The organism is Smaragdicoccus niigatensis DSM 44881 = NBRC 103563, from assembly GCF_000380645.1.
Taxonomy (GTDB): Bacteria; Actinomycetota; Actinomycetes; order Mycobacteriales; family Mycobacteriaceae; genus Smaragdicoccus; species Smaragdicoccus niigatensis.
The window spans coordinates 57,672-115,342 of record NZ_AQXZ01000012.1 but is presented as its reverse complement, the minus strand read 5'-3'; the positions used below and the strand labels follow the sequence as shown (position 1 = coordinate 115,342).

General features: G+C 64.6%; 53 protein-coding genes (2 of these 53 cut by a window edge). 21 read left to right on the top strand and 32 right to left on the bottom strand.

The window, feature by feature from the left end; genetic code table 11:
- On the bottom strand, window positions 1-208 hold the 5' portion of the coding sequence (locus F600_RS26980; RefSeq protein WP_018159456.1) for a hypothetical protein. 155 nt of this gene lie to the left of the window's left edge; 208 of the gene's 363 nt are visible here — the first part of the coding sequence; it begins with the start codon at window positions 206-208; the stop codon falls past the left edge of the window.
- Window positions 209-240: 32 nt separating this feature from the next.
- On the bottom strand, window positions 241-693 hold the full coding sequence (locus F600_RS0104800) for a MarR family winged helix-turn-helix transcriptional regulator (protein ID WP_018159455.1): 453 nt from the start codon (window positions 691-693) through the stop codon (window positions 241-243).
- 67 nt (window positions 694-760) lie between these two features.
- On the opposite strand from F600_RS0104800, the gene F600_RS0104795 reads away from it, so the two are divergent.
- The 12 genes from F600_RS0104795 to F600_RS0104740 all read left to right on the top strand — a co-directional run bounded on the left by F600_RS0104795 (window position 761) and on the right by F600_RS0104740 (window position 14,222).
- Window positions 761-1,174 (top strand): DUF5313 family protein, encoded by a 414-nt coding sequence (locus tag F600_RS0104795; protein WP_018159454.1) that lies wholly within the window; start codon window positions 761-763, stop codon window positions 1,172-1,174.
- A gap of 74 nt (window positions 1,175-1,248) precedes the next feature.
- Complete coding sequence (locus F600_RS0104790) at window positions 1,249-1,809, top strand: beta-class carbonic anhydrase (protein ID WP_018159453.1); 561 nt, start codon at window positions 1,249-1,251, stop codon at window positions 1,807-1,809.
- Window positions 1,810-1,940: 131 nt separating this feature from the next.
- Complete coding sequence (locus F600_RS0104785; RefSeq protein WP_040630528.1) at window positions 1,941-3,506, top strand: APC family permease; 1,566 nt, start codon at window positions 1,941-1,943, stop codon at window positions 3,504-3,506.
- A 9-nt stretch (window positions 3,507-3,515) separates the two neighbouring features.
- Window positions 3,516-4,370 (top strand): urea amidolyase associated protein UAAP1, encoded by an 855-nt coding sequence (locus tag F600_RS0104780; protein WP_018159451.1) that lies wholly within the window; start codon window positions 3,516-3,518, stop codon window positions 4,368-4,370.
- On the top strand, window positions 4,367-5,053 hold the full coding sequence (locus tag F600_RS0104775) for an urea amidolyase associated protein UAAP2 (protein WP_018159450.1): 687 nt from the start codon (window positions 4,367-4,369) through the stop codon (window positions 5,051-5,053). The genes F600_RS0104780 and F600_RS0104775 overlap by 4 nt, the downstream gene beginning before the upstream one ends.
- Window positions 5,046-8,624: an urea carboxylase gene (gene uca / locus F600_RS0104770; protein ID WP_018159449.1), complete on the top strand. Its 3,579-nt coding sequence runs from the start codon at window positions 5,046-5,048 to the stop codon at window positions 8,622-8,624. Before F600_RS0104775 ends, uca begins: the two co-directional genes overlap by 8 nt.
- On the top strand, window positions 8,621-10,276 hold the full coding sequence (gene atzF, locus F600_RS0104765; protein WP_018159448.1) for an allophanate hydrolase: 1,656 nt from the start codon (window positions 8,621-8,623) through the stop codon (window positions 10,274-10,276). Before uca ends, atzF begins: the two co-directional genes overlap by 4 nt.
- Before the next feature lie 23 nt (window positions 10,277-10,299).
- Window positions 10,300-10,983, top strand: coding sequence for a TetR/AcrR family transcriptional regulator (locus tag F600_RS0104760; protein WP_051090745.1), 684 nt, complete (start codon window positions 10,300-10,302; stop codon window positions 10,981-10,983).
- On the top strand, window positions 10,980-12,761 hold the full coding sequence (locus tag F600_RS0104755) for a TIGR03767 family metallophosphoesterase (protein WP_018159446.1): 1,782 nt from the start codon (window positions 10,980-10,982) through the stop codon (window positions 12,759-12,761). Before F600_RS0104760 ends, F600_RS0104755 begins: the two co-directional genes overlap by 4 nt.
- Window positions 12,758-13,081: a hypothetical protein gene (locus tag F600_RS0104750; RefSeq protein WP_018159445.1), complete on the top strand. Its 324-nt coding sequence runs from the start codon at window positions 12,758-12,760 to the stop codon at window positions 13,079-13,081. The genes F600_RS0104755 and F600_RS0104750 overlap by 4 nt, the downstream gene beginning before the upstream one ends.
- Entirely contained in the window at window positions 13,078-13,593 is a 516-nt protein-coding gene (locus tag F600_RS0104745) for a hypothetical protein (protein ID WP_018159444.1), read from the top strand. Before F600_RS0104750 ends, F600_RS0104745 begins: the two co-directional genes overlap by 4 nt.
- 53 nt (window positions 13,594-13,646) lie before the next feature.
- Window positions 13,647-14,222, top strand: a complete 576-nt coding sequence (locus F600_RS0104740; protein ID WP_026306172.1) for a DUF4232 domain-containing protein — start codon at window positions 13,647-13,649, stop codon at window positions 14,220-14,222.
- Between the two features lie 6 nt (window positions 14,223-14,228).
- Here F600_RS0104740 and F600_RS0104735 read toward each other — a convergent pair whose 3' ends face one another.
- The 6 genes from F600_RS0104735 to F600_RS0104710 form a co-directional block, all read right to left on the bottom strand.
- On the bottom strand, window positions 14,229-15,329 hold the full coding sequence (locus F600_RS0104735; protein ID WP_018159442.1) for a carboxylate-amine ligase: 1,101 nt from the start codon (window positions 15,327-15,329) through the stop codon (window positions 14,229-14,231).
- A gap of 41 nt (window positions 15,330-15,370) precedes the next feature.
- Window positions 15,371-16,711, bottom strand: coding sequence for a threonine ammonia-lyase IlvA (gene ilvA / locus F600_RS0104730; protein ID WP_018159441.1), 1,341 nt, complete (start codon window positions 16,709-16,711; stop codon window positions 15,371-15,373).
- Between the two features lie 13 nt (window positions 16,712-16,724).
- Complete coding sequence (locus F600_RS0104725) at window positions 16,725-17,612, bottom strand: short-chain dehydrogenase/reductase (protein ID WP_018159440.1); 888 nt, start codon at window positions 17,610-17,612, stop codon at window positions 16,725-16,727.
- An 82-nt stretch (window positions 17,613-17,694) separates the two neighbouring features.
- Entirely contained in the window at window positions 17,695-21,243 is a 3,549-nt protein-coding gene (dnaE, locus tag F600_RS0104720; RefSeq protein ID WP_018159439.1) for a DNA polymerase III subunit alpha, read from the bottom strand.
- 151 nt (window positions 21,244-21,394) lie between these two features.
- Window positions 21,395-21,583, bottom strand: coding sequence for a hypothetical protein (locus F600_RS32305; RefSeq protein WP_245541467.1), 189 nt, complete (start codon window positions 21,581-21,583; stop codon window positions 21,395-21,397).
- Window positions 21,584-21,637: 54 nt separating this feature from the next.
- A complete protein-coding gene (locus F600_RS0104710) occupies window positions 21,638-21,973 on the bottom strand; it encodes a hypothetical protein (RefSeq protein WP_018159437.1) in 336 nt (111 codons plus the stop codon).
- Between the two features lie 188 nt (window positions 21,974-22,161).
- On the opposite strand from F600_RS0104710, the gene F600_RS0104705 reads away from it, so the two are divergent.
- The 4 genes from F600_RS0104705 (at window position 22,162) to F600_RS0104690 (ending at window position 26,149) form a co-directional block, all read left to right on the top strand.
- Window positions 22,162-22,383: a hypothetical protein gene (locus F600_RS0104705; RefSeq protein WP_018159436.1), complete on the top strand. Its 222-nt coding sequence runs from the start codon at window positions 22,162-22,164 to the stop codon at window positions 22,381-22,383.
- Window positions 22,380-24,281 (top strand): hypothetical protein, encoded by a 1,902-nt coding sequence (locus tag F600_RS0104700; RefSeq protein WP_018159435.1) that lies wholly within the window; start codon window positions 22,380-22,382, stop codon window positions 24,279-24,281. Before F600_RS0104705 ends, F600_RS0104700 begins: the two co-directional genes overlap by 4 nt.
- 58 nt (window positions 24,282-24,339) lie before the next feature.
- Complete coding sequence (locus tag F600_RS0104695; RefSeq protein WP_018159434.1) at window positions 24,340-25,479, top strand: FUSC family protein; 1,140 nt, start codon at window positions 24,340-24,342, stop codon at window positions 25,477-25,479.
- Between the two features lie 64 nt (window positions 25,480-25,543).
- The gene (locus tag F600_RS0104690) at window positions 25,544-26,149 is read left to right on the top strand and encodes a methyltransferase domain-containing protein (protein ID WP_018159433.1); all 606 of its coding nucleotides are present in this window, start codon (window positions 25,544-25,546) and stop codon (window positions 26,147-26,149) included.
- On the opposite strand, the gene F600_RS0104685 is transcribed toward F600_RS0104690, so the two are convergent.
- The 6 genes from F600_RS0104685 to F600_RS0104660 all read right to left on the bottom strand — a co-directional run bounded on the left by F600_RS0104685 (window position 26,129) and on the right by F600_RS0104660 (window position 32,073).
- Window positions 26,129-27,004 (bottom strand): hypothetical protein, encoded by an 876-nt coding sequence (locus F600_RS0104685; RefSeq protein ID WP_040630524.1) that lies wholly within the window; start codon window positions 27,002-27,004, stop codon window positions 26,129-26,131. The two genes, F600_RS0104690 and F600_RS0104685, sit on opposite strands and share 21 nt — an antisense overlap.
- 51 nt (window positions 27,005-27,055) lie before the next feature.
- Entirely contained in the window at window positions 27,056-27,964 is a 909-nt protein-coding gene (gene rarD, locus F600_RS0104680) for an EamA family transporter RarD (protein ID WP_026306169.1), read from the bottom strand.
- Complete coding sequence (locus F600_RS0104675) at window positions 27,936-28,862, bottom strand: RluA family pseudouridine synthase (RefSeq protein ID WP_018159430.1); 927 nt, start codon at window positions 28,860-28,862, stop codon at window positions 27,936-27,938. The genes rarD and F600_RS0104675 overlap by 29 nt, the downstream gene beginning before the upstream one ends.
- The gene (gene lspA / locus F600_RS26975; RefSeq protein ID WP_051090735.1) at window positions 28,859-29,386 is read right to left on the bottom strand and encodes a signal peptidase II; all 528 of its coding nucleotides are present in this window, start codon (window positions 29,384-29,386) and stop codon (window positions 28,859-28,861) included. Before lspA ends, F600_RS0104675 begins: the two co-directional genes overlap by 4 nt.
- An 87-nt stretch (window positions 29,387-29,473) precedes the next feature.
- Entirely contained in the window at window positions 29,474-30,562 is a 1,089-nt protein-coding gene (locus F600_RS0104665; RefSeq protein ID WP_018159428.1) for a GGDEF domain-containing protein, read from the bottom strand.
- 179 nt (window positions 30,563-30,741) lie between these two features.
- Window positions 30,742-32,073, bottom strand: a complete 1,332-nt coding sequence (locus F600_RS0104660; RefSeq protein ID WP_018159427.1) for a hypothetical protein — start codon at window positions 32,071-32,073, stop codon at window positions 30,742-30,744.
- A gap of 316 nt (window positions 32,074-32,389) precedes the next feature.
- Here F600_RS0104660 and F600_RS0104655 point away from each other — a divergent pair, with 316 nt between their 5' ends.
- Together F600_RS0104655 and F600_RS0104650 are read left to right on the top strand one after the other, a co-directional pair.
- Window positions 32,390-33,286: a hypothetical protein gene (locus F600_RS0104655; RefSeq protein WP_018159426.1), complete on the top strand. Its 897-nt coding sequence runs from the start codon at window positions 32,390-32,392 to the stop codon at window positions 33,284-33,286.
- Window positions 33,283-33,987, top strand: a complete 705-nt coding sequence (locus tag F600_RS0104650) for a sensor domain-containing protein (protein ID WP_018159425.1) — start codon at window positions 33,283-33,285, stop codon at window positions 33,985-33,987. Before F600_RS0104655 ends, F600_RS0104650 begins: the two co-directional genes overlap by 4 nt.
- Before the next feature lie 50 nt (window positions 33,988-34,037).
- Here F600_RS0104650 and F600_RS0104645 read toward each other — a convergent pair whose 3' ends face one another.
- The gene (locus tag F600_RS0104645) at window positions 34,038-34,529 is read right to left on the bottom strand and encodes a WKL family lipoprotein (protein ID WP_018159424.1); all 492 of its coding nucleotides are present in this window, start codon (window positions 34,527-34,529) and stop codon (window positions 34,038-34,040) included.
- A 90-nt stretch (window positions 34,530-34,619) separates the two neighbouring features.
- On the bottom strand, window positions 34,620-35,933 hold the full coding sequence (locus F600_RS0104640) for a DNA polymerase IV (RefSeq protein ID WP_081628716.1): 1,314 nt from the start codon (window positions 35,931-35,933) through the stop codon (window positions 34,620-34,622).
- A 121-nt stretch (window positions 35,934-36,054) separates the two neighbouring features.
- Here F600_RS0104640 and F600_RS0104635 point away from each other — a divergent pair, with 121 nt between their 5' ends.
- Together F600_RS0104635 and F600_RS0104630 are read left to right on the top strand one after the other, a co-directional pair.
- The gene (locus tag F600_RS0104635; protein ID WP_018159422.1) at window positions 36,055-36,456 is read left to right on the top strand and encodes a nitroreductase/quinone reductase family protein; all 402 of its coding nucleotides are present in this window, start codon (window positions 36,055-36,057) and stop codon (window positions 36,454-36,456) included.
- Between the two features lie 20 nt (window positions 36,457-36,476).
- Complete coding sequence (locus F600_RS0104630) at window positions 36,477-37,202, top strand: VOC family protein (protein ID WP_018159421.1); 726 nt, start codon at window positions 36,477-36,479, stop codon at window positions 37,200-37,202.
- An 80-nt stretch (window positions 37,203-37,282) separates the two neighbouring features.
- Here the strand turns inward: F600_RS0104630 and ileS are convergent, their stop codons facing one another.
- The 7 genes from ileS to ftsZ all read right to left on the bottom strand — a co-directional run bounded on the left by ileS (window position 37,283) and on the right by ftsZ (window position 45,313).
- Window positions 37,283-40,369, bottom strand: a complete 3,087-nt coding sequence (gene ileS, locus F600_RS0104625) for an isoleucine--tRNA ligase (RefSeq protein ID WP_018159420.1) — start codon at window positions 40,367-40,369, stop codon at window positions 37,283-37,285.
- 290 nt (window positions 40,370-40,659) lie between these two features.
- Window positions 40,660-41,538 (bottom strand): DivIVA domain-containing protein, encoded by an 879-nt coding sequence (locus F600_RS0104620; protein ID WP_018159419.1) that lies wholly within the window; start codon window positions 41,536-41,538, stop codon window positions 40,660-40,662.
- 86 nt (window positions 41,539-41,624) lie between these two features.
- Entirely contained in the window at window positions 41,625-41,930 is a 306-nt protein-coding gene (locus F600_RS0104615; RefSeq protein WP_018159418.1) for a YggT family protein, read from the bottom strand.
- Window positions 41,931-42,050: 120 nt separating this feature from the next.
- Entirely contained in the window at window positions 42,051-42,635 is a 585-nt protein-coding gene (locus F600_RS0104610) for a cell division protein SepF (RefSeq protein ID WP_018159417.1), read from the bottom strand.
- 37 nt (window positions 42,636-42,672) lie between these two features.
- Window positions 42,673-43,425: a YggS family pyridoxal phosphate-dependent enzyme gene (locus tag F600_RS26970; protein WP_018159416.1), complete on the bottom strand. Its 753-nt coding sequence runs from the start codon at window positions 43,423-43,425 to the stop codon at window positions 42,673-42,675.
- 4 nt (window positions 43,426-43,429) lie between these two features.
- Entirely contained in the window at window positions 43,430-44,128 is a 699-nt protein-coding gene (gene pgeF, locus F600_RS0104600; protein ID WP_018159415.1) for a peptidoglycan editing factor PgeF, read from the bottom strand.
- A gap of 12 nt (window positions 44,129-44,140) precedes the next feature.
- Window positions 44,141-45,313: a cell division protein FtsZ gene (gene ftsZ, locus F600_RS0104595; protein ID WP_018159414.1), complete on the bottom strand. Its 1,173-nt coding sequence runs from the start codon at window positions 45,311-45,313 to the stop codon at window positions 44,141-44,143.
- Window positions 45,314-45,554: 241 nt separating this feature from the next.
- Between ftsZ and F600_RS0104590 the strand changes: the two genes are divergently transcribed.
- Window positions 45,555-46,469: a DUF559 domain-containing protein gene (locus F600_RS0104590; protein ID WP_245541466.1), complete on the top strand. Its 915-nt coding sequence runs from the start codon at window positions 45,555-45,557 to the stop codon at window positions 46,467-46,469.
- Between the two features lie 49 nt (window positions 46,470-46,518).
- On the opposite strand, the gene F600_RS0104585 is transcribed toward F600_RS0104590, so the two are convergent.
- The 9 genes from F600_RS0104585 to F600_RS0104540 form a co-directional block, all read right to left on the bottom strand.
- Window positions 46,519-47,229 carry a cell division protein FtsQ/DivIB gene (locus F600_RS0104585; RefSeq protein ID WP_245541465.1) on the bottom strand — a complete coding sequence of 237 codons (711 nt, stop codon included), beginning with the start codon at window positions 47,227-47,229 and terminating at the stop codon, window positions 46,519-46,521.
- Between the two features lie 59 nt (window positions 47,230-47,288).
- A complete protein-coding gene (murC, locus tag F600_RS0104575) occupies window positions 47,289-48,782 on the bottom strand; it encodes a UDP-N-acetylmuramate--L-alanine ligase (RefSeq protein ID WP_018159411.1) in 1,494 nt (497 codons plus the stop codon).
- Window positions 48,779-49,942 (bottom strand): undecaprenyldiphospho-muramoylpentapeptide beta-N-acetylglucosaminyltransferase, encoded by a 1,164-nt coding sequence (gene murG / locus F600_RS0104570; RefSeq protein ID WP_018159410.1) that lies wholly within the window; start codon window positions 49,940-49,942, stop codon window positions 48,779-48,781. Before murG ends, murC begins: the two co-directional genes overlap by 4 nt.
- Window positions 49,903-51,351, bottom strand: coding sequence for a putative lipid II flippase FtsW (ftsW, locus tag F600_RS0104565; protein WP_081628724.1), 1,449 nt, complete (start codon window positions 51,349-51,351; stop codon window positions 49,903-49,905). Before ftsW ends, murG begins: the two co-directional genes overlap by 40 nt.
- A gap of 71 nt (window positions 51,352-51,422) precedes the next feature.
- Entirely contained in the window at window positions 51,423-52,823 is a 1,401-nt protein-coding gene (gene murD, locus F600_RS0104560; RefSeq protein ID WP_018159408.1) for a UDP-N-acetylmuramoyl-L-alanine--D-glutamate ligase, read from the bottom strand.
- Between the two features lie 6 nt (window positions 52,824-52,829).
- Window positions 52,830-53,909, bottom strand: coding sequence for a phospho-N-acetylmuramoyl-pentapeptide-transferase (gene mraY, locus F600_RS0104555; RefSeq protein WP_018159407.1), 1,080 nt, complete (start codon window positions 53,907-53,909; stop codon window positions 52,830-52,832).
- A gap of 15 nt (window positions 53,910-53,924) precedes the next feature.
- Window positions 53,925-55,418: a UDP-N-acetylmuramoyl-tripeptide--D-alanyl-D-alanine ligase gene (locus tag F600_RS0104550; RefSeq protein WP_018159406.1), complete on the bottom strand. Its 1,494-nt coding sequence runs from the start codon at window positions 55,416-55,418 to the stop codon at window positions 53,925-53,927.
- A complete protein-coding gene (locus tag F600_RS0104545) occupies window positions 55,415-56,944 on the bottom strand; it encodes a UDP-N-acetylmuramoyl-L-alanyl-D-glutamate--2,6-diaminopimelate ligase (protein ID WP_425423174.1) in 1,530 nt (509 codons plus the stop codon). The genes F600_RS0104550 and F600_RS0104545 overlap by 4 nt, the downstream gene beginning before the upstream one ends.
- Before the next feature lie 104 nt (window positions 56,945-57,048).
- Window positions 57,049-57,671, bottom strand: partial view of a peptidoglycan D,D-transpeptidase FtsI family protein gene (locus F600_RS0104540; RefSeq protein ID WP_081628723.1) — the end only. Its footprint extends 1,135 nt past the window's final position; 623 of the gene's 1,758 nt are visible here — the last part of the coding sequence; the start codon falls outside the window, past its right edge; it ends in the stop codon at window positions 57,049-57,051.

Below are 57,671 nucleotides of genomic sequence, written 5' to 3'. Positions count from 1 at the left end.
GGTACTCGCCGCGATCCAGCTTGCGCATTCGATTGCGACGGGTCTCCCAGCGGAGGGCATCCGACACAGCCTTCGAAGGCCTGCCGGAAAAGGAGAAACCTTGCTCCTCGGCCGCACGAATCACCTCCGCGATCGAAATGAAGTCGCGCTTGCGCGCCTCGCCGATGATGAAGTGCCGCAGGTTCGTTCCACGTAATTCAAGAGCCACGACGCGACTCTGACACTGCCCTCCGACAAGTGTCAGTCTGTCGCAGCGGCGATGACCTCCGTCAACCGCCGATGAAGTTCCATAAGTTCGGAGACGTCCTTCCCGAGCCGTTCCACGACCGCCGGCGGAATGTTCAGCGCATCGTCGCGCAGTGCCCACCCCTTTGCGGTCAGGGCAACCGAAAGTGCGCGCTCATCGTGCGGATCGCGCGAGCGGGTCACGTAACCGGAAGCCTCCAGACGCTTGAGCAGCGGCGACAACGTGCCCGGGTCGAGCTGGAGAAGCTTGCCGAGCTCGTTGACCCGAAGAGGTTCGTGCTCCCACAGCGCCAGCATCGCCAGGTACTGCGGGTGCGTCAGTCCCATCGGTTCCAGCAGCGGACGGTAGAGCCCGATCACGCTGCGCGCAGCGATCGCCAATGCGAAGCACACCTGCTGTTCCAGAGCGAGTGGGTTCTGGACTCCGGGAATCGTCTTGTTCGTCACATTGCCATCATACAAATAATTGGTGTACAGATAAATTGCACACAAAGTAACCTCTCAGGAGCATGCAATGCGCAACACCGACGTTCGTAAGCCGACCATCGGCCAGTACCTCGCCTACTGCTACGGCAAGGTCTTGCCGCCGGAATTGCGAGACTGGGTGCGCGAAGACCTCACCGGTCGCGGCGCCACCGCACGGCTCGTCATCCGGGCCACCACCCCGGTCGTTCTCCTGGTCGCCCCCGCCTACCTGTTGCCGGCCGACATCATCACCAGAATGGTGATCACGCTGCCGCTGGTGATCCCGTTCATTTACTTCGCCATCGCACTGAGCCCCGTGTACCGACGGTTCCGTCTGACCCAGCACGGACTCGACGGCGACCTTGTCGACGCACGCAAGCATGAACGCGAGGCCGACGACATGGCCGCCTACTACGCCCGCTACCGCGGCGATGCCCCTATAGCCGCGAAAGAATCGGACTGATCCAAAGTCTGTGCCGACCGTCACGGGACTCCTTGAATTCAGGTACTCACCCGACCTGACCTCAAGGAGTCCCGATGTCTGTTCTCGCCGAAGTCCTCGCCAGCAATGAGGCCTACGCCGAATCATTCGGCGACAAGCGCGACCTTGCGCTGCCGCCCGCACGCGGTTTCGCCATTCTGACCTGCATGGACGCCCGGCTCGACCCGGCGAAGTACGCCGGCCTCGCCGAAGGCGACGCCCACGTCATCCGCAATGCGGGCGGACGCGCGAGCGACGACGCCATTCGCTCACTCGTCATCTCCTACAAACTGCTCGGCACGAAGGAATGGTTCGTCATCCACCACTCCGACTGCGGCATGGAGTTCTTCACGGACGAGGTCATCCGCGGCCTGCTCGCCAACAGCTTGGAAACAGCCGCACTCGGCGACAGCGGCTTCTACGACGTCGGCACCGGTCCCGGCTCCCGCGAGGCGGACTACATCGACTGGCTCACGATCCGCGATCAGGTGCAGAGCGTGGTCGAGGACGTTCGCCGCATCAAGTCGCACCCCCTCGTGCCCGCTCGAATCCCGGTCCACGGCTTCATCTACGACGTGAAATCAGGGCGTCTCATCGAGGTCCCCGATGCCCGCTGAGTGATCTGAAACACAGAAGCAACATCGGAAATCCGTTCTTAACCGCACCGACTCACAGGCGCCTCCAACCGGTCAGAAGCTATTACCTGTCACCCGATAGGTAATGCTTCTGCCCCGTCCCGGAGGTCGTCATGAGCGCCCCAAGTCTTGCCCCGGTATCGCCTCCCCCTGCCCATCACTTCGGCTACAAGCAGGAATTGCACCGCGGTGTCGGTACCTTTGCCTCGTTCGCCGCGGGCTTCTCCTTCGTCTCGATCTTGACCACTGTCTTCCAACTCTTCGGCCTGGGCTTCGCGCTCGGCGGCTCGACGTTCTTCTGGGCGTGGCCGCTGGTGTTCGCCGGCCAACTTCTCGTGGCGCTGTGTTTCGCCGAACTCGCGGCCCGCTGGCCCGTATCGGGCGTCATCTTCCAGTGGTCGAGCCGCCTGGCCAACACCACGACCGGATGGTTCGTCGGCTGGATCATGATCATCGGTCAGATCCTCACGGTCGCCGCCGCCGCGATTGCGGTTCAGGCCGTGCTGCCGAGTATCTGGTCTGGCTTCCAGATCGTCGGCGGCTCTGGCGCTGACCCGTCACTGGCATCGCCCACCGGCGCGCAGAACGCCGTTCTGCTCGGCATCATCCTGCTGGTCTTCACGACCGCGGTGAACATCCTCGGGATCCGGCAGATGGCCATCTCGACGAGCATCGGCGTATCGGTCGAGATCATCGGCGTGATCGTGTTGGTCGCAATTCTGTTCTTCCTGCCGGAGCGCGGACCGAGCGTCATCTTCCACACCGAGGGATGGTCTGGAACCGGGAGCTACTTCTCCGCGTTCCTCGCGTCGTCGCTGATGGCGGCCTACGTCATGGTCGGCTTCGACTCTGCCGGCGAACTCGCCGAAGAGACCCACAGCCCGCGCAAGACGACGCCCAAGACGATTCTTCGCGCACTCATCATCTCGGGTATCGGAGGCGCCCTCCTGATTCTCGCGGCGCTCATGGCCGCCCCGAGCCTCACCGACGGCAACCTCGCCACCGGCGGTCTCGCCTGGGTCCTCACCGAGCGCCTCGGCGATGTCCTCGGCCGGCTCCTCCTGTGCTGCGTCGCCGTCGCGGTGTTCGTGTGCACCCTCGCGGTCCAGACCTCGGGCGCTCGAATGATGTACTCGATGGCCCGCGAGAAGGCACTGCCGTTCCACAAGCAGCTCGCCAAGGTCTCGCCCCGCACCGGCACGCCGATCATCACCTCGATCGTCGTCGGACTCGGCGCGATGATCGCCCTCGCGGTCAACATCAACCAGTCGGCGATCTTCACCGCGCTCGCGAGCCTCTGCATCGGCATGCTGTACCTCGCCTACCTCGGCGTGACCCTGCCGCTGCTCTTCACCCGGATCAAGCACCTCAAGACCGACCACTTCCCCAGTGGCGTCGACGAAGACGGCGTTCCGCAGTTCTCGCTCGGCAAGTTCGGCATCGCCATCAACGTGGTCGCCGTGCTCTACCAGATCGGCATGATCGTCAACCTCATGTGGCCGCGGCCGGAGATCTACGACCTCACCGGCGGCACCTGGTGGCTGCAGTGGAGCGCTCTCCTGTTCACCGGAATCTGCCTGCTCGGCGGCGCCGCGTACTTCTTCCTGCGTCGTCTGCACCGCACGATCGAGCTCGCGCACATTCCGCACACCCACGTCCCCGCGCCGGTTCCGGCCTGAAGGAATCTGATGACCATCACGTCAACCCGTGAAGATCACCTCACCGACAGCGTTCTCAACGCCCGAGCCGACGCTCGCGCGCAGGGTGGGCAGACCAGTGAATGGATGCCCTACCTGCCCGCATCGTCGAGCCCGTTCTGTCCGGACGGAGTCGACCCGGCGAAGCTGACCTGGGCCGAGACCGTGGCACCCGGTGGGTACACCCACAAGGTCCTCGCTCGCGGCAGCCGGCTTCGCCTCGACGACCCGACTGGCGAGGCGTGCGCGCACGTTCTCGTGTTCAACGCCCTCGAACCCGTCGAACGGCTCAATGTCGCGGACACGCAGAAGATCCCGTGGCAGGCGTACCTCGGTGCGAACCACCCGCTGCTGTCGGGCGACGGCCGGGTGCTCGCGACGATCACCGCCGACACGTCAGGCCACCACGACGCCTTCTGCGGCACCACCACGGACGCGTGGAACCTGCACAAATACGGCGACACGCGACCCGAGGGACCCACGCCGTCCGGGCGCAGCCTGTTCGTCAAAGCCGCGACGAAGCACGGGCTGACTCGGCGGGACCTGCCGCCGAGCATCTCGTTCTTCCAGGGCGTGCGAGTTGCACCGGACGGGACCCTGCAATGGCAGGGTTCGGCGGGCGCCGGCACTTTTGTCGAACTGGTGGCGGAACTGCCGTTGCTGGTGCTCATCGCCAACGTGGCCCACCCGCTCGACCCCCGCGACGACTACTCCGTCGGGCCGCTCCGCGTTCACGCCTGGCGCGGCGACCCGACTGGTCCGTCGGACGAACGTTTCAGCGCGACACCGGAACTCACGCGGGCCTACCTCAACACCATCGATTATGCGGAGGCACGAGGACTATGAACACCACCGTTCCCGTCGGTGCTGTGTATGCACCGGATTCTGAACTCGACTGGAGCGAAAGCCTCGTCGCCGGCACGGTCGTTCTCGACGAACGCGTCGCCTCCAACGGCCCGTGGTCGGCGGTCGTCCGGCAGGGTGAAGTGCTCACGATCGTCGACGTCGGCGGTAACCAGTCCGCGGACTGCATCATGTACAACGCCGAGAACACCGACGAGCGCTACAGCGTTCCGGACACTCTGGCCTGGCAGGCGAACGCCTACGTTCGAACCGGAACGGTACTGCGCAGCAACGAAGGTCGCCCATTGATGACGGTCGTTGCCAACGAGATCGACCGGCAGGACACGATCGGCGGTGCGTGCTCGAAGGAATCGAACACTCTCCGCTACGGCCACCACGTCATGTACCACCACGGATGCCGCGAGAACTTCCTCGCCGAAGCTTCCCGGCACGGGATGGGTGCGCGTGATCTGGTGTCGAACCTGAACTGGTTCATGAATGTGCCGGTCGAGGCAGACGGTGCCCTGGGCATCGTCGACGGGATGTCCGGGCCCGGAAAGCGGGTCGCCATCCGCGCCGAGATGGACGTGCTCGTCATCGTGTCCAACTGCCCGCAGATGAACAATCCGTGCAACGACTTCAACCCGACGCCGCTTCGAATGATCGTGGTGACGCCAGATGCTTGATCCCAACGTCGTTCTCATCGCCAACCGAGGTGAGATCGCGCGCCGAGTCATTCGTACTGCGCGCGCAATGAACATGAAGACGGTCGCAGTCTTCTCCGATGCCGACCGTGCCGCACCCCACGTGCGCGAAGCCGACCATGCCGTCCGACTGGGTCCCGCGCCCGCCCGCGAGTCCTACCTGCGCGCGGACGCGATCATCGCGGCGGCCTTGGAGACGGGCGCGGGGATCATTCACCCCGGCTACGGATTCCTCTCGGAGAACATCGAATTCGCTCGTGCGATCGACGCTGCCGGGCTCCGGTTCGCGGGCCCGACCGTCGACCAGATCATCGCCTTCGGCGAGAAGCACACCGCTCGTGCGCTGGCGAGGTCGGCCGGCGTGCCACTTCTGGCGGGCACCGAATTGCTCGCCAGCGCGGACGCGGCCGTCGCCGCAGCAGAACTCGTCGGGTTCCCGGTGATGGTCAAAGCCACCGGAGGCGGAGGCGGAATCGGCATGCTGGCCTGCTCCGATGCGAACGAGGTGCGCGCCGCATTCGACCGCGTTGCCGCACTTGCCGCGGCGAACTTCGGTTCGGCCGGCGTGTTCCTCGAGCGACTCGTTCGGCCGGCACGCCACGTCGAAGTTCAGGTGTTCGGTGACGGCCTCGGCCGTGTCGCAGTGATCGGTGATCGGGACTGCTCGCTCCAACGCCGCAACCAGAAGGTCATCGAGGAAGCACCGGCGCCCGCCCTCCCGGATCATGTGCGCGAACTACTGCATTCGTCCGCGCGCGATCTGCTGGCCTCGGTCGACTACCGCAGCGCCGGAACGGTCGAATTCGTCTACGACCCGATTCGCGAGGAAGCAGCGTTCCTCGAGGTCAACACGCGTTTGCAGGTCGAGCATCCGGTCACCGAAGAGGTCTACGGCGTCGACCTCGTGGAGCTCATGCTGACCCTCGCCCGCGACGGCGCAGTGGCGGACGACGTGTTCACCCGCACGTGGCGGCCCGCCGGTTTCGCCGTCGAAGCCCGCATCTACGCGGAGGACCCCGCCAAGGAGTCGTTGCCGTCGTCTGGGCTCGTCACGCACGCGCACTTCCCGGATGAGCGACCAGGCGTCCGCGTCGACGGGTATGTCGAGACCGGTCTCGAGGTGTCGCCGTTCTACGACCCGATGCTGGCCAAGGTCATCACGCGTGGTGCCACGCGAGACGACGCACTCGATCTGCTCGGCAGTGCGCTCGACGCGAGCCGCGTCGACGGGATCGTCACGAACCTCGGACTGCTTCGGTCTCTCACCGACCTCGTCGACCTCCGCGCCGCGGTGCATTCGACCTCGACCCTGGCGACGACGGCCGATCCGCAGCCGCGCATCGACGTCATCACCTCCGGTCCGCTCACCACCGTTCAAGATCTGCCGGGTCGAATCGGCTACTGGCACATCGGCGTTCCGCCGAGCGGACCGTTCGATCGGGTGTCCTTCGCCGAGGCGAATCTGGCCGTGGGAAACCTGGCGGAAGCACCCGGTCTCGAAGTGACCGCGGGAGGCCTGACACTCCGCTTCTCTGACTCGACCATCGTCTGCGTCACGGGCGCTCCGGTGGCGGTCACGGTCGACGGCGAAGCTGCGGCACAGTGGGAACCGCTCGACATTCCGGCGGGTGCGACGCTGTCGATTCCAATGACTCCCGGACCCGGCCTGCGGCTGTACGTGGCCGTCCGCGGCGGTATCTCCGTGCCGGAGTACCTCGGCAGCACGTCGACTTTCACGCTCGGCGGGTTCGGCGGCCATGGCGGTCGGGCACTGCTCGCGGGCGACGTGCTCCGAGTCGGGTCGGTAGACACACTTGCGCCCGCCGCAACACCAGTTGACCGGCGCCCGGCGATCGTCAGCGAGTGGCAGATCGGCGTTCTCGAAGGTCCGCACGCGGCTCCGGACTTCTTCACCCGCAACGACATCGAGACGCTCTACGCAACGGCCTACGAGGTGCACCACAACTCGGCGCGCACCGGCATCCGGCTCATCGGACCCAAGCCCGAGTGGGCACGACGGGACGGTGGCGACGCCGGTCTGCACCCGTCGAACATCCACGACAACGCGTACGCGATCGGCGCGCTCGACTTCACCGGCGACACTCCGATCATCCTTGGACCCGACGGTCCGTCGCTCGGCGGATTCGTATGCCCGGCGGTCGTTGCGAGTGGCGAACTGTGGAAGCTCGGGCAGCTGCGCCCGGGCGATACCGTGCGATTCGTGCCGGTGCGGGAAGCCGATGCGCCGACGCTCAACGAACGGCGCTTCGATGCCACCGTGCGCAGTTCCGGCGGCGATGGCGACGACGGCGTGCTCACGCGGCTCGAGGCCACCGACGACCGCCCGTCGGTGACCTACCGACGCGACGGCGACGAGAACCTGCTCGTCGAATACGGCCCCATCGAGCTCGACCTCGGTCTTCGCATGCGCATTCATGCGCTGCAGGAAACCCTGGCCCAGCACGCACCGGCCGGAATCATCGACGTGACCCCCGGCATCCGGTCTCTGCAGATCCACACCGATCCCGCAGTCTTGTCGCCACGCAAGCTCGCCGAGATGCTCGCCGAACTGGAATCGGAAGTCCCCGCCACGCATGAGCTCGTAGTGCCGTCGCGCACTGTTCGCCTGCCGCTGAGCTGGGACGATCCGGCAACCCGACTGGCGATCGAGCGGTACATGGCGGGTGTCCGCGACGACGCACCGTGGTGCCCGTGGAACATCGAATTCATCCGCCGGATCAACGGACTCGACAGTGTCGACGACGTCTACCAAACCGTCTTCGATGCCTCGTATCTGGTGCTGGGCCTCGGCGACGTGTACCTCGGCGCGCCCGTCGCGACCCCGTTGGATCCGCGCCACCGCCTCGTCACGACGAAGTACAACCCGGCCCGCACGTGGACTGCGGAGAACTCGGTCGGCATCGGCGGCGCGTACCTCTGCATCTACGGCATGGAGGGTCCGGGCGGCTACCAGTTCGTCGGCCGGACTGTCCAGATCTGGAATCGCTTCCGTCGCGGCGGACTGTTCCAGGACAACCCGTGGGCGCTGCGGTTCTTCGACCGCATCGAGTGGTACCCCGTCACCGCGGACGAGCTGCTGGAACTGCGTGCTGAAACCGATGCGGGACGCGGCGATTTCGAGACGAAGGAAGGTACGTTCTCGCTCGCCGAATACAACGCGTTCCTGAGCGAGAACTCGGACTCGATCGCCGAATTCCGCACGAAGCAGTCGGCGGCATTCGAGGCCGAGAAGCTACGCTGGGCGGCAACGGGCGAATTCGACCGGCGCGACGAGCCGGAAGTCGTTGCGGCGGAATCGGTCTCCATCCCGGAGGGGGCGATCCCGGTAACGGCTCCGTTTACTGCCACGGTGTGGCAACTCAACGCATCGGCCGGCGACTCGCTCGATGACGGCGATCCGATCCTGTCCCTGGAGGCAATGAAGATGGAGTCCCGGGTGCCGGCACCGGTTGCCGGAACACTGCTCGAGATTTACGTGAAGCCAGGCGAGCAGGTTGCGCCGGGTCAGGTTCTCGCGGCGGTGCGCGCATGACTCCCCATCAAGTCTTCGACCGCATCGAAGCCGCAGACCGCCCGGAAGCGTGGATCGAACTTCGTTCGCGGGAGGACGTTCTCGCCGAGGTGGCGACCGTTGATCCCACGCTCCCGCTCGCTGGATTGCTGTTCGCGGTCAAGGACAACATCGACGTTGAGGGCCTCCCCACGACGGCCGCTGCGCCGACATACACGTACCTGCCCACATCGGACGCCACCGCGGTTGCGAGGTTGCGGGCCGCGGGGGCCGTCGTCGTCGGCAAGACCAACATGGATCAGTTCGCGACAGGTCTCGTCGGAACGCGCAGTCCGTTCGGTGCGGTACGCAATGCGTGGGCACCGGACCGCATCTCGGGCGGTTCGTCGTCCGGGTCGGCGGTCGCGGTGGCATTGGGGATGGTCGACTTCGCGCTCGGCACCGATACCGCTGGTTCCGGCCGGGTACCGGCAGCGCTCAACGGCATCGTCGGAGTCAAGCCGACGAAGGGCCTCGTGCCGATCACCGGCGTCGTACCGGCGTGCTACACGCAGGACTGCGTCACCGTTTTCGCTCGCGACCTGGGACTTGCCCGAGCGGTCGCGGAGATCATGGAGGGTCCGGACGCAGCGGATCCCCTGTCTCGTCCCGCGGTCGAACGGCCCTCGCTGTCTCGTCGTCCGCGCATTGCGGTGCCGACCCCCGATCACCTCGACGGGCTGGCGGCGGGCTGGAAGGAAGCCTTCGGCCACGCGGTTGAGCTATTCGCCCGAGCCGGGGCCGAGATCGTCGAGGTCGATATCACTCCCCTTCTCGACGCCGCAAAGCTGCTCTATGAGGGGGCGTTCGTGGCCGAGCGGTACGCCGCCGTGGGCGAGCACATCGAACAGCATGCGGGTGACCTCGACCCGACCGTCGCGTCGATCATCCTCGCCGGCAAGGACAAGACCGCGGCCGAGTGGGCCGCCGACACCGCGCGTCTGGCCGGACTCGGAACGGCTGGCGACGAACTGCTCAAGGACTGTTCGGCACTCCTGACCCCGACGACAACCTGGCATCCGACGCTCGACGAGGTCGCCGCGGATCCGGTCGGCGCGAACTCGCGGATGGGCCGGTTCACGAACTTCGCGAATCTGCTCGACAAGTCCGCCATCGCGATTCCCGCCGGGATGGTCAACGGCTTGCCCTTCGGCGTGATGCTCACGGGTCCGGCGTTCGCGGACCGTCAACTCGCCGAGCTCGCACAGCGGTTTCTGAACCCTCAGCTCGAGATCTTCGTCGTCGGCGCTCATCTGTCCGGACAGCCGCTCAACTGGCAACTCGTCCAGGCTGGCGGCACCTTGGTGACCGCGACGGAAACCGCACCCGAGTACCGGCTGCACGCCCTCGACACCGTGCCGCCGAAACCCGGCCTCCGCCGGGTGGACTCAGACGGCACCTGCATCGCGGGTGAAGTCTGGCGCCTCCCCGCGGCTGGCTTCGGCACCTTCGTGGCCGCAATTCCGGGCCCGATGGTCATCGGTTCGGTGCAGCTTCAGGACGGGTCGACGGTCAGCGGATTTCTCGCCGAACCGTTTGCACTCGAAGGCGCGCCGGATATCAGCCACTTCGGCGGATGGCGGGCATTCCTTGCGGCGCCACGAGCACCGGAGCGGGAGCCCGCCAACGTATAGCGCGGCGTGCGACGATGTTTCGCATGCCACCGCGCCCCCGGCAGGGACGACCCCGCCATTCGGAGACGAGCGGTGATGCGTCCCCACGCGAGGAAATCCTCGACGCCGCAGCGGCCCTGTTCGCCCTGAACGGGTTCGCTGCGACGTCGACGCGGACGATCGCGGAGAAGGTGGGTATTCGCCAGGCGTCGCTGTATTACCACTTCGCGAACAAGGACGAGTTGCTCATCGAACTGCTGTCGACGTCGGTGATGCCGAGCCTCGATGCGGCGCAACGGATCGAACAGTTCGTCGCCGACGGTGCCACCCCCGCAGGCGCGCTGTTCTGCTTGGCCACCGTCGACGTGCTCACGTTGGCCGCGACGCCATACAACATCGGCACGCTGTACCTCCTCCCGGAAGTTCAGCGCGAGCCGTACGAACAGTTCCGTATGCAACGGCAACGCCTGCAGTCCGCATACGGACGGCTCGGCCAACGTGCAGCCCACGCCACCGTCCGAGATGTCATCGACGAGACTCGCCTCGGCGAACTGCTGCTGCAACTCACCGAGGTGGTTATTCAAATCCGCCGGGACCGCGACCCCGACGACCGGGATTCGATCGCGATAGCGACATCGTGCCTGCGATTGTGTGGGCTCAGCGATGCCGAGGTCGACTCAGCCCGTATCGAGGCGGATGAACTCCGAAACAGAATCGAGGACATGTGAGCGGACTTTCACGTAGGCAGTTCCTCACCCGGACAGCCGCACTAGCGTCCCTCACCGGGCTCGATGCCACGTTCCTCGCAGGCCGACTCGCGGCCGCACCGGCGTTGCCGGACGTCCCGAGCACGCTGACGCAGACGATCCTGCAAGCGACCAAGGGCAACCGAAAGTACCGCACACTCGTCGGCGGCCCGGGCGAACATTTCGTACCACGCGTCGATGTCCTTCGTCGCAAGCCCGACCCGGCCCGCACAACGCGTCGGCGCAGCTTGTTGTACCTGGGACACCTGTCGGACATGCACATCATCGACGCACAGTCGCCGGCACGTATCGAGCCGATGATCGTCCAGAATCACTCGACGTGGGCCGGCGCCTTCCGGCCGCAGGACACCCTGACCGTGCACGTCGCCGCGGCGACCACCAAGTCGTTCCACGACCTGCGGTACAGCCTCGTCACCGGTGCGCCGATGGGTGCCGCCATCGTCACCGGCGACAGCGCAGACATGCATTCGCACCTCGAATTGCGCTGGTATATCGACATTCTCGATGGCCTCGAAATAACGCCCAACAGTGGTTCCCGCGATCGCTACGAAGGCGTGCAGGCTTGGTCGGACGCTCCGTGGTTCTACCGCCCGGACAATCCAGAGGGCGGTTCGTTCGGCGAATACGGATTCCCACGACTACCGAACCTCCTCCAACAGGCGATCAGCCGGCCCGTGAAATCGCCCGGCCTGCCCGTTCCCTGGTACGCCGTCTATGGCAACCACGACACGCTCTTCTTCGGCACGTTCGATGTCAGTGCGCAATTGCGGTCTCTCGCGCTCGGCGATCAGAAGGCCTTCACGATGGAGGCGACCGCGTCGTCCGCGCTCGCTGGATATGGTGCGACGAACAGTGCACTCCAACGTGGCGTCGACGCGCTCTCCGTGCAGAGCGGCAGCCGTTCCGGGTTCCGGCAGGTCACTGCCGACCCGGCACGCCATCTGCTCGAACAGCAGGAGTTCATGTCCGAGCACTTCCGCACTCAAACACACCCCGGGCCGATCGGCCACGGCTTCACCCAGCACAATCTCGATAGCGGTGAAACGTGGTGGAAGGCCGACCTCAACCCGTGGGTGCGGGGTCTGGGCCTGGACACCTGCAATGCGGTAGCCGGTCCGGACGGTGCCGTGCCCGATGATCAATTCCAGTGGCTCAAGTCCGAACTCGAGACCGCGCAGAAGGAAAAGCGCGTGGTGCTGATCTTCTCGCACCACAACAGCTTCACCTTGGAGAACCAAGCTGTCCGTCCGGGCAGCACCGAGAAACTGCACAATGCCGACGAGTTGATCGACCTGCTGCTGAAGTACCCCAACGTCGTCGCATGGCTCAACGGGCACACTCACCTCAACCAGATCCTCGCGCACACCACGAAGGACGGCGGATTCTGGGAGATCACGACGGCGTCGTGCATCGACTTCCCGCAGCAGCAACAGACTGTCGAGCTCGTCGACAACCAGGACGGCACGATGTCGATCTTCACGATGGTCGTCGATCACGCCGGCCCCGCGCAGCCAGGTTCGAGCGGAAGCTTCCTCGACCTCGCGGGCCAGAGCCGAGAACTGTCGTCGAACGACTGGGCCGAGACACCGCTCATGCGACGCGGTTCTCCGCTCGACCGCAACACCGAACTTCTCTTGCCCGCCCCGTTCAATCTCGCGGACATCTCCGACCTGATGCTCGAGAACCAGCATCTGGCAGACCGCACGCGATTCGAACTCAGCGCCCCGGAGCCCCGATGAAACGTATCTTCCCCGTCATGCTGTTGCTCGGCCTCGCGGGCTGCTCTCAGGTGGACGCACTGGCGCCGGTCGGCGGCGACAACGTGTCGACCGTCCGCTTCGCCGCGAACGATGTCCTGGTGGGCGCCGGAGTCGAACTCATGACCGCACCGGTCTGCACTGAAACCAACAAGGTGTCCACATGCGAGGGCAAGACAATGGCCGGTGAGGCGATCACCGTCCGGTCCGAGGGCGACCACCTGACGGTCACCGTGGGTCCGCGCTCGCTGTACGACGGGTCCCTCCAGAGCGTCATCACGGAAAACGGGCAGCCACGATGACGACGTTCCTCCGACTTCTCGGCATCATCGGCGCCCACGCGTTCGTGCAAAGTCTGCTCATCCTCGGGGACCCAGTCCCGACCTTCCACTGGTCCTTCGCTCTCACCTTCGCCGCATCGTTCTGTGCGCTCGTCGTGTCTCTCTGGGCGATCACGGCGGTGATGGCGGGCAACTGGGACTGGCGGGTAATGGCCACCGTCGTCGGAACCGTCGCGCTCGCGGCCGCGGCGGGGATTCTGATGCCGGTACTGACTGTCCTCGTCCTCACGGTGGGAATGGCACTCGCGTGCTGCGTGGCGAACCGCGTCTCGCCGCTCGATTTCGTGCGCACCAATCCGGTGCGGAGCGTGATCGCGTTCGCCGGCACCGCGATCGGGATCGTGCTCCTCGGGATCGCTGCGGTTGGGCTCGGTTTCCTGGTGACCGGCGCACCGGGCGCATTCGCGACCTGGATCGTCGCCGGCTTGACCTACGTCTCGATCGTTCGCGTGTGGACGATCAGATCGCATTGACTTGCAGGCGAATTCACAGCGATGTTCGAGTCTGTCCCACATATAGTCCGGGTATGAAAGCTGGGTATTTCGCCCTTGGTGGGTGCGCGCTGCTGATGGCGGTCGCGGGTTGTAGCAATAGCACGACGGGTTCGGGGACCGCGTCACCGACATCGGCCGTGCTCAGCTCGACATCGGCGGCGTCGACAACGACAACCGAGAGCGCGCCCGCTGCCTGCAAGGTGGGCGACCTCGCGATCAAGGTAGTCAGCCAAGGCGGTGCGGCCGGCAGCACGATCTTGCACCTCAACTTCACCAACACCTCCGGCAACACGTGCATTCTGGACGGATTCCCGGGAGTGTCCTACGCGAACGACAACGAGGGTCAGCCGATCGGACAACCCGCGACGCGCGACGGCGATTCGAACGGACCGATCTCGCTGGCTCCGGGAGTGGTCGCGACATCGATGATCAAGGCCGTCAACGTGCAGAATTACTCGCCGGAGGACTGCGGTCCGACACCCGTGGCGGGCTTCCGGGTCTACCCACCCAACAGCTTCGACTCGGCATTCGTCTCATACCCGACGACGGGTTGCTCGAACGACAAGGCACATCAGCTGGGCGTCACCGCGGTATCGACGTCGCAGTAGGTCGGGCTATAAGGCCGTGAGCCGCGCCAACTCGGCGACAACGTCACCGACATCGTCCCGACGTTCGAGGGCGGCCCGCTGCCGAATTGCGCCATTACCACGCCCGAATACCCGCTCGACGAGCTCAGTCGCTTCGTCGTACTCGCCGGTGCGATCGAGCTCGGGTCTGACCATTCGCAGCAGCGAATCCACGCACTTGCGCACGGGGGTCAGCCGCCTTGCGTGCACGTCGACCCCCTCGCCGGCGATACCGTCGCGGGCGGCTCGCCAGCACGCGGCTCGCAGGAATGAATCGGGAACCATCGGTCCGTTGTCGCCTTGCCGCACACGGTTGAGCGCCGCCATGACGAGTGAACGGATCAGAACCGCGAGGAGGACCGTCTCGTCGACGGTCGCGGGGACATCGCATACGCGAATTTCGATCGTCGGTAGATGCGATGAGGGTCGGATGTGCCAGTAGACCATCGCGTCATCGAGCGCGGCCCCGGCGATCCGCAGGTCGCGCACGGTGGCGGTGTAATGATCGTGGTCGGAGAAATAGGGCGGCGGGCCGGCCGACGGCCACCGCGACCACAGCACCGATCGCCAGCTTGCGTAGCCGGTGTCCCGTCCCTCGCAGATCGACGAGTTCGCCGACAGGGCAAGCAAAGTCGGAAGCCACGGACGAAGGTGGTTACTGATCGCGGGCGCTTGATCCGGATCATCGATCGACACGTGAACATGGCAGCCGCACACCGCAAGCTCGTTGGCGACGATTCCGAACTCACTTTTGATCGTCGTGTACCGGGACTTCTCGGTGAGCGGGAAGTCGGCGGTGACGGCCGGCGAAACGCTCGCGGCAAGAAGCCGGGCGCCGCAATCCTCGGCGGCCCCCGCGGCATTCTTCCGGGAAAGTCGCAGGTAGGAGTCGAGCTCGTGCGCGGTATTGCACACCGGAGTTGCCGTCTCGACCTGGCACTGCGTCATTTCGAGTTGCAGCTTCGTGCCCCGTGCCGCGGCCGCTTGTGCGACGGCCACGTTGCACGCGACCGGATGCCCGGCCACCGGATCGACCAGAAGGAACTCCTCTTCGACACCGAAGGTCGGAATTCCCGTATCTGCGCCCATAGCTGAGGATTACCCAGCTCAGGGGTAGTTAGGCGATCGATTTAGGTGAGGTATCGATACGCCGGCGAACCCGGCTCCAGCCGCTCGCAGTGCAAACGGCTCTTCTCCATGCGGTCGAGGAGCGGACCGAGACCCTTAGGATCGCCCAGCTCGAGAGCCACCAGTGCGGCACCAGTCTCGCGGTTGTTGCGCTTGACGTACTCGAACAGAGTGATGTCGTCGTCCGGGCCGAGGACCTCGTCAAGGAATCGACGCAGCGCGCCCGGCTCCTGCGGGAAGTCCACGAGGAAGTAGTGCTTGTAGCCCTGGTACACCAGTGAACGCTCGACGATTTCGCCGTAGCGAGACACGTCGTTGTTTCCACCGGACACCAGGCAGACGACGTTCAGATCAGGTGCAATCGAGACGCCGGAGAGGGCCGCCGTCGACAGCGCGCCCGCCGGTTCGGCGATGATTCCGTCGTTCTGATACAGCTCGAGCATCGCGGCGCACACGGCACCTTCTTCGACGGTCACCATGGCGAACTCGCCGGGCTCGTCCTGGGCACGCTTGCGGAAGTACTGCGACAGACCGCCGTGCGCGACGACCTTCGCGCCTGTCGCGGCGATCGTGTCGTAGGGCAGGTTGCCGATTCGGCGAACCGCCGCACCGTCGACGAACGGGTCGATGTCGTGCAAGGTGATCGGTCCGCCCGCATCGAGCGCCGCGGTCATCGAGGGAGCGCCCGCCGGCTCGACGCCGATGACGGTCGTGTGCGGCGAACGTTCCCGCAGGTAAGAGATGATTCCGCTGATGCAGCCGCCCCCGCCGACGGGGACGACGACCACGTCGGGCTGGGTGCGTAACTGCTCGAGGATTTCGACTGCGATGGTGCCCTGACCGGCGGCGGTGCGCGGGTCGTCGAAGGGCGGCACCATGGTCGCGCCGGTGCGCTCGACGTCGGCGACCGCGGCATCCCAGGCGTCGTCGTACGTGCGGCCGATGGGGATCAGTTCGACGAATTCACCGCCGTGGACGCGGATGCGGTCTCGCTTCTGGTTCGGAGTCTTCGCCGGTACGTAGATGCGGCCGTTGATGCCCATCGTGCGGCACGCGAACGCGACGCCCTGCGCATGGTTGCCGGCGCTCGCCGCGACCACTCCGGCCGCTTTCTCTTCTTCCGTGAGCTGGACGATGAGGTTGTATGCCCCGCGAATCTTGTACGAGCGAACCACCTGAAGGTCCTCCCGCTTGAAGAACACGTTCGCACCGGTCGCGTGCGACAGGCGAACGTTGCGCTCCAAGGGCGTACGCGCGACGACACCGGCAAGTCGCTTGCCGGCGGCGTCGATTTCGACGGCGTTCAGGGGTGAGGGCACCCGACCATCGTGCCAGTTTTGCATGGCGAAACGCACATCACTTTCGATCCTCGGCGGCTTTGAGCTGTCGCTCCGCACGTTCACTCGTCGAGCGGCCGAGCTGGGATACCTCGTTGTCCATCGCCTGCACGAACTTTCCCAGCAGTAGTCGGTTGATGAAGAGGCCCAGCCGGGACTGCACCACGGGTCGTCCCCACAGCACCGGTCGGATCGTGCCGGGTATGCACACCTGTGTCGAACGACGTCGGATTCCGCGCACCATGCGGCGTGCACACTCCTCGACCGACATCGTCGAGTTCATCGGCCACGGGCTTCGCTTCTTCGCCGCGGCGAAGGACGCCATGTCGGTTTGGAGGTCCCGGACCATGTCTGTGTCGATCCAGCTCGGATAGGCGCGTCCTACCGTGATGCCGAGATGCGCAACCTCCAGCGCGATCGTGGTTGCCATCATCTCGACGCCGGCCTTGCTGGCCGCGTATGCGTGCGCACCGGCGAAGGGCATGAAGGACAACACCGAGCAGACGACCAGCACGTGTCCTTTGGTGGCGCTGAGGTGCGGCAATGTCGCGTTCAGCGTGTTCCAGACGCCCCCGATGTTGACGGCGATCGTCCGGTCGAAGGTCGTCTTGCCGATGACGGCAAGGGTGCCGTAACCGGCGATTCCCGCGTTTGCGACCACGACATCGATCCCACCGAAACGGTCGACGGCGGCAGCAACCGCCGACTCGACAGCCGCGAGGTCCGTTACGTCGGCCTCCGCGTACTCGGCCTGGTCGCCGAGTTCGGCACTTAACTGAACCAACAGATCACCGGACGTGCCGACGAGAAAGACGTTGGCACCTTGGGCGACGCACTCGCGGGCAACACCCGCTCCGATGCCGCGCGAAGCGCCGGTGATGAAGACGGTCTTGCCCGCGAGTTTCATGGCCAATACGGTATGCGCGCAGTTCCGACGCCGTCTCGAATCGTTCGACGGCAATTGTTAAATCTGCCGACCAGATGATAGATCAGTTGGCCAAACAGGCCGGTCCGAGCAGTGCCTTGAGGTCACCCATGAGCGCCGACGACGGCATCACCCGGAGGGCGTCGTCGAGTTTGAGCGTTGTCACCTTGTCATTGTTGAGCAGTCGGAGGTGGACGTCGGCCGGACCGGGATGGCTCGACAAAATCCGCTTGAGCTCGGCGACTCGATTTGGCGTGCACGTGTGGGCCTGCAGGCTCACCGCGACCGGCTTCGTGACTCCGATACCCGAAAGATCAGGCACGGCAAGGTCATTGGCGTTGATCTGGATTCGCTCGTCGCGGATGTTCACGCGCCCCTTGATGAGGACGACCCGGTCCTCGGCGATGTCGAATCCGTAGACCGAGTACGCCTGCGCGAAGAAGTTGACCTCGATGCCACCAACGAGGTCTTCGAGTTGAATCGATGCCCACGGCAAGCCCTGCTTGTTGACCCGCCGGTTCACCGAGGCGATGATGCCGCCGATGGTCACCTGGGTGCCGTCTTTGACCTCGCCTTCGAGAATGCGCGGGATCGAGGTGTCGGACTGCGACGCCAGAATGTGTTCAACGCCGTTGAGCGGGTGGCCGGAAACGTAGAGGCCAAGCATCTCCCGCTCGAGAGCGAGCTTGTGCTTGGTGTCCCACTCTTCGTCCGGGACTTTGATCTGGAACACGGACGCAATGGACTCGTCGACCGCATCGTCATCACCGAAGCCACCGAAGAGGTCGAACTGGCCCATGGCCTCGGCCTTCTTCGTACCCATGACCGAATCGACGGCGTCCGCGTGCACGAGCATGAGGCCCTTGCGCGGATGGTTGAGCGAGTCGAAAGCTCCGGACTTGATGAGAGATTCGACGACCTTCTTGTTGCACGCGTTGGCGTCGATCTTGTTGAGGAAGTCGGAGAAGTCATTGAACTTCCCCTTCTCGGCACGCGACGAAATGATCGACGCGACGACGTTCGATCCAACGTTGCGGATCGCGCCCATGCCGAATCGAATGTCTTCGCCGACCGACGCGAAGTTCTGCACCGAGTGGTTGACGTCGGGCGGCAGCACCGTGATACCCAGGTGGCGGCAGTCCGACAGGTAGATCGCGGCCTTGTCCTTGTCGTCGCCGACGGACGTGAGCAGACCAGCCATGTACTCGGCCGGGAAGTTCGCCTTGAGGTACGCGGTCCAGAAGGACACCAGTCCATAGCCAGCCGCGTGCGACTTGTTGAACGCGTAACCGGCGAACGGAAGAACCGTGTTCCACAGGGCGGTGATGGCCGCCTGCGAGAACCCGTTCTGGAGCATTCCCTCTTGGAAACCGCCGTAGGCCTCGTCGAGGATTTCCTTCTTCTTCTTACCCATGGCGCGACGGAGAAGGTCTGCTTGTCCGAGCGAGTAGCCCGCGACTTTCTGCGCGATCTGCATGATCTGCTCTTGGTAGACAATCAGACCGTAGGTCGGAGCGAGGATCTCCTTGAGCGGCTCTTCAAGCTCGGGGTGGATCGGCGAGACGTCTTGCATCCCGTTCTTGCGCTTGGCGTAGTCGGTGTGGGCGTTCACACCCATCGGACCCGGGCGGTACAGCGCGAGGACGGCGACGATGTCTTCGAAGCCGGTAGGCCGCATGAGCTTAAGCAGCTCTCGCATGGCCGTTCCATCGAGCTGGAACACGCCGAGAGTGTCACCACGCGCGAGCAGCTCATACGTCTTCGGATCTTCGAGCGGGAGCTTGTCGAGGTCGAGGTCGATCCCCCGGTTCGCCTTGATGTTCTCGATCGCGTCACCGATGACCGTCAGGTTGCGCAGACCGAGGAAGTCCATCTTCAGCAGGCCGATGGCCTCACACGACGGGTAGTCCCAGCCGGTGATCATCGCGCCGTCCTGCGCGCGCTTCCACACTGGGATCGCGTCGATGAGCGGCTGCGACGACATGATGACCGCGCACGCGTGGACACCGGCATTGCGGATCAGACCCTCGAGGCCGCGCGCGGTCTCGTAGATCTTGCTGACGTCCGGGTCGGTTTCGATGAGCGCCCGGACCTCGGCGGCTTCCTTGTACCGCTCGTGGTCCGGGTCCATGATTCCGTAGAGCGGAATGTCCTTCGCCATGATCGGCGGCGGGAGGGCCTTCGAGATCCGGTCTGCGATCGCGAAGCCGGGCTGTCCGAACTGGACCCGTGCCGAGTCCTTGATGGCGGCCTTGGTCTTAATCGTGCCGAACGTGATGACCTGGGCGACCTTGTCGCTGCCCCACTTGTCCGCCGCGTAACGCACCATTTCACCGCGGCGGCGGTCGTCGAAGTCGATATCGATATCCGGCATCGACACACGTTCGGGGTTCAGGAACCGCTCGAACAGCAGACCGTGCGGAATCGGGTCGATGTTGGTGATACCCATCGCGTAGGCGACGAGGGAACCGGCCGCGGAGCCACGACCAGGACCGACACGGATGCCGACCGACAGCGCGTGCTGGATGAGGTCACCGACGACGAGGAAGTACGCCGGGAATCCCATCTGGCAGATGACGCGAATCTCGTACTCGGCGCGATCGATGTATTCCTGTGACGGCCCGTCCGGGAAGCGGCGGTCGAGACCGCGGAACACCTCCTTGTGGAGCCAACTGTCCTGCGTCTCCCCCTCGGGCACGGGGAAGACCGGCATGCGATCGCTGTGCTTCCACACGTCGTCGTACGGCTGGACGCGCTCGCCGATCCATTCCGTGGAGTCACACGCGCCGGGAACCTGCGCATCCCACAGGGCGCGCATCTCGTCCGCCGACTTCAGGTAATAGCCATCGCCGTCGAACTTGAAGCGCGTCGGGTCCGTGAGCGTCTTGCCGGTCTGAATACACAGCAGCGCTTCGTGATTGGACGCCGCTTCCTTGGTGACGTAGTGGCAGTCGTTCGTGGCGAGCGGTCGAATACCGAGCTTCTGACCGATATCGAGAAGGCCTTCGCGCACCCGACGCTCGATCTCGAGACCGTGGTCCATGATCTCGAGGAAGAAGTTGTCTTTGCCGAAGATCTCCTGCCACTTCGCGGCCGCTTCGAGGGCCTCGCGATCGTGGCCGAGGCGCAGACGCGTCTGTACCTCACCCGACGGGCAGCCGGTCGTGGCAATGATGCCCTCGGCGTGCTGGGCGATGATCTCCTCGTCCATACGCGACCACTTGCCGAGCTGACCTTCGATCGAGGCGAGCGACGACAGCCTGAACAGGTTCTTCAGACCGACCGCATTCTCGGCGACCATCGTCATGTGGGTGTATGAACCGCTACCTGAGACGTCGTCGGATTTCTGGCTCGCGTCACCCCACAGAATGCGGCGAGTGTCGAAACGGGAGGCCGGCGCAATGTAGGCCTCGATGCCGATGATCGGCTTGATGCCGAACTTCTTGGCGGTGTTGTAGAACTCCGAGGCCCCGAACATGTTGCCGTGGTCGGACATGCCGACAGCCGTCATCCCGAGGCGCTCAGCCTCTTTGAACAACGGCGAAATCTTGGCGGCACCATCGAGCATCGAGTACTCGGTGTGGTTGTGCAGATGAACGAAGCCCCCAGTCACCCGACGAGTTTATGACTGCCCTCTGACAAGTTCCGCATGGCATGCCGCGGTGGGAAGGATGTGACGGCAGCCACGTGGATGTTTACCCGTCGCCGACCCCGGGGTAGCCGCCAAGGAGTACCCGCTGATCAACCGAAAGGGAGTACTGATGTCACTCTTCGACAAGGCCAAAGAGAAGCTCGGCGCGAACAAGGACAAGATCGAGCAGGGTCTCTAGAAGGCCGGCGACAAGGCCAAGGAGAAGTTCGGCGAACACTCCGACAAGATCGACCAGGGCGTGCAGAAGGCCAAGGACGCACTGCACCGGCACCAGCCCTAAGCCGCAGTAGTTCGGACACACTGGGAGCCACCCACGTTGGGTGGCTCTCAGTGCCGGTTCTACGCGATGCCGCCGCTATGCGACGCGACGCAGTCCGTGCTCCTTCTCGAAGCTCATCGCTTCGTCGGAGTACTTGCGACCCAGCCCAGCGAACAGTCCGAGCACCTCATGCCAGAAGTACGCGGCACCGCCGAGAACGAACCCTGTGACGGTGACTCCCCACCAGTCACTCCGCATGGCAAACCCCAGATCACCGAACACGTTCATGTGCGCGAACCACGCGACGAACAGTCCGATGGCAATCATGCTCAAGGCGAAGAACTCCCGCATTGGGGAGAAGAACCTTGCAGCGAATTCACATGTCACCAGCACGGCCAAACCGAGCATGGAGACAACCAAGAACGCGGTCACCCGACTCACCTTCTCGATGCAACTTCAGTGGTGCGGAAAGATCAAAGGATCTCCGTATTGCAATTCTGCTCTCGATCAACTTCTGCTGCCACCTGCATTAAGAGCCTGCAACGATAGCTGTACACACGTACGAATCCCGACTAACCTCCAACACCGCAACCCGCGAATTCAATGGAGAGGAGCAGGCTTTGAGCGACGTCGCTGCTGCCCTCTCCGCAGAACTCGGTGGCCGCCTGCCGGCCGCATTCACGCAATTGTCTGAGGACAACCTCGAATGGCTTCTCGAGGCGGTTCGTCGCATTCGCTCGAACACCGCTGAATCGTTGGAGAAGAGCACCGAGGAATCGGTGAACAGCCTGCCCGTCTTGATGCGCGGCCCGGCCCGGTCCATCCTCGGAGGAGACAAGTGACCGAGGTCGCCGACCTGCAGGCCGAATTCGTCAAGCTCGGACGAACGCTGCAGTGCGACCCCTCTGAGCTGCAGTTTCTTACCCCCATGGGCTGGCCCGCGATTCGCGAGTTCCGCCTCGTGCTGACCGATGTCATCACCGAGTACACCCGCGAGCGATTCGCACATCTCGAGCCGCTGGCGAACATCATCCCGATTCCGCTCATCGCCAAGCTCGGACCTACGTATTTCGCACCGGAGATGTGCGCCGCCTTCGTGTCGCTGCTCGGCGAGGAGAAGGCGCTCAAGGTCATCGCGAAGTTGGCTCCCGAGTTCATCGCGGACGTCGCGCCGTACACCGACCCGCGCGTCATCGGTCCGCTGATCGCCAAGGTCGACTTCGCCACCACGAAGAAGGTCCTCCCCCTGCTCATCGAGCGCGAAGAGTTCATCACCCTCGGTCAGTTCATCGACTTCGTCACCCCGGCTCTCCTCGAATCGATCATGCCGATCGTTCCGGATGAGGCGCTCATTCGCGTCGCCGAAGTCGCGGAGAACAAGAGCCAGTACGACCAACTGATTCCCCTCGTGACCGACGAGCGACTCGGCCGCCTGATTCAGACGGCGAACGAGAAGAACCTCTGGTCCATCGCGTTCGAGATGCTCAACGAGGTCAACCCGGAGAATCGCGCACGCCTGGCGAACATCTCGGCACAACAGAGTGACGGCCTGCTCGAATCGCTCGTCACCGCGGTCCACGTTCAGCAACAATTCGACCTCTTTGTCCCGATGACTGCCGCGATCTCCGAGGAGAACCTCGAGCGCATCGCCAACCTGCGCATCATGCGGCGTGACGACGTCATGGCCGCGATCGCGGAGAGCGCGGTGCGGACCGATCAGTGGTCGACGCTCTCGAGCCTCATTCCGCTCCTCCCGGACGAGTCCTTGCGCGCGCTCGCTGCGTCACCCACCCTGCGCGACGCGTCGACCGCGCGCATCGTCGTCAGCGACGCCGTGGGCGGCCACAACCTCATCCCTAATGTGCTGCCGCTGGTGAATCTGGTGACCGACGAGGTGCGGCAGCTCATTGCCGACGAAATCAGCGCGCTGTCACCGGAGGCGCTCGACGACTTGGCGCGCGACGTGCTCGAACGAAATCAATGGGCGAACCTCCTTCCGCTGGTCGCGCTCATGACACCCGACGCGCGTGCGCATTTCACCACTGCAACAGCTGGATTCGATCGTGAGTCGCTGTTGTCGGCGATGGTCAGCGCCAACGATCACGGGCGCTTCTCCGAAATGCTGTCGATCGCCGCGGCGATGCCTGCCGCCGCCCGGCGTCTGGCCGTCGAAATCATCAGCGACAGCGTGTACGAAGAGGACTTTCTCGGCACCGCACTCGATGCAGCGAGCCAGCAGGCCGTGTGGCGTCAGGTTCTCAAACTCGCCGACAGCCTGCCCGCTCCGGTCCTTAAGGGCCTCGCTGACGGCGCCTCGATGCTCAATCTCGACGGCGTTTACCACGCGATTCTGAGTTCGGCAGAGAGCCCCGAGGACTGGAAGACCGGCTTTGCGATCCTGTCCGGAATCCACGATCGAGCCACCGAAGACGGCGTACCGGTCGAAGTGACCGTGCAGGGCAAGCTCATCCAGGCCGCGGTCGAGCAGATCGCCGAATCAAAAGCACTGCAGAACTTCTCGTTTGCCCATGCACTACTCGAAGGCGCGCTCTCGGGTGAAGGCGTGGCCCACGGGTTCGACAACGCCGCGATCAAACTGACCACGACGGCACGCGAGAGCGCGGCTGCTCTCGCCGAGGCGATGCAGGAAGCCCGCGAAAAGGCCTTGGGCCTCCTCGGACGTGCCAAGCAGATCCTCAACCAGCCGCCGAAGCCGAAGCCGACCGATCCGGACGAGTAGCGCCTCAGGCTTGCCCAGTACTACCTCGGCTCGTCGGGCTTCGCTCTAGCTTTTAAACGTGGACCCGAACCAGTCCGTCAGCGAATCGCCGCGCGCCACCAACGTCCGGGCGTCCATCCCGCATCAACTGAAGTCATCTGCGCGGGGCGCATTGGCCGACGTCACGCGCTGGAAGCAAACTGAAATCAACGTCCTCCGTTGGGTTGCAGCCGGGTTGTCACTGACGCTGCCGCTCCTGGCAGGTCATCTCAGCGACCACCTCTCGATCGGTATGGCGGGAGCGCTCGGTGCGCTGGCGGTGTCTGGCGCCGGTCACGCCGGAGTGCTGCGCAACCGGTTGGCCGACTTGGCTCTGGCCGGGGTAGTCACCACCGTTTCTCTCTATGGCGGCATCGTCGCGATCAGTTGGGGTCAGGTGGGCAGTGTCCTCGTGATCGGTTTCGCATTTGCGGTTGCGATCGTGGGCGGAATCCGCCGCTCCTTTGCTATCCGGAGCACGCAGGCCGTCGTCTTCGTGCTGGTCGGGGGTTCACTGCAAGGCGCTTCGGCGCCCACGTGGCACACGGTCGCGGGATTCGCGGGCGGTGCCGTGATGGCGTCCATCCTCACGGTCTGCGCGTTCACGTTCGAGCGTGCGCTCTTGGGCGGGCAAGTCGGCGGTGATCCGGCACCACACACGCTGCGGGCCGACGTACGGACCTGGCGACACCAAATGACCACCCTCATCGGGTGGCAGTATCCACTCCGGTTCGTGACCTGCCTGATCGTCGGCGAAACCATTGCGCACTTGAAACCCGGTACGCATTCGTACTGGATACTCCTGACAATCACACTGGTCGTCCAGCGCGACCACAATGCTTCGCGCATCGTCACGATCCAGCGTGGCGTCGGCACCTTGCTCGGCGTCGTCGTCGGCGCGCTCTTTCTGCTGCCGCTACCGTTCTGGCTGGTGTCCGTCCTGTTGGGCGTGTTGGGCGCGATCCGGACGTACCTGAAGACTGCCAACTACGCGGCATACTCCCTCGTGATGACGCCGCTCGTCGTGATCTTCACCGAACTCGACATGCCGCTGACGGCAGAATTTCTGCGGGAACGAATCGTCGACACGGCGATTGGATGTGTCGTGGCCCTGACGGTCGGTAGTGCGGTGTGGCAGAGGCTGGGATCATCTGATTCGCAGGGAAACTCGCGCCGGTAGCCGCACTGACTCGGTCACCCACATGCTCTTTCGGCGCGGTTGGCTCAGGTGCAACAGTGGTCGAATGACGCAGCCGGGCTACGACGCAATGGCCGACCTCTACGCCGCGACGTTCCCCTCGGCCTACCAATTTCCGATCGAGCAGCACGCCGCAGCCGCGTTCGCGGAGGTGGTAAGCGGCCGCGAAGGTGTGACTGTCGATGTTGGTTGCGGGCTGGGACACGTCACAGCGGATCTCGTTGGTCGCGGACTCGACGTAATCGGGTGCGATCCGAGCGTCATGATGCTTGATCATGCGCGGCGCACCTATCCCGACCTCACCTTCATCGAGGGCGAGGCAACGTTGGCGACTTTGCCGGAGATCAAGATTGCCGCGCTCATCGCCCGCTTCAGTCTGATCCATGTCGAACCGACGCAGGTTGCTGAGGTGCTAAAAGGCTGGTCCGAGCGACTAACTGCCGACACACCCGTGTTGATCGCCTTCCAGGCAAGCGACGAGCCGGGCCCGCCAATCCAGTTCGATCACGCTGTTGCGCCTGCGTGGCGCTGGCACCCGGATGAGTTCAGCCGTATCCTTCGGCAGCGCGGTTTCGACGAGGATTGGCGAATTGTCTATCGCGACAACAGCTACCGATTTCCGGTCGGCCACCTACTCGCGCACCGCCGGTAAGTCCCACTGCGCGAGAAGCCCGAATACCTCGGGCACCGTCCGCCCGACCGCGAACCGAAAACAGGCAACCGCGCCTTCGTCTGTCAATACCACCGCTATTGGACCGCTGCTCATCCAGCGACTACCCATCTTGCGCAGCTCCGGCGACGCATGTAGTTCGACATCCGGTAGCGACGACAAACCACGGGCCGAACGCACTCTCGTCGCGACCGCGGCGACGGTCCAGGATTCCGCGAGCCCGGCCGGGCGAAGCGATGCCCTGGTTCGGCCCCGCGGTTCGGGGTACGACACCACGGTCATCGAATCGGAGCGCTCCACCGTCCACCGCTCGCGCTGGAAATCGAACCGGCACACTTGGTCGGCATGCAGATCAACCGTCGCGCCTAGCGCTTCCAACGCTGCGATGCACTCCGCCGACAGCAGGCGATCGGCGAGCTCACGCTCACGGCGACGCAGTTCGAGTTCGTACTTCTCCTCCGCGATCGGCGCGTACTCGTCAACGAGTGCATTGCGATCCGCCGGCGCACCGGCCCGCAACCGCTGGTAGAGCCATTCCGGGTCGATCTGCAAGAAGTACCGAAAGTACACGTCGTGTACGACGTCGTCGGTGGTGAGCCGACGATCGTCGACGAGGAGTCGCACGCCATAGTCCACGGACCAGACAGCGGAAACCTCGCCGTTGACGATCGCGATCCACGACCAGCCGCGACTGCGAACATTGGGAGCCGCCGCCGCCAGCATGGCGCTGAGCAAGGTGCCGTCGTCGATACGCAACTGCCATCGATGGGACTCGGCGTCATCCCCCATCGCGACACTGTCCCGGTCAACGCCCACCGTGATCTGCGAAGGTCTCACCGTCGCGATGGTACTGACACAGACGCTTCGGCAACGAACGCGAAGGCAGGGTCAAACACCGACGGGAACCCGGCGCATCCGCCGCACTGAATCGACCGTGAACAAGGTCAGGGCCGCCCAGATGAGTCCGAACCCGATCCACCGCGACACGGGCATCGGCTCATGATTCACCCACACGCCCCATGCCATCTGCAGCGCCGGGGTGATGTATTGCAGCAGACCGAGAGTCACCAACGGCACGCGCTGAGCGGCCGCTGAGAACAGGACCAGAGGAAGCATCGTCACCGGTCCGGTGACGATAAGAAGCACCCACTGCCCCACCGTGGACGCGCTCGGGCCGGACTGCGCGGCGGTGACGACGAGGAAAATCACCGCGACGGGCGCCGCGACCAGACCTTCGGCGGCCAATCCCTGAACCGGTTCGAGCGGAACCACCTTCTTGACCAGGCCATACGAAGCAAACGAGGCCGCCAGGACGAGTGCGAGCCACGGCGGATGCCCGTAGTCGATCGTCAGCACCACCACAGCGACGACCGCCAGCGCGACGGCTCCCGCCTGCGCCCGGTTGATCTTCTCCCGAAACAGCACAACGCCCATCACGACCACAACGAGTGGAGTGATGAAGTAGCCCAACGCGCATTCGACGACGTTCCCGCTGATCACGCCGTAGATGTAGGTGCCCCAGTTGATCGTGATGAGCGCCGACGCCGCGGCCACGAGTCCCCAGGTCCGCGCCCCGATTCGCGTGAGCTGACCGATGCGGCCCAACACGAGCAGCACCGCGATCGCGAAGACCAGGGTCCACACGACGCGGTGCGCGAGCACATCGACCGCGCCCGCGAAGTTCAGCAGTCCGAAGAATGCCGGAAACAGGCCCCAGATGAAGAAGGCCGAGGCGCCGAGAACTGCGCCGCGTTCCGAAGTATCCGGTTCAGACACTGCGCAGCACGTCGAGGGCATGCTGCAGATCGTCCGGGTACTCACTCTCGATCTCGACCCAACGTCCGTCCGCGGGATGCGTGAACCCGATCGACTTCGCGTGCAGCCACTGTCGCTCGAGACCGAGTCGCTGCGCGAGCTTCGGGTCCGCGCCGTACATCGTGTCCCCACAGCACGGATGCTTGATCGCCGCGAAATGCACACGAATCTGGTGCGTCCGGCCGGTCTCGAGGTGGATGTCGACGAGGCTCGCCGCCGCGAACGCCTCGATCGTGTCGTAGTGCGTGATGCTCGGACGGCCCTCAGAGGTGACCGCGAACTTCCAGTCCGAACTGCGGTGCCGGCCGATCGGCGCGTCGATCGTGCCACTGCTCGGATCCGGATGCCCCTGCACCAGCGCGTGGTACTTCTTGGTCACCTCACGGTGCTTGAATGCCCGCTTGAGGTGCGTGTACGCGCGCTCGGAAGCCGCCACCACCATCGCTCCCGAGGTTCCGACATCCAGGCGCGACACGATGCCCTGGCGCTCTGCGGCCCCGGACGTCGAGATGCGGTACCCCGCGGCGACAAGGCCCCCGAGAACCGTCGGACCGGTCCAGCCGACACCGGTGTGCGCGGCGACACCGACGGGTTTGTCGACGACGATGAGATCGTCGTCGGCGTAGAGAACCTTGAGGCCCTCGACCGGCACGGCTTCGATCGTCAGCTCACGCTTGGGCTCCGGCAGTTCGACGTCGACCCATTGGCCGGACGCGAGCTTGTCCGACTTTCCGAGCGCCTTTCCGTCCGCGGTGATCGAACCTTCGTCGGCGAGCAACGCGACTGCGGTCCGGGACATGCCCAGCAGCCGCGACAGTCCAGCGTCGACCCGCATGCCATCCAGGCCGTCCGGGATGGGCAGCAACTTGCTTTCTCTCATTTGTGTCCTCCGCGGGTGCCGTCCGGCTCGATGCCGAGGAACGTCAGCCCGACGAGAAGAATCGCACCGCACACGATGCCGGAATCGGCGATGTTGAAGACCGGCCACCAGCCGACCGCGAAGAAGTCGACGACGTGGCCTTCCATGATGCCGGGTGCCCGGAAGATGCGGTCGGTCAGATTGCCGAGCGCCCCGCCGAGAACCAGCCCAAGCCCGATCGCCCACGGCAGTGAACGCAGCTTGCTGCCCATTCGCACCACGCCGATCACGACCCCGATCGCGATGAGAGTCAGCACCCAGGTCATGCCGGTTGCCATCGAGAACGCCGCTCCCGGGTTCCGGACGAGGGTCAGCGTGACGACATCGCCGATGATCGAAACGGGGTCACCCGGCTTCAGATACGCGACCGCAGCGATCTTCGTCGCGAGATCCGCCGCTAGAACCGCACCCGCCACCAACAACAACCGGGACAGTCGGATAGGAGCGATTGCCACCTCCTGATCAGTACTCACGCACTCCATCATCCCTTATCCACAAGATGGCGTGAACGACAGCGCGCACGGACCGGCTGTGGTCCTTGACGCGCGCTCGTTCGTCTGCCAGGGCTTGAGTCAGTCGAGGTCGCGCTGTACCCCGCCGTCGTCGTCGAAGCTGCGATCAATTTCCGGGTGCTTGTTTCTGTACATCGCGTTGTCTGCCTGTTCCAGGATCGTTTCGGCATCGTCGAAGTCGTAAGGTCCCGTGCTGGCTGCGCCGATGCTCACCGATACGCCGGGCAGCTGCTTCGAAAGGGAGGCATGAATTCGTTCCCCCACAGTCTCGATCGCGCTCCGGGCCGTCGTATCGGAAAGAATCAAGCAGAACTCATCACCGCCGTATCGGAAAGCCGAGTCATTTGTTCTGGCGACTGACCGGAGGATTGCGCCGATTGTTCGCAAGACTGAGTCCCCGTGAGCATGTCCCTTCTCATCGTTGAGAGTCTTGAACTTGTCGACGTCAATGAACATCACGGCGACCGGCTCACGACGACGCTGACTGCTGCGAAGTGTCGTCGTCAGAGCATCGAACAGCGATCGTCTGCTGTGGACTCCGGTCAGCGGATCGAGCCGCAGCATCAGATCGCGTTCATTGATGGACTGTTCGAGCGCCCGGGCGTATCCGTCGGTCCTGGTGTGCGCAGCCTCGATCTCGCTCACCAGCGAACGGATATAGGTTTCGAAGACCAGACTGACGTCGAAGTAGACGAGTTTTCGCAGCGCGGTTGATGCCCGGAGGGCGGCGTCAGTCGGCAATTCGTCCTGCAGTGCGCGGATCAGTTGGTCTTGAAGTTGATAGACGGCGGACAAGTACAGATGCGGTTCCACACCGATGCGTTTGTGTACCAGTCCGATTCGAAGTCGACTATTGACGTAGTCCAAGTCGTAGTTGCCGCTGAAGAGATCGATGACGTAGCTGCGTTGCGCCTGTTGAAGGTGTTTGAGGGTGTCCGCGTCACCGATGACTGCGGCGATTTCGGGGACGGCGATCTGAGCTTCGTAGAACGAGTTCACGATCGACTCGATATTTGTCTCGATCGTCGGAAGGCAAAGGATGAGAACGTCGATGTCGTCTCGCTCGAAGTTCAGCAGAGTCTTACGGAACCGGACATCACTCTGCGTGATCCGCATTTGCTCCATGAGCGTCTGCTGAAGGCGTTGCATCACCGCAAGAATCTTAAACTGCTTAGCGAATCACCGCGGGCGAGTTGTCGCGAGAGGTCGCCACGACAACCTTCGGACCGCCGCGCCGTCGGCCACCGACCCGCCGGATTCTGGGCGGGGATCGCCTACCGAATCAGTTAGGCACAACACCGAGGTGCGCCACTAGTACGGCCGCACCGCTAACGGATGTACGGATCTTCCTGTACCCAGTGGAACCCGCGGTCGGTGAGTGGGAATGAGCTGACATCTTTGAGGTCAAACGAAGTGTGCACTTGGTGCTCGGCGAACCGCCCGTCGATGATCAACCGGTTGGGACCTGGGAACCAGTAGGTGAGACGGACTTTCGTGGGTGTGTGCGCGAATGTGCCGAGTTCTATTCGGTAGGTCAGGTCGATGATGTGGCGTCGTGGATCGATTCGTGCGCCATAGATTTCGAAGGAGTCGTCCATGTGTTGGATGGTCACCATGACGGGCTCGGACGAGTGGAACGGGCGATCGACAACGACACGGCGCCAACGCAAATGGTCAGTGAGTAGCGGTTCGCGTTGGTAGCCCTCGAGGGAAAAGCGGTGGACCTGCCAGATCCCGTAGAGGGCTGGCGTCGGGCGATTCCATTGTTGCCATTGCTGACCGCTGATCGCGCCGAGCAACGCCAAGCCAACCAGCACCTGGATCGCAACAGCGCGCCGGCTCACTCCGAACGGATGCCGCACACTCGCGGGAATCGCTTTGTCGGACAAGAGCACTGCGGTAAGACGTCGGACGTGCGGCGCCAACAGGAAGAGGCTCAACAGCAGCAGGTGCGACGAGACCGACTTCAGTCGGATGTCGTAGGTCATGTTGAGGACGAACACCTGGGTCATGTCGAGCATGCACAGCAGCGCGCCGGCCGCAGCGGTGCGCGGAACGAGGAGCAGCAGGCCGCCGATAACTTCGGCAGCACCGAGCAACACTTCGTACGTCGGCGACACGCTGATTTGCGCCCACAGCACGCCGGTGGGGCTGAAGTCGCCGAACGGTTCGATCAGGCGATTCAGCACGACCGGCATCTGCGTGGGGAGCAGCTTCGCCATCCCGAAATAGAACATCGCGGCGGCGAGTACGAAGCGCAGGAACAATCGCGTCCACACGTACAACCGTGTGTACGACGTCCGGACGTCGGCAATCGACCACACGACCGTCGCCAAGCCACTGAGCGCAGCCAGACAGAACAGCACACTCCACTGAAACGCGCTGTCACTGCCGATCTGCGTACTCGTCACGTCCAACCCGAGAGCGTTCGAACCGATCCAGGAGACGGGCATCCGAACGTAGTCGAGCACCGCTGACATCACGGTCGCCGAGATGGGAATTCCGATGCCGCGCAACATGATTGGAATCAGACCTAGTACGCACAGCACACCGAACGTGCCGAAGTAGCAGACGCCGAATCGGAAGCCGAGGAGCGTCCATGGTGCCCAACGGGTTCCGTCGGCGACTTCCTCGCATGCGAAAGCCTCGGTAACGGCCATGCGAAAGTCCTTCCCTTGTTGGGACTTTCATGATCCGGCAACACACAACGACCGGTGGAACGTTGAGGGTGGGGATTCACCACCCCTAGGTGTGGTTCATCGATGCGTGCTTCGACGAATGGCGTCAATGTTGACCTTGATGCCGGGCACAACAACGTCGCGCTAGTACGTCAGTACTACTTAACCTAGTTCGCAGACAAGTACCTCAAGCCGACGCAGCAAACTTGTACGCCCGTACTAGACTGGACGTTTACTCATCGCTGTCACTTAACCCCTTATCAGCTAGACACATAATTCGGGTGAGTAACCTTGGACCGTGATTCGAGCGCAGTGGGTTGCGGTGACCGCAACGATGGCCGTCCTGATCACGGGTTGTGGCAATGGGTCCGAGGCCCAGACAAACGGCCCGTTGGTCAGCTCGGCCGTAACGGTTCCGTTGCCCACCTCCGTCGTCGAACTCGTCGATCCCGGCGCCGCACCACGTGACGTCCTCACCTTCCACCCGGATGCCGACAAGACCCAACAGGCGACGCTCCGCACCGGGTACACGGTCGAGCAGCGAATGAATTCGCAAGCGCCACAAGATGTTCCGAACCCGGAAATGACGATCCCGGTCACCGCGACCGCGTCGACGAACGACATCGAACTGACTCTCGGCCAGGCCACGTGCCCCGAGGCGCCACTCAACAAGTCGCTCGAAACGGCCGCTGGCGGGCGTGCGGGCTGGAAGTTCGGCGCCAACGGAAGCCTGACCGCTCTGTGGCTCCGCCCCGTCGACGCCGCGGATGACAACGCCCGTGCCGCGATCGAGCAGAGCTTCCTGCTCGCGGTGCAGTATTCGATGAGCCTTCCCGGCGAAGCGGTCGGAGTCGGCGCCATGTGGCGAGTCCGTCGGGACGTCCTCGGGACGATGCCGGTCCAGCAGATCACCGAGGTGACGCTCGTCGAACGCGCAGGTGACCAGTTGACGCTCGATATTCATGTCGTTCAGGAGCCTCGGTCGTCGGTCTGGAATCTTCCGGACGGTCAGGGCACTCTCAAGATCGACAAGTACTCCATGACCGGCGGCGGCCGCGTGATCCTCGATCTATCGCAACCCGTGCCGGTCGAGGCTCATCTGACGCTCACCGGCGAAGAGAGCTACGTCGATCCGAACGGCACGAACTCTCTGCGCCAGACCTCGACGACGCGCGTCGGATGGGATCGCCAGTGAAATACGCTCCGGCCGTTCTCGCCGCGGCGCTGCTCGTCGCCGGCTGCTCGAGCGACAACAAAGACCTGCCGGATCTCGGCCCTTCGATCACCATGTCGCCCCCGGCCGCCAACGCCGGCGTTCCCGACTCTGCAAAGCTGATGTCCGCATTGCTCACCGAGTCCGAGCTTCCGGTCGGCTTCGGCGCACTGGCCGACCCCTCGATCGGCCCCAGCGCCGCCCAACCCTCGCCGACCAAGGCCAGCACGAACACGGACCCGCCGGAATGCGCTGCCGTGCTCGAACCGATCGCGGACGTGTCCCCGGGTGCCACCGGTCGAGCCCTCGGCCGATTCCAGGGCACGGACTTCAGCAGCATCGACATCGACGCAGCGAGCTACTCGCCATCGACGGTGGCCGACGCCTTCGCACACGTCCAGGACGTGTTCGCCAAGTGCACCGAGTACTCCGACAAGGACGGCGACGGCGTCAAGATCAGCTTCACCCTCGCCCGTCTCGACCGCCCGAAGAGCGGAGACTCCTCGGTCTCGATTCGCCTGCAGACCGAGAGTGAGGGCGTCACTCTCACCAGTGACGTCGTCGTCATGGTCGTCGGCACGACGATCGTCCAGTTCGCCGCCACGGGTACCAGCCCGATCGCGCCGCAGGTTCTGACTGATCTCGTCGACAAGCAGGCGACGAAAATCCGCGACATCAAGTGACAGCAAAGCGCCCGCACTCCGGAAGAGTGCGGGCGCTAAGCGTGGCTTTATCAGGCAGCCGGGCAGATCTTGGATGACTGGTTGCTGGCCTGCAGCATGTTGCAGGTCCATTCCTTGCTGACCTTCCAGTGCTTGTTGATGTAGACAAGCGGCACCGTCAGCGGGTTGGTCTGTCCATTGACCGTCCACTCACCGCTGGCGCTCGCGGTCGGGTTGCCGTCCACGACGCCCGTCGCGTCGACCTTCGACAGCTTGATGGTGGCGCCGGAGTCCTTCTGCGACTTCACCAGGCTCGGGATGAGGTTCGGGTCGTCCTCGGCACCCTCGATCCAGGCGGTGCTCTCGGCGTCGTCACCGGTACCGCCGAGGGCGTTCTTGAGGGCCGTGTTCAGCTCCGCGGCGGTCGGCGGCGCAACCGAAGACTTCTCGACAGAGGTCTTGGCAGTGGAGCCACCACCGGAAGACGAACAACCGGTCAATCCGAGCGACAACGACAAAGCAGCGGCGGCCACGATGGCAGCACCAGTCTTGCGAAACTTCACGCCAGAGTCCTTTTCTATCTACTCTTCGGGTCTAACTCCAGCGGTTGCCAATTCAACGCTGGCACCGCTAACGGCTTCCCACCCTACCTGTCAGTTCAGGCTGTCCAGGGGATCGGCAGGTGACAATGCGGCATCGTTGACGGCAAACGTTCGCATCGCACCAGGCCCGGTCGACCGGGTCTCGAACCGGATCGAAACGACCCCGTGGCCACCGCCTTGCACCCAGCCATGGCCGAATTCCGGATGGAGAACGTCATCGCCCGGGCGCCACGCCGCCGGAGGCTTTTCGACAGGTTCGACCGCGGGCCCGGATTCTTCTGTCTCCGAATGGGTTTCACCGGAATCCAGAGAAAACAACGCGCTCTGATCGGACGTCGCCAATCCCCCGAATCCGACGCCGGCGAGCCGCACCGGCCCGATTGTCATCGGGTCGAGAACAAGTCGGAGAGCGGCGGTCGTGAGGTCGTCGAGATCGGCCGTCGGAGCCGGAAATGTGGCCGATCGAGTGAGAACACTCATATCCGACTTCCGCAGTTTGACGACGACGGTTCGCGCCGCCCGTCCGTCGCGGCGCAATCGCGCATGTGCCGACGCTGCCAGCGATCGCACGGCAACCCGCAATTCAGCGAGCGTGATGATATCTGCGGCGAAGGTCGTCTCGACGCTGATCTGCTTCGCCTCGCCCCGCTCCTCGACCGGTCGGTCGTCGATTCCGCGCGCCAGACGATGCAACGCCAAGCCGCTCGTTCCGCCCAGCAGCGACGCGGCTTCCTGCTCGGTCAGCCTGGCGAGCGCTCCGACGGACTCGATGCCGGCAGTGCGCAGTCGACCCTCGGCAACCGGCCCGATCCCCCACAACTTGCGCACGGGGAGCTCCGCGAGAAAGGCCTCCTGTTCGGCGGCGGTCACCACCTTCACCCCGCCCGGCTTCGCCAGCCCGGACGCGATTTTCGCGACCTGTTTTCCCGGCCCGACTCCGACCGAACACGACAGTTCGCACTCGTCGAGGACGGCCTGGCGAAGGTCGAGTGCGAACTGGGCCGCTTCCTCGGCGGAGGCACTCGTCAACTGCGGCGGCTCCCCGAACGCCTCGTCGAACGACAGCATCTCGAGGACCGGCATTCGTTGCCGCACAACGTCGAACACCTGACGGCTGACCACCGAGTACAGCCCGATCCGCGGCGGCAGAACCACCGCGGTAACTCCGATCATCCGGCGGGCCTGATGCATCGGCATCGCCGATCGGGCGCCGAACACCCGAGCCTCGTAGCTCGCACCCGCGACGACTCCGCGACCACCAGTACCGCCCACCAGGACCGGCCGACCCCGGAGCGTCGGCCGGGTCAACTGCTCGACCGATGCGAAGAACGCATCCATGTCGAGGTGAAAAACCCAGCGCGGCACAGTCCGAACGTAGCCTAGCCAGGCCTCGCGTCCACGCAGTGCCGTTGGACCTGGCTGCTATAGATCAATCGGGGCCTAACGGCCCTATCGATCGGATACCGCGCCGGCCGACGATCGCGACATGACTCAGACTGCATCGCCCGTCCGGAATGCTGTTCGGACCTTCAACAAGTACGTGACAAACCCGATCATGATGCCGCTCGCCGGACGCAAGTACTGGTACGCGTCGGTGATCTCCCACGTCGGCCGACGATCCGGAAAGGTATACCGCACCCCGGTTGTCGCAGATCGGGTCGACAGCGGCTTCCTCATTCCACTGCCCTACGGCACGCACGTGGATTGGCTGCGCAACGTGCAAGCTGCCGAGTTCGCCACGATCCGGTCGCACGGCGTGACATACGACGTCGCCAAGCCGGAGGTCATCGATGCGGCAACGGCGCTGGCCCTGCTAGATCCCCGTCATGCGCGCAGTTTCGAACGCTTCGGGATCGCACATTTCGTGCGGCTGACCGACGCGCACTGAGTGAACGTAGCCTAGGGCCTGTGGAGCCCTACTGGACGACGGCGTTTCTCGATTTCGCGCCTGCTGATCATGCGGTGGGAACCGCATTCTGGAGCGCCGCGACCGGATACCCGGTCTCGCGGAGCCGGGGACGCGACGGCGAATTCGCGAGCCTGCTGCCACCCGCTGGCGGGGTTTATCTCAAGGTGCAGCGGCTCAGCGACGGCCACAACCGCATTCACGTCGACTTTCACGTTGGAGATGTGCTGGCTGCCGCCGACCGGGCCATCTCGCTCGGTGCCACTGAACTCGCCCGCAATGACGGTTGGTCGGTGTTGCAATCGCCGGCCGGCATCGTCTTCTGCTTCGTCGACCATCCCGTCAGCGGCGTGGCAATGCCGACCGTGTGGCCGGGCGGGCACTCCTCGATCGCAGACCAGATATCGCTGGACATTCCGCCCGACTCGTTCGACGCCGAATGCGAATTCTGGGCCGCGGTCACGGGCCGACCGCTGGGACAGTCGCGCTGGTTCGCCGAGTTCCGGAACCTCGAGCGACCCCCGAACCAGCGCATTCGCTTTCTGCTGCAACGTCTCAACGACGGACCGGCCGGCGCGCACATCGACTTCGCGACGAACCACCGCTCGGCGGAGACCGCGCGTCACGTCGCATTGGGCGCCTCGGTCGAAAAAGTGAACGACCGGTGGACCGTGCTGCACGATCCCACCGGCCGTCGCTACTGCATCACCGAGCGCGATCCCGGTTAGCCAAACGATTCGGTGCTCTCACGGCGCCGTCATCGATACATGTCGATGATCTTGTCCTGGGAGCACCGAATCGTTTCGTCCTAACGCGCGACCGAGATCCACGCGCGTGAGCCACCCGCGAGCTCGGCGCCATCGCCGTCACCCGTGCCGAATTCCAGTGTCGTCGCGAGGACTTCGCCGGCGATGAGGTCGCGGTGGCGCTCAGCCCAGACGAGGCAGTCGGTCGGCACGGCAACCAGGAGGTCGATGCGGTCCGAGACGTTGAGGCCTGCGTTCTTCCGCGCCTCCTGAAGCTCGCGGATGAGGTCTCGCGCCCAGCCCTCGGCTTCGAGTTCCTCGGTGACGTGCGAGTTCAGCACGACCAGGCCGCGGTTCTCCGGCAGCGCAGCCGTCGAATCCGGTTCGGCGGCGACCAGGCGCTGGGTGTACTCGTCCGGCAGCAGCTCGATGCCAGCCGCGGTGACGACACCGTCGACCTCAGTCCACTCGCCCGCCTTGACGGCCTTGATGACGTTCTGAACCTCGCGACCGATCCGCGGACCGGCAGCCTTCGCGTTGACCACGAGCTCGAAGCGGCCGTGGGCATCGACATCGGTGGTGAGATCGACGCGCTTGACGTTGACTTCGTCGGCGATGATGTCGACGTACGGCCGCAGGCGCTCCGCATCGCCAGCCGCCACGGTGACCTCCGACAGCGGAAGTCGAACACGCAGCTTCTGGGCCTTGCGCAACGACAGCACGGTCGAGCACACCTCGCGAACCTCGTCCATGGCCGCAACGAGTTCTGCGTCCTGGACCAGCGCGTCCGGCCAGTCGGTGAGATGCACCGAACGTCCGCCCGTCAGACCGCGCCAGATGACCTCGGTGACGAGCGGCAGTAGTGGTGCCGCGAGACGCGTCGTGATCTCGAGAACCGTGTGCAGCGTGTCGATCGCGTCCTGGTCCTCGTCCCAGAACCGCTGACGCGAGCGTCGCACGTACCAGTTGGTGAGTGCATCCGCGAACAGGCGCAGCGACTCACACGCGCCCGCGATGTCGTAGACGTCCAATGCCGACGTCATCTCTTCGCGCAGGTCAGCGACCTTCGCGAGGATGTAGCGGTCGAGGACGTGCTGCGAATCCGTCCGCCATGTGCCCACCTTCGGTGCATAAAGCTGCAGGAAGGTCCAGGCGTTCCACAGCGGGCGAAGCGCCTGCGCCGCACCCTCTCGGATGCCGCGCTCGGTGACAACGAGGTTGCCACCGCGCAGGATCGGCGATGCCATGAGGAACCAGCGCATCGCATCCGAGCCGTCACGGTCGAAGACCTCATTGACGTTCGGGTAGTTGCCCTTCGACTTCGACATCTTCTGGCCGTCGCTGCCGAGCACGATGCCGTGCGCGACCACCGACTTGAAAGCAGGCGCGTCGAACAACGCCGTCGACAGCACGTGAAGGTTGTAGAACCAGCCGCGCGTCTGGCCGTTGTACTCGACGATGAAGTCGCCCGGGAAGTGGGTGTCGAACCAGTCCTGGTTCTCGAACGGGTAGTGCACCTGAGCGAACGGCATCGAGCCCGACTCGAACCAGCAGTCGAGAACCTCCGGGGTCCGGCGCATCATCGACTTGCCGGTCGGGTCGTCCGGGTTTGGACGTACGAGCTCGTCGATCATCGGGCGGTGCAGGTCGGTCGGCCGCACGCCAAAGTCGCGCTCGAGTTCGTCGAGCGAACCGTAGACGTCGACGCGCGGGTAGGCCGGGTCGTCGCTGATCCACACCGGGATCGGCGCACCCCAGTAGCGGTTTCGCGAGATGTTCCAGTCGCGGGCGCCTTCGAGCCACTTGCCGAACTGACCGTCGCGGATGTGCTCAGGCACCCACGTGATCTGCTGATTCAGCTCGACCATGCGGTCGCGGAACGTCGTGACGGCGACGAACCATGACGGCACCGCCATGTAGATCAGCGGCTGTCCCGAACGCCACGAGTGCGGATAGCTGTGGTCGATCGTTTCCTGGCGCAGGATCTTTCCCGCTGCCTTGAGGTCCTTGATGATGTTCGGGTTCGCGTCGAAAACGACCTGGCCCTCGTAATCCGGGACCAGCGACGTGAACTTGCCGCCCGCATCGAGCGGCTGCACGAGCTCGATTCCGGCCTTCGTGCAGGTGTCCATGTCGTCCTCACCGAAGGCCGGAGCCTGGTGGACGATTCCGGTACCGGAGTCGGTCGTGACGTAATCGGCCGGAAGGACGACAAACGCGTTCGGGCGCTCGGCGACGAAGTAGTCGAACGGCGGCGTGTACGTCGCACCGATCAACTCGGCACCCTTGACGGTCGCGAGAACCTCAGGCACTTCGCCGAGCTCACGGGCATAGTGGCCGACGCGCTCGGCGGCGAGAACGTACTTCTCCCCGTCCTTACCTTCGACGAGGACGTAGTCGACGTCCGGGTTAACTGCGATCGCGAGGTTCGACGGCAGCGTCCATGGGGTCGTCGTCCAGATGATGGCGTTCGAACCGGCGAACTTTCCGCTGGTCAGCGGCATCTTCACGGTGACGGCCGGGTCCTGGCGCATCTTGTACGCATCGTCGAGCTTCGACTCTTGATTCGACAGCGGAGTCTGCTCGTACCAGGAGTACGGCAGCACGCGGAAGCCCTGGTAGATCAGGCCCTTGTCGTACAGGGTCTTGAAGACCCACATCACCGACTCCATGTAGTCGATGTCGAGAGTCTTGTAGTCGTTGTCGAAGTCGACCCAGCGCGCCTGACGCGTCACGTATTCGCGCCAGTCGTCGGTGTACCGGAGCACGGACTGCTTGCAGAACTCGTTGAACTTCGCGATACCCATGCCGGAGATGTCGCCGGTCTTGATGCCGAGCTGCTTCTCCGCCTCGAGCTCGGCCGGCAGTCCGTGCGTGTCCCACCCGAAGCGACGGTCGACCTTGTAACCGCGCATCGTCTGGTAGCGCGGAACGAGGTCCTTGACGTACCCGGTCAGAAGGTGGCCGTAGTGCGGCAGACCGTTCGCGAAGGGCGGGCCGTCGTAGAAGACGAACTCTTCGCTTCCTTCCCGAGCGGCGATGCTCTCCCGGAACGTGTCGTCAGCCGCCCACTGCGCGAGAACTTGTTCCTCGAGCGCAGGGAAGTCATTGCCGGTGTATTCGACGCGGGGGTAACTCTCGGTCACCACGTGCTCCTCGTGCCAGGTCGCAAACCATTCGGCACGGGGACGACAGCACGCCTCGCGCGCAGCCGCGGTACCACCCCGCTTGCTGGAAGAGTTCCAGCCGCTTAATTCGAGCTATGACGGGCTCACCCGTTCGGTTCTAGTGGGTTCTCGCGAACTTTTCTTCCGAAGGCTCCCCGGTGATGGCCGGATCGGTGCCTGTGACAAACGAGTCTACCCACTCACCCAGGCGGACTGAAAACCGCATTCGGCGCCGCGCGGGCAGGCCGCGCAGCGCCGAATGGAGACGAATGTCAGTTCTTCTTGGCGAGCTGCTTGTCGGTGTCGAGTTCGGCAAGCTGCGTCTGCAAGTACGAACGCAGCTGCGTCCGGTACGTGCGCTCGAAGACCTTGAGCTGCTCGATCTTTCCTTCGAGGTCGCCGCGCTGACGCTTGGATTCCGCCTCCGTCGCCGCAGCCTGCTCGCGGGCCTTGCTCAGCAGCATGTCGGCTTCCCTGGTCGCGTTACCGACGACCTTGTCCGCCTCTGCCTTCGCGTCGGACTGAACCCGGTCCGCGACTTCCTGCGCCATCGCCATGAGGCGCGTTGCGGGAGCCGTAGGGTCAGCGGGCGCAGCCGCCTTCTCGTGTGCGGCCGCCAGCGATGCCTCGGTCTGCTTGAGCTTGGCGGCGATGATGTCGCGCTCGGCGGCGAGGGAATCGCGCTCGCGCTGGAGCGAGTCGTTCTGTCCCTGGTGGCTACCGGATGCCGACTTCACCTTCTCGAGCTCGGCGGTCACGCGGGCGAGTTCGCTCTTGAGCGAGTCGCGCTCCTTGGTGAGGGCGTCCCGCTCGGAGACCAGCGAGTTCCGCTCCCCGACCAGCGAGTCCCGCTCCTTGGCCAGCGCATCCCGTTCCGCGAGCGCAGCCTTCACGGCGGAGTCGTCGGACGCAGCGCCCCGGGCGATGACCGCCGGGACCACCGGCGCGGCAGCGACCGGAGCTGCGGCTGTCGCCGCGCCGCCGCCGGCCGCGAGCTTCGCCTGCAGCGCGTCGCGCTCGGCGGTCAGTTCGGAAAGTGCAGATTCGACGCGGTCGAGAAATGCATCGACCTCGTCCTCGTTGTAACCACGCCGTCCCAGCGGCGGCTTGTTGAACGCGACGTTATGAACGTCCGCAGGGGTCAAAGCCATCGTGCGATCACCTCATACCTCTGGAAGCAAAGTCGGGCAGACACTAACCCCGTCGCGCCAGCTGGCGGGGCCGATTCGCCGAACCGCTACACAGTCGATGCCAGGCCCGCCGCTACCTCCGTGAGGAGGAGAACCACCAGCAGCAAGATCATGATCGACACGTCCAGCCGGATACCTCCGAGCGGTATCGGCGGAATGAGCCTACGCAGAAGCCGGACCGGCGGGTCGGTGATCGTGAAAATCGCCTCGAGAATGACGACGATGAAACCCGACGGGTGCCAGTCACGCGCGAAGGAACGGATGAATTCGATGACCACCCGAGCAATCAGCAACAGGCCGAACAAACGAAGTATGAGATAGACGATTGCCCAGAATGCCGACACATCGTCCACTTTGCCCGACGATCATGCGTTGAACAAACAACGACACCGGCGCATATTTGCGCCGGTGTCGTCTGAGCGTGACGGCCAGGAATTGTCAGACACGCTCTGAAGGTCGATTTGAGCGAGCACTCAGTTCTGGCTGTAGAAGCCCTTCTGGGCAACGATGCGGCGACGTTCTTCAGCCGAGACGTCGACGTTGGCCGGCGACAGTAGGAACACCTTGGCGGCGACCTTGTCGAACGAGCCGTGCAGAGCGAACGCCAGGCCGGCCGCGAAGTCGACGAGACGCTTGGCGTCCGCGTTGGTCATCTCGACGAGGTCCATGATGACCGGGTTGCCCTCGCGGAAGCGCTCACCGATCGTGCGGGCCTCGCTGTAGTCACGCGGGCACAGGGTCGTGATCTTCGACATGGGGCCGCCCTCGTCGAACATCGGTGCGCGGCGCGACTGCGGTGCAGAGTCCATCGCGAGTGCGCCGTTGGTGCGGGGTGCCGGGGCTGCGGCACGAGCCATGGCCGGCTCCGGGCGACGACGGAGCTCGTATCCGTCGTCATAGGCGTCACGACGGTAGTCGTCGGCGTAGTGGTCCACTTCGGCGTACGGGTCGCGAGCCACCCGAGCGCGGGGGCGAGCCGGCTCTTCGATGTAGTCGTCCTCGTACCCGTCAAGCTCCGTAAGGCCGAAGTACTGCTTGGCCTTGTGCATGATGCTCATTGATCGACCTTCCTCGGCACTGCGTTAAATCTGCTGGTCACGCAGGGTTTGTTGCCTGTGTTACTGATGTGCTCTGCGGCTGATTCGAGATTAATGGGCGGGGCCCTAGCAACGCGGTACCGACACGCACGCACGTCGATCCGTAATTGACAGCAATCTCCAAGTCCGCACTCATTCCGGCCGACAGCACATTCACAGCGGGGTAACGCGCACGAAATTCGGCATATACCCGGGCTATCTCGGCGAAGGCACGTTCCGGTTGCGCCTCCACCGGCGGAACCGCCATCAAACCCGCAAGTCGCAGGTGGGAACTGGCCTCGACCGCATCGGCAAGATGCGGAAGATCGGCAGCGACGACACCGCCACGAGACGGATCACCGTCCAGACTGAGCTGAAGAAGAACATCGATCGGATCACGGACGCTCGCCGCCTCACGACCACCTTGCAATGCAGCAATGTGACGCTGCGAATCGACCGAATGAACGACTCGAGCCCACTTTGCGATCGACTTCGCTTTGTTCGTCTGCAGTCGGCCGATCATGTGCCACACCAGATCGCCGCCGACTGCGGCCTCCACCGTCGCGACCTTTCGCGATGCCTCGGGTTCGCGCGCCTCCCCGAATTCGTTCAGGCCCAGCGAGTGCAGAGCGAGCACATCCGACGCCGGCCAAAACTTCGTCACCGCGAGAAGAGTGACTTCGGCGGGTTTGCGGTCAGCCGCCGAACACGCGGCAGACAGCCGTTCCCGGACTTCGGTCAGGTTCGCCGACAGTTCGTTGACTCTCGACATTGATTTATCCAATCCAGATGACACCGGCGATACGCCCAGTCGGCGCACCGCGACGATGGCTGAACAACGCCTCATCCTCAATGGTGCATCGGGAGTCGTGCTGGATGCTCGTCACGCCGAGATCGCGCAACTGGCGATCAAGTCCGAGTCGGACGTCGATTCCGGCGGTGTGCCACACGGTTTCCACCGCCGAGCCAGGGAGAGCTCGGTCAACGTCTTGCTGCATTTCCAGCGGAACTTCATAGTGCTTGCCACACGCCGCCGGACCGAGCTGAACGTCGATACTCGATGGATCGGCACCGAGCGCGACCATCTCGTCGATCGCTTTGGCGGCGATCCCCTGCCGAGCCCCCTCGCGACCCGCATGCACGGCCGCGATGACACCGGCCTGCGCGTCGGACATCAGGATCGGAACACAGTCGGCGACGAGGACCACAAGGACAACTCCCGGCGTGGCAGTGACGAGTCCGTCGGTGTCCGGGATCGGTTCGGCGGTTCCCGCCGAGACGACCGCAACGTTGCGGCCATGGGTCTGCCGCATCCAGGCAAAGGAAATCGCGGGCAGGCCGACCTGTTCAGCGAGAAGCTTCCGGTTGGCGAGTACATCCGGCAATGCGTCGCCGACGTGATCGCCCAGGTTAAACGACGCGAACGGTGGCGCCGAGACGCCACCGTTCCGAGTCGTGAAAAAGGACTGGATCATCCGAAGGGTTGATCAGCTCCGGCGCATGAAGGTCGGGACGTCGACATCGAAGTCGTCGTCGTCATCCTTGACCGCCGGCTGCGCAGCCGCCCGCACGTTCACGGTTGCGGCCGGACGCTGCTGCTCATACGTCGCAGCCGTGCTGGTGAACGGACTGCTCGCGGGCTGCGCACCGAGGTTGCTGCGTCCACCGTACGAAGCGGTCGTCGGGCGTGCCGGCTGCTGCTGACGCGCTGCCGGCGCACCGTCGAATCCTGCGGCGATGACCGTGACGCGGACTTCATCGCCGAGCGAGTCGTCGATGACCGTACCGAAGATGATGTTCGCGTCGATGTGCGCGGCTTCCTGAACCAGCGAAGCAGCTTCGTTGATCTCGAAGAGACCGAGGTCCGATCCACCAGCGATCGACATCAGGACGCCGTGGGCGCCTTCCATCGACGACTCGAGGAGCGGCGAGTTGATGGCGGCGGTGGCGGCCTTCACGGCACGTCCGTCGCCGCGGGCGGCACCGATACCCATGAGGGCGCTACCAGCGCCGGCCATGACGCTCTTGACGTCCGCGAAGTCGACGTTGATCAAACCTGGAGTCGTGATGAGGTCGGTGATTCCCTGAACACCGTTGAGCAGAACGTCGTCCGCCTGACGGAACGCATCCATGAGGCTCACGGCCGCGTCGCCGAGCTGCAGCAGGCGGTCGTTCGGGATGACGATGAGCGTGTCACACGACTCGCGCAGCGCCTGGATGCCGTTTTCCGCCGACGCCCCGCGTCGCTTCCCCTCGAACGAGAACGGGCGGGTGACAACACCGATGGTCAGCGCGCCGAGCTTGCGCGCCAGGCTGGCGACGACGGGGGCGCCACCGGTACCGGTGCCACCACCCTCACCAGCGGTGACGAAGACCATGTCGGCGCCCTTGAGCACTTCTTCGATCTCGTCCTTGTGGTCTTCAGCGGCCTTACGGCCGACCTCAGGGTCGGCACCGGCGCCGAGTCCACGGGTAAGTTCGCGGCCGACGTCGAGCTTGACGTCAGCGTCACTCATCAACAAGGCCTGGGCATCGGTGTTGATCGCAATGAACTCAACACCCTTGAGTCCCTGCTCGATCATGCGGTTGACGGCATTCACACCGCCACCGCCGATACCGACGACCTTGATGACGGCGAGGTAGTTGTGCGGGGGCGTCATGCGCTCGCCTTCCTTTTTTCACACTCTGTCCCTGGCGGGAGCCAGCAACCTTTTTCTCGACTCGCCCGTGTTGCTAAACCTTAAACCTCAACCTGAGGCTTATAGTTATGTCAACTAGCGGGTTCGGTACAAAAGCTATGGGTCCGCAGACGCCCGTGCGCGGAGGCGCGCCGTAGCCGAGAAGTTATATTTCGGCGCCGCTCGACTGGCCCACGATTTTCCGCGGTGAACGCGGAAAATCGTGGCGCGCCGGAACACCCGGAACCGACCCGAGCGTCGTCGCGTCTACCAACACGTGCACAACACCAAAGTCTCCCGCATCCTCGCCCGCCAGGACGGGGTCATCTCACTCCCGCAAACTCGGGACTGCGGCATTTCGCAGGACATTCTGCAACGCAAAGTGTCTTCCGGCGAGTGGCAGCGTAAGGGCCCTGCGGTCTACCGGGACACCTCGCACGCCTGGTCCGACGCCGCGAAACTGCGAGCCGCAGTTATGAGCGCCGGCAAGGACGCGTGCGCGTACGGCCGCAGTGCTGCGTGGTGGCATGGACTGACTGACTCCGCGCCCGCGACGCAGTTCGTCACGATTCCAAAGAAGCGCTATCTGGCGAGAGCAGACGGCACGAAGGTGCGGTCCCGCGACCTCCCAGCGCGCGATCTCAAGACCGTCAGAGGACTCCGCGTCACCGCGGTGCCGCTGACTGTCCTCGAATCGAACGACTCCGTCCTGATGGACCGCGCCCTCCAAACCCGGGTGACGCTTCCGATCCTGCACGCCACCCACGCCCGACACCTGGACCGCGCAGGTGCGAAACAGACCGCGCGCCTGCTGACGTCAGCTGGGGAAGGCGGCCGCAGTGAAGCCGAACGAATGCTGCACCGGATTCTCCGAAATGAAGGGTTCACCGGCTGGCGCGCACAGTACGAGACGTGCGGGTTCGCCCTCGATGCCGTGTTCGAGAGGCAGAGAGTCTGCCTCGAAGTCGACGGCTGGCGGTGGCACAAGGATGCCCACCGCAACAGCCACGACCTCAAACGCCAGAACATCCTCGTCAACGCGGGCTGGCATGTCCTCCGGTTCGATTGGCACCGACTGGACCGCGATCCCGCCGGCGTGACGTCCGACGTCCGGCAAGCTCTCGAGAGACCACGATAATCCGCTCTCAGCGCGGAAAATCCTGGCCCGACAGCCCTGCGGCGGCCTGCTAGCGAATCGTCGGCAGATCCGGGCTCGACACGTCGTACGTGCGGCCCTGCTGGCTCAGCAACGCGACCAGGACGTTGGCTTTCAGCTCGGACGAGTCCGCGCTCCCCCACACCACGCGCTTGCCGTCCGCGAGCATGAGCTGAACGCTCGCGGGAGTCTTGGCGTACAGCTCGGTGACTTGCGAGCGCAGGCTCTTCGGCAGCGCGCCGAGCACGGTCATCGCGGCCACGACCCGAGGATCGCGCTGGCTCGGTGAGTCGATCCGCAGACGCGGAAGATCCTTCGGGGCAGGTTCGGTGGAGAAGTCGACACCCTCGAGATCGACGAGGTGGGTCCCCTGCTCAGTCGTGAAGTAGGCCGCCGCGACCCGCTCGGTCACGGTGACTTTCAGCGCTGACGGGTAGTTGCGCTGGACACGCACGAGCGCCACCTTCGGCAGGTTCGCCACGCGTCGGGCCGCGCCCTTGGTGTCCACCTGCAGGAGCGGCACGCCCATCGGCACATCGAGCGCCTTCATGACATCCGCGCTCTTGACGACGTGCAGACCCTCGACGTCGATCCGGCGCACGGAGAACATCGGCGAGAAGTACACCGCCCATCCGAGGACTCCGGCGAGCACCAGAATCAGCGCGATGAGCAGCCGAGACTTCCATTTGCCACGCCGCGGCGGCGCCTCGACGGGAGGCTCGATGCGCGTCGGCTTAGCCACAGAGTCCTTCGCACTCTCGCGATACTCCGTCCGACCCGCACTTCTTGTCGAACTCGAACTCATCCGCGAGGACGTCCATAGTGTTGTCGCGAGCTCAATGCGTCGAGAATTCCCGGTCCGAGCATCGTCACGTCACCGGCGCCCATCGTGATGACGACGTCACCTGGCTCGGAGAGACCGGCGACCTGCCGGCCGACCTTCGACAAGTCCGGCTGGTAGTGCACAGGCTTCGTCACCGCTTCGGCGATCCGAGCGCCGCTCACACCCGGAATCGGCTCTTCGCGGGCACCGTAGACGTCAAGCACCACAACGATGTCAGCAAGGCTCAGCGCCTCGGCGAACTCCGCGGCGAACGCCTCGGTACGGCTGTACAGGTGCGGCTGGAAAATCACGACGACGTTCCCGCGACGCGACCGATGCCCGTCCTTCGCTTCCTGCTCGACGAGTTCCTGCGCAGCCTCGAGAACCGCACGCACCTCGGTCGGGTGGTGGGCGTAGTCATCGAAGACGCGAACGTTGTCTTCGCGGCCCACGAACTGGAAACGCCGATTGACGCCGCCGAAGCCCTCCAGGCCTTCGATGAGGTCATCCGCCGACGCGCCGGCGTCACGCCCCGCAAGGAACGCACCCAGCGCATTGAGCGCCATGTGACGCCCGGGCACCGACAAATGCACATTCCGCGGAGTCGACTCGTCGGAAAGCTGGAACACCACCGTGCCGCCGACTTCGCGCGGCTCGAAGCTGAGCATCTTCGCCGCGAACGGGATCGCCGGGTCCGCGTCCGTGCCCGCCGAGCCATAACCGATGACCCGAACGTCCGGGCGCTCCTTGAGGACTCGCTTCGCGTACGCCGCAGAGCCTTCGTCGTCGAGGCACGCCACCAGCAGGCCGCCGGGCGCGATCCGCAACGCGAAGTCGTCGAAGACCTGGACATACGCCTCGACCGAACCGAAGTGGTCGAGGTGATCGGCCTCGATGTTCGTCACCACGACGATGTTCGGGTCGTACTGCAGCAGCGAACCATCGCTCTCGTCCGCCTCGGCAACGAACAGTCCACCGGTGCCGTGATGGGCGTTCGTGCCCGACTCGTTGAGCTCCCCACCGACCGCGAACGACGGGTCGAGGCCGCAGTGCTGCAACGCCACGACCAGCATCGACGTCGTCGAGGTCTTTCCGTGGGTACCGCACACGAGCAGCGTGGTGCTGCCCTTCATGAGCTGGGAGAGCACCTTCGGACGGAACAGGACCGGAATGCCCCGTTCCCCTGCCGCCACGAGCTCGGGGTTGTCCTTCGGGATCGCCGCCTCGGTCGATACGACGGCAGTCGGACCGCCCTCGATCAGGTCGAGCGCAGAAGCGTCGTGTCCGATTCGGATCGACGCGCCGCGAGCACGCAGCGCGAGAATCGCGCGGCTCTCCTTCGCGTCCGAACCGCTGACCTGGCCACCGCGGGCGAGCAGGATTCGGGCCACGCCCGACATTCCTGCGCCGCCGATGCCGATCATGTGGACCCGCTGCAGTTGCTCCGGCAGGTCAGTCGCGACCTCACTCATTTTCGTGCCACCTCCATCACGATGCGTGCGACCGAGGTCGCCGCGTCGCGGTGTCCAGCATCTGCAGCCGCCCGACCCATTCCGGAAAGTCTGCCCGCGTCATGCATCAGCGGAATCACATTGTCGATCAGATACTGGGCGGAGAGGTCCGCATCCTTCACTATTGCTCCGCCGCCGGCCGAAACTACCGGTATGGCGTTGAGTTCCTGCTCGCCGTTTCCGATCGGCAGCGGCACGTAGGTGGCCGGCAGCCCGACCGCCGACACCTCGGCAACGGTCATTGCACCGGAACGGCACACGACGGCATCCGCGGCCGAATAGGCCAGGTCCATGCGGTTGAGATAGGGCACGGCGACATACTTCGCACCCTTGCCGTCGGCGACGCCATCCGGAAGTTCGAGCGTGTTCTTCGGGCCATGGGCGTGCAGCACCGAGATACCGGCGTCGATGAAGGCCTGTGCGGCACCCGACGTCGCGTTGTTGAGCGAGCGCGCGCCCTGGGACCCACCGAAAACCAGCAGCACGGGACCGTCAGCGGGCAGGCCGAAGTGTTTCCGGGCTTCGGCGCGCAGCGCAGCACGGTCCAGTGACGTGATCGAAGAACGCACCGGGATGCCGATGATCTCGGCGTCCTTCAAACCCTTGGCGTGGATGCCCGAGTCCGCCACCGCCGCCAGAACGCGAGCCGCACGACGCGCGCCGACCTTGTTCGCGAGGCCGCCCTTCGCATTGGCTTCGTGGACGACGACCGGAATGCGCTTCTTCTTGCGCAGCGGCCAACTCGCCGCCAGGTACGCCGGCAGCGACACATATCCACCGAATCCGATCACCACGTCGGCGTCGACGGATTCGAGAACCTGCCGCGTCTGCCGGTAGGCATCGCGCACGCGTCCCGGCAACCGCAGCAGGTCCTTGTTCGGCTTGCGCGGCATCGGGACCGGCGGAATCAACTCCAGCGGGTAACCACGCGCGGGAATCAGCGTGGAATCGAGCCCCTTCGAGGTACCGAGAGCCGTGACCCGAATCGACGGATCGAGGGCGCGGAGCGCATCGGCCACGGCGAGTGCGGGCTCGATATGGCCAGCGGTTCCACCACCGGCAACGACAACTGAAAGTCCACTCACCGCTGAGTTCCTGTCCGGCGCGGCGGTGCACCCCACGTGGGCGGAAGTGGGCGACGACCCTCCGAAGAAGACCCCACCGAACCGGAACCGCCCCGGATCGGCCCACTGTTGCGCACGGCTGGCGTGGCAGTACGTGGACGTTGTGCCTGACCGGCACGGGCGATACCCACCCCAGGCACGCGCGGGTGCCCAGGCTGCTGCTGACGGGGACGCGCGGCACCGCCGGGACCAGGCTTGGGCCCGGGCTTACGCGGAGCGGCTGGAGCACGATACGGCTGCGGGACGGGGAGCTTGAGCAGGCGGCTGACCCGGCCGCCACGGCCCTCAGTCAACGCAATGATCGCGTCCGGTTCATGTCGGGCCGCATTGGCCATGACACCGAACATCAACAACGTGATCGCCAGTGACGATCCACCCGCAGAAACCAGCGGCAACTGGAGCCCGGTCACCGGGAGAACGCCGACCACGTAGCCGATGTTAATGAACGCCTGGGCTGTGATCCATACAGTTGCCGAAGCGCACAGAAGTCGAAGGAACGGATCGACCGACCGCGACGCGATGCGGAGCCCGGTGTAGACGAAGAGCGCGAACAACCCGATGACGAGCAGGCAGCCCATGAAGCCGAGTTCCTCGCCGATGATCGCGAAGATGAAGTCGTTGTGGGCATTGGGCAGGTAATCCCACTTCGCGCGGCTCTGACCGAGACCACGTCCGAACAAGCCGCCGTCGGCGAGTGAGTATTTGGCCTGGCGCGCCTGGTAACCACTACCCTGCGCGTCCGCGCCGCCGTTGAAGAACGCTTGGACACGCGCCGACCGGTAACCGGCGGAGACCGCCAGAACCGATGCCGCCGCGATACCCGAGATGGCGATCGACAGGAAGACGCGAAGAGAAAGTCCACCGAACCACAACAGCGCCACGAGGATGATGCCGATGGCGATCGTCGTACTGAGGTTCGGCTGCAGGACGATGAGAAGACAGACGAACAGTCCGGCCGGGACCAAGGGCACGATAATGTCCCAGAGGCCGCGGCGGGACGGTCCGCGCGACGCCAAAAGGTGTGCGCCCCAAACGATCAGCGTGACCTTGACGATCTCCGAAGGCTGGATTGTCACGCCGGCGACGTCGATCCAGCGCCGCGCGCCATAGACCTCGACACCGATTCCCGGGATGAGCACGGCGGCCAGGACGACGACCGAAACGACGAATCCGGGCAGGGACAACGCCCGAATCACGCGAATCGGAATGCGCAGCGCGACGTAGAACAGCACGGCACCCAGGACCGCGAACATCGCCTGCTGCATGAACTGCGAGTATGCGGAGCCAGCCTCGGTGTAGGACTCGACGCTCGACGCCGACAACACCATGACCAGGCCCAGGGCCGTCAGGAGTGTTGCGATCGTGACGATCAAGTGGAACGAGGCGAGCGGACGCTCGAGCCACATTCCGAAACGGGTGCGAGCCCGACTTGATCGCTCCGACTGTCGACGAGCGGTCGGTTCGGCGATCGTCACGCTCACGCCTCCCCGAGTAGTCTCGCTGCCTCCGCGAAGCTGTCTCCCCGATGCCCATACGAGGTGAACATGTCCAACGACGCGGCCGCGGGCGCCAACAGCACCACATCGCCCGGCGCAGCCATGCGCTTCGCGTGCGAAACCGCTTCTTGCATCAGTGCATCGGCGGACTTCACGGAAGCATCGTCCCTTGAACCGACGACGACCACGGGTACCTCGGGCGCGTGTCGCGCCAATGCGTCGACGATGAGTTGCGCGTCCTGGCCGAGCAGAACCGCCCCGCGTAGGCGCTGACCAGTCTCGATGATGAGTTCATCGATCGATGCGCCTTTGAGCTGTCCACCGGCGACCCAGACGACGTGTTCATGCGACAAAAGGGCGATTCGGGCAGCGTGCGGGTTTGTCGCCTTCGAATCGTCGATGTAATCGATCCCATCGATCGTCGCGACCACCGTGCCTCGGTGCGCACCGATTTCGAACGCGCGCAGACCAGCTCCGATGTCCGCGGCAGGTACTCCGGCCGCGCGCGCGAGCGCCGACGCGGCAAGCGCGTTGAGGAGTCCCGCACGACCGCGCTGCGCGAGATCGGCGACGTCGACGAGGATGGCTCCGTCGGAGAACGCACGGTCGACGAGCTGCCCGTCGACGATGCCAAGCTCCCCCGAACCCGGCTCGTCGAGACGAAAGCCGACCGTCTGCTGCGCGGGCGAAATCCGGACGAGCTTGGCGGCCTCGGCGTCGTCGAGGCCGAGCACACCGACGCGTCCCGAAAGTGCGCGCGTCTTGGCGTCGATGTAGTGCTGCATGCTTCCGTGCCAGTCCAGGTGGTCCTCGGCGATATTGAGGACCGCGCCCGCTTCCGGGTGCACCGACGGTGCCCAGAACAGCTGGAACGACGACAGTTCGACCGCCAGAACCCGGATCTCGGGCTGGCGCAGCGCGTCGAGAATCGGCAGACCGATGTTTCCGCACGCGACGGCGCCCAGGCCGGCAGTGGTCAGGACGGTTTCAAGCATCGACGTCGTGGTCGTCTTGCCATTCGTCCCGGTGACCACGAGCCATGTCCGCGTCGGTCCGTACATCTGCGCCTGATCGACGCGCCACGCGAATTCGACGTCACCCCACACCGGAACACCCGCAGCCTCTGCGGCGACGAACAGCGGCGCGTTGGGACGCCATCCGGGGCTCGTGATGACGAGGGCGTAGTCCGCGATCGACGGGATCGCGTCGTCGGGGTGAACACCCTCAACGCCGCTGGCCCGGGCATCGTCGAGCGCGGCCGGATTTCCGTCCGCGGCGACGACGGTCGCGCCGAGTTGCTGCAGTGGGTCGACGACGGAACGACCAGTGGTCTTCCAACCCGCGACGAGGACTTTGGTGCCGGCGAGCGAAGACAGTTCCATGAGCGGTTAGTTCCCGACCTGAGCCAGGTACTCGCTGTAGAACAGTCCGAGCCCCGAGGCCGCGGAAATCGCGGCCAGCAACCAGAACCTGATGATAACCGTGGTTTCCGGCCATCCTCCCAGCTCGAAGTGGTGATGGAACGGGGCCATTCGGAACACGCGTCTACCACTCGATTTGAAGGCCGCGACTTGGACGACAACCGAAGCGGTCTCCGCCACGAAGAGCGCGCCGATGACGATCATGACGAGTTCGGTCCGGGTCGTGATGGAGAGACCGGCGAGCAGACCACCGAGCGCGAGGGAACCGGTGTCACCCATGAAGATCTTTGCGGGTGCTGCGTTCCACCACAGGAAGCCGACGCAACCACCGACGCCGGCGGCACAGATCAGTGCCAGATCCAGCGGGTCGCGAACGTCGTAGCAGCCGGCCACCTTCTCCGTCTCACACGCGTTCTGGTACTGCCAGAACGTGATGATGATGTAGGCGAACAGGGCGAATCCCATGGAACCGGCGGCGAGGCCGTCGAGTCCGTCGGTGAGGTTGACCGCGTTCGACCACGCGCTGACCACGAGGTACGTGAAGAGGATGAAGACCAAGGTCCCCATCGACACGGTGGCGAGGTCACGCACGTACGAAAGGTGCGTGCTGCCCGGCGTCAGGCCGCTGGTGTCGCGGAACTGCAGGGCCAGGATTCCGAACAGGATCGCCACGACGAACTGACCGACGAGCTTCGCGGTCTTGTTCAGACCGAGGTTGCGCTGCTTGCGGATCTTGATGAAGTCATCGAGGAACCCGACGACACCGAGGGACGTGCACAAGCCCAGGACGAGAAGGCCCGACGCTGTCGGCCCCTCTGCGTGGTAGTAGATGCCGATGAGGTGCGAGCCCCAGTAACCGGCCCAAATGCCCACCAGGATCGCGACACCACCCATCGTGGGCGTGCCGCGCTTCTTCTTGTGGCTCTCCGGACCTTCGGTTCGGATCTCCTGCCCGAACCCCTGCCGACTGAACCAACGAATCAGAACTGGGGTCAACAGGATTGAGACAACGAGCGCGATGCCCGCAGCGATCAGGATCTGCCGCACTACTGCTCCTCCGTCTTACTCGCCGGAACTCGGCTGGCCATCGGCCAGCAAAGCCTCGGCGACCGCCCACATACCAAACGAGTTCGATGCCTTGACCAAAACGACGTCGCCCGGTGCCACTTCAGCACGCACCAGTGCGATCGCATCGTCAATACTCTCAGCAAGTACCGACTCGTTACCCCAGGAACCCTCCATGACGGCGCCCTGATGCATTGCGTGGGCAGGTCGACCGGTTCCGACAACGATCAATCGGTTGACATCGAGCCGCACCGCGTAGCGCCCGATCGCGTCGTGTTCGACGACCGATTCGTCGCCGAGTTCGGCCATTTCGCCCAGTACAGCCCAGGTTTTGCGCCGCGGCTCGGTCGCGCGGCTCATCGTGACGAGTGCCTTCAACGCGGCCTTCATCGAGTCCGGGTTCGCGTTGTATGAGTCGTTGATCACGGTGACGCCATCCGCGCGGGTTTTGACGTCCATGCGGTGCGCCGACTTGGGCCCGGCGGTGGCCAGCGCGTCCGCAACCTGCTGCGGCGTCGCACCGCACGCCAGTGCGACCGCGGCGGCACACAACGCGTTGCCGACCTGATGTTCACCCGACACCGCCAACTGCACCGGAACGGACCCGGCGGGCGTCACCAACGTGAATTTCGCGCACGCGTTCCCGTCCAGCGAGACGTCGACCGCCCGCACTTCGGCGTTCTCCGACTGCCCCGCGCCGACGACCCTTGCCGTCGTCCGGGAAGCCATCCCGGCGACCGCGAGATCATCGATGTTGAGGACGGCAACGCCCCCATCCGCCGCCGACGGCAGCGCCTCGACGAGTTCGCCCTTCGCCTGCGCGATGCCCTCCCGGGAACCGAACTCACCGAGATGGGCGGTACCGACGTTGAGCTCGACGCCAATGCGCGGGGGCGCGGTGCGCGCGAGCGCCGCGATGTGCCCTGGTCCGCGCGCGGACATCTCGAGAACGAGGAACTTGGTCGACTCGTCCGCGCGCAGGGCCGTCCAGGGGTGGCCGAGTTCATTGTTGAAGGACCCTGGCGGCGCGACGACCGAGCCGAGCGGCTCGAGAACCGAAGCGATCAGGTCCTTGGTCGACGTCTTGCCGGCGGATCCGGTGACTCCGACAACGGTGAGTCCCTGTGCGGCCAGTCGATCGACGACGGCACGCGCGAGCTTCGACAGCGCCGCGAGGACCGCGGCACCCGAGCCGTCGGTGTCGTGTTCGAGGACGTACGAGCCGCTTTCGGTCTTCAACGGCTCGACCACGATCGCCGGAACGCCCACCGGACGGGCGGCCAGTACCGCGGCTGCACCGGCCGCGACAGCGCCCGGGGCATGCTCATGTCCGTCGACGCGCGCACCCGGCAACGCCAGGAACAGCCCGCCCGCGGTGACCTTCCGCGAGTCGAATTCGACTGAGCCAGTGACGGTCACGTTCGGGTCCGGCACGTCGACGAGGCGGCCGCCGGTGATCTCGGCGATTTCGGCCAGGGACAGCGGGATCACGCCTTACCTCCAAGCTTGCGTTCAATTGCCGACCCGAGAACTTCGCGGTCATCGAAGGGGTACTTCACGCCGTTGATCTCCTGACCCGCTTCATGGCCCTTACCTGCAACGAGAACCACGTCGCCGGGCCGTGCCCAGGCCACGGCGAACTCGATGGCCTCGGCTCGATCACCGATCTCCTCGATCTGCGCGAGCTTCGGTTCGGCCGCAATTGCGCCCTCGTACACCGATGCGCGGATCGCGGAGGCGTCCTCCGAACGCGGATTGTCGTCGGTGATGACGAGCAATTCCGCAGTCCGCGCACCGACCTCACCCATGACCGGGCGCTTGGCGGCATCACGATCGCCACCGGCGCCGACGACCACCGCGATGCGGCCGCTGGTGTGGTCGCGAAGCGTGTCGATGACGGCCTCGAGAGCCGCCGGCTTGTGCGCATAGTCGACGACGGCCAGGAAGTCCTGGCCTCGATCGACGCGCTCGACGCGACCGGGCACGGCAACGTCGGCGATGCCGCTGAGCGCCGCTTGAATATCGACCCCGGCTTGCGCGCAGACCACCGTCGCGAGCAACGCGTTCGCGATGTTGTAGTGCCCCGGCAGGCCGATCGTGGCGGCATAGCTGCCGGTCGGGCCGGTGATCGTGAAGTTCTGTCGGCCATCCGGCGTCGTCGTGACGGCGCTCGCGGTCCAGTCCGCGGCACCGGTCGTCGAGACGGTGACGCGATCCGCCGGAATCGTCGCCATCCGCTCGCCCCATTCGTCGTCGATGCAGACGACGGACGTCGCGGCGTGCGTCGGAGAGTTCGGGTCGAATAGTCGGGCCTTGGCCGCGAAGTAGTCCTCGAACGTCTCGTGGAAGTCGAGATGATCGTGCGAGAGGTTCGTGAATCCGCCAACCGCGAAATGTGTACCCGCAACCCGGCCGAGTTCGAGCGCGTGGGACGAGACCTCCATGACGACGGTGTCACCACCCCGTTCGAGCATCGAGGCGAAGATCGCGTGCAGTTCCGGCGCTTCGGGCGTGGTCAGGGACGCCGGAAGGCGGTCGCCCTCGAACCGCGTCTCCACCGTGCCGATGAGTCCCACGGTCCGTCCGGCCGCACGCAGTCCGGCCTCGATCATGTACGACGTTGTCGTCTTGCCCGAGGTACCCGTGATGCCGAGGACCTGCAGCCTCTCGGACGGTCGACCGTAGATCTCGGCCGCCACATCGCCGAGGACTGACCGCGGATTGTCGACGATGAGAAGTGGCACACCGTTCCCGATGAGCTTGGCTCCCGCCGGATCGGTCAGGACCGCGACCGCTCCGCGTTCGAGCGCCTGGTCGGCGAATTGCGCACCATGAGCTCTCGCACCCGGAAGAGCGGCGAACAGGTCACCGGCTTCGATTCGCTGAGCGCGGAGATCGATCCCGCTGACCGCCAACTCGGATGAACCGCGAACCTGCGCGCCGGACAGCTCGGCCAGGCGCTGCAGCGGCACTGGGTCGAGGCCGCGAGGCCGCAAATTCGAGGGGGTCGTCGACACCTGATTCCCTCCTCAAAGCTCGTGTACGAGCCTCGCCGAGCGGGCGAGAGCCGCGAATCACGTTACCCGAGAACGAGCCGCGAACTTTGTGGTTAGAACCGCACTTACGGTGTGCTGTCCAGTCGAGGCTTGTCCGCCTCGAGCACGAGCGGCTTACCGGGGTCCTTCGACAGCGGGACGTTCTCCCGCTGCAGCAACCACGAGGCGATGGCGTGGAACAGCGGACCGGCGGTCTGGTGAGAGGTGCCGTCGGATGCGCGCTTCGGGCCGTCCATCATCATGCCGATGACAAAGCGCGGATGATCGGCCGGCGCGATGCCCGCGAAGGTGATCCACTGATGGTCGAGGTCCGTGAAGTAACGGCTGTTCGCCACATCGATCTGCTGGGCCGTACCCGACTTGCCGCTGATCTGGTAGCCCTCGATCGCCGCACTGTAACCGGTTCCCGCCTGGTAGCCCATCGGGTCGGCCTGCACGACCGCACGGAACATGTCGCGCACCGTCTGTGCCGTCTTGGCGCTGACGACCGGAATCTCTTCCGGCTTGTCAGTCGGCACGCGGGCTCCGTCGGGGCCAGTGGTCGCGCGAACAATCCGCGGCGGGATCCGAACGCCGTCGTTTGCGATCGCCTGGTACATGTCTGTCATCTGCAGCAGCGTCATCGACAGACCCTGGCCGATCGGGAGGTTGGCGAACGCACCACCCGTCCAGCTGTCATGTGCAGCCA

Bases quoted from the DNA above. Each gene is read 5' to 3' on its own strand.
- pgeF (WP_018159415.1), bottom strand. From the start codon at position 44,128: ATGATCCAGTCCTTTTTCACGACTCGGAACGGTGGCGTCTCGGCGCCA.
- F600_RS0104620 (WP_018159419.1), bottom strand. From the start codon at position 41,538: ATGGCTTTGACCCCTGCGGACGTTCATAACGTCGCGTTCAACAAGCCG.
- ftsZ (WP_018159414.1), bottom strand. From the start codon at position 45,313: ATGACGCCCCCGCACAACTACCTCGCCGTCATCAAGGTCGTCGGTATC.
- F600_RS0104735 (WP_018159442.1), bottom strand. From the start codon at position 15,329: ATGGGCGCAGATACGGGAATTCCGACCTTCGGTGTCGAAGAGGAGTTC.
- F600_RS0104750 (WP_018159445.1), top strand. From the start codon at position 12,758: ATGAAACGTATCTTCCCCGTCATGCTGTTGCTCGGCCTCGCGGGCTGC.
- F600_RS0104635 (WP_018159422.1), top strand. From the start codon at position 36,055: ATGACTCAGACTGCATCGCCCGTCCGGAATGCTGTTCGGACCTTCAAC.
- F600_RS0104780 (WP_018159451.1), top strand. From the start codon at position 3,516: ATGACCATCACGTCAACCCGTGAAGATCACCTCACCGACAGCGTTCTC.
- F600_RS0104665 (WP_018159428.1), bottom strand. From the start codon at position 30,562: ATGCAACGCCTTCAGCAGACGCTCATGGAGCAAATGCGGATCACGCAG.
- F600_RS0104785 (WP_040630528.1), top strand. From the start codon at position 1,941: ATGAGCGCCCCAAGTCTTGCCCCGGTATCGCCTCCCCCTGCCCATCAC.
- murD (WP_018159408.1), bottom strand. From the start codon at position 52,823: ATGGAACTGTCTTCGCTCGCCGGCACCAAAGTCCTCGTCGCGGGTTGG.
- rarD (WP_026306169.1), bottom strand. From the start codon at position 27,964: ATGCCCTCGACGTGCTGCGCAGTGTCTGAACCGGATACTTCGGAACGC.
- F600_RS0104795 (WP_018159454.1), top strand. From the start codon at position 761: ATGCGCAACACCGACGTTCGTAAGCCGACCATCGGCCAGTACCTCGCC.
- F600_RS0104740 (WP_026306172.1), top strand. From the start codon at position 13,647: ATGAAAGCTGGGTATTTCGCCCTTGGTGGGTGCGCGCTGCTGATGGCG.
- F600_RS0104675 (WP_018159430.1), bottom strand. From the start codon at position 28,862: ATGAGAGAAAGCAAGTTGCTGCCCATCCCGGACGGCCTGGATGGCATG.
- F600_RS0104790 (WP_018159453.1), top strand. From the start codon at position 1,249: ATGTCTGTTCTCGCCGAAGTCCTCGCCAGCAATGAGGCCTACGCCGAA.
- F600_RS0104745 (WP_018159444.1), top strand. From the start codon at position 13,078: ATGACGACGTTCCTCCGACTTCTCGGCATCATCGGCGCCCACGCGTTC.
- uca (WP_018159449.1), top strand. From the start codon at position 5,046: ATGCTTGATCCCAACGTCGTTCTCATCGCCAACCGAGGTGAGATCGCG.
- F600_RS0104690 (WP_018159433.1), top strand. From the start codon at position 25,544: ATGACGCAGCCGGGCTACGACGCAATGGCCGACCTCTACGCCGCGACG.
- atzF (WP_018159448.1), top strand. From the start codon at position 8,621: ATGACTCCCCATCAAGTCTTCGACCGCATCGAAGCCGCAGACCGCCCG.
- F600_RS0104760 (WP_051090745.1), top strand. From the start codon at position 10,300: ATGCCACCGCGCCCCCGGCAGGGACGACCCCGCCATTCGGAGACGAGC.
- F600_RS0104725 (WP_018159440.1), bottom strand. From the start codon at position 17,612: ATGAAACTCGCGGGCAAGACCGTCTTCATCACCGGCGCTTCGCGCGGC.
- F600_RS0104775 (WP_018159450.1), top strand. From the start codon at position 4,367: ATGAACACCACCGTTCCCGTCGGTGCTGTGTATGCACCGGATTCTGAA.
- murC (WP_018159411.1), bottom strand. From the start codon at position 48,782: ATGAGTGAGGTCGCGACTGACCTGCCGGAGCAACTGCAGCGGGTCCAC.
- F600_RS0104660 (WP_018159427.1), bottom strand. From the start codon at position 32,073: ATGGCCGTTACCGAGGCTTTCGCATGCGAGGAAGTCGCCGACGGAACC.
- ftsW (WP_081628724.1), bottom strand. From the start codon at position 51,351: ATGTGGCTCGAGCGTCCGCTCGCCTCGTTCCACTTGATCGTCACGATC.
- F600_RS26970 (WP_018159416.1), bottom strand. From the start codon at position 43,425: ATGTCGAGAGTCAACGAACTGTCGGCGAACCTGACCGAAGTCCGGGAA.
- F600_RS0104610 (WP_018159417.1), bottom strand. From the start codon at position 42,635: ATGAGCATCATGCACAAGGCCAAGCAGTACTTCGGCCTTACGGAGCTT.
- ilvA (WP_018159441.1), bottom strand. From the start codon at position 16,711: ATGCAAAACTGGCACGATGGTCGGGTGCCCTCACCCCTGAACGCCGTC.
- lspA (WP_051090735.1), bottom strand. From the start codon at position 29,386: ATGATGGAGTGCGTGAGTACTGATCAGGAGGTGGCAATCGCTCCTATC.